The organism is Yaniella sp. (genome assembly GCF_030453185.1).
In the GTDB taxonomy this organism is placed as follows: Bacteria; Actinomycetota; Actinomycetes; order Actinomycetales; family Micrococcaceae; genus Yaniella.
This window is the reverse complement of record NZ_JAKDKW010000008.1, coordinates 1-51464: the sequence shown is the minus strand read 5'-3', so window position 1 is coordinate 51464 and position 51464 is coordinate 1. Positions and strand designations below refer to the sequence as shown.

The window sequence follows — 51464 nt, the reverse complement described above, 5'->3', positions numbered from 1 at the left end:
AAGGGGACTCGAACCCCTAACCCTCTGCTTGCAAAGCAGATGCGCTACCAATTGCGCCATGCCCCCGAAGGTTATTTGATTGTATCAGTTGCCGAATCCCAAATATCTTGGGCTTCTTGACGATCTGTAACAATCTTATAAGTTACACCTGCCGCAGCAATCATGGCAAGTCCTAAAAGAACTTTCTTCATGTCTACTCCTTTGCTGGTGTAGTGGGCGTACCAAGACTTGAACTTGGGACCTCATCGTTATCAGCGATGCGCTCTAACCGCCTGAGCTATACGCCCTCATTTCGGTTCTGCCTTGCGACCTGAACCGAAATATAACCTTACACTCGATTTTCTAAAAAGCAAAATCGGTGGGGTCTGTTTCTTAGTCGTCTGTCATTGTCAGTCCAACTCCACCAACCAGAGACGCACAAACGTTGTATAACAGCGCCGCGAGTGCTGCTGCGACGGTGATTAATACAACGTTGAGTACAGCGATGATGGTGGAGAACGAGGCGACCTGCCCCAGTGTCACAAGCTCCTGAATCTGAGTGCCACCGCCTTCAGTACCGAGGATGGTGCCGAGCAGGGCGTTGATGTCATCGAAGATGCCTGTGAGGTCCATGGTGGTCCACAGGAAGATGCCGGCGACGACGGTGACGATACCCAAGCCTACTGACAGCAGGAAGGAGACTTTGAAGACCGACCAGGCATCAATCTTGGCTACGACGAGCTTGGCCCGGCGTGCCTTGGCCTTTGGCGCAGGACGAACGAGGCCCTTGGGACCGTTAGATTTTCCCGTGGGACGGCTGCCACCCTTGGTGGGTTTGGCTGCTTGAGTCTTACTCACTGTTCTCCTTCGTCGTTGAGGTCAGTATCCGAGGATACCTGATCTTGGACGGTGGATTCATCTGTTGTGTCGGTTTCCTCGATTTCGTCGCCTTCTTCGGCGTCGTCCTCGAGTTCTTCGATTTCGTAGTTGAGCGTAGCACCTACGATGCGATCTTTCTTGCCGGGTGAGGCAAAAATGACGCCCATGGTGTCACGGCCACGGATGGGGACTTGCTCTACAGCAGAGCGTACGACGTTGCCTGATTCCATGACAACTAGGACTTCAGAATCTGCCACAACAATTTCGGCGCCGACCAGTTCGCCACGTGCCTCTGGCAGGTTGGCTACCTTGATGCCGAAGCCACCGCGGTTCTGGGTGCGGTATTCGTCGACCGTGGTGCGTTTGGCAAAGCCGCCGTCGGTAATGGTGAACACGTAGGCGTCGTCTTCGATAACCGACATGGTGAGTAGCTCATCTTCGGTACGGAACTTCATTCCCTTGACGCCGGCGGTTGCACGACCCATCGGACGCAGGGCTTCATCGGTGGCGGTGAAGCGCAGCGATTGGCCCTTGCGGGAGATCAGGATGAGATCCTCGGTGTTATCAATCAGCTTGGCTGCCACGACTTCGTCGCCCTCGTTGAGGTTCACGGCGATCAGTCCCGCTTGGCGTGGGCTGTCGTAGTCGGCCAGACGGGTCTTTTTGACCATGCCCGATTTGGTGGCCAGTACCAGGTAGGGGGCATCCTCGTAGGTGTCCAGCGTGAGTACCTGGGCGATGTGTTCATCGGGTTGGAAGGCCAGCACGTTGGCGACGTGTTGGCCCCTAGCGTCACGGCCGGCTTCTTGGAGGTCGTAGCCTTTGACCCGGTAGACGCGGCCGAAGTTGGTGAAGAACAACAACCAGTTGTGGGTTGAGGTGGTGAAGAAGTGTTCAACGACATCTTCATCCTTCAGGGCCGCGCCACGGACACCTTTACCGCCGCGGTTTTGGGCGCGGTAATTGTCGACCTTGGTGCGCTTAACGTACCCGGAGCGGGTAATGGTGACGACGACTTCTTCTTCTGGGATGAGATCTTCGATGGACATGTCGCCGTCGTAACCGTAGAGGATTTCGGTGCGGCGTTCGTCCCCGTGTTTTTCGATAATGCCGGCGAGTTCTTCGGAGATGACTTCGCGCTGGCGGGTTGGCGATTCCAGGATCGCAATGTATTCGGCGATTTTGGCCTGGAGTTCATCGTATTCGTCCTGGATGTTCTGGCGTTCCAGGGCGGCCAGCTGGCGCAGCTGCATAAGCAGGATCGCGCGTGCTTGGTCGTCATCGATGCTGAGCAAGGTCTTGAGTTCTTCGCGGGCCACATCGGCGGATGCGGAGGCACGAATGGTCGAGATGACTTCGTCGAGCATGTCCAGGGCTTTGAGTAGGCCCTGGAGGATGTGCGCACGTTCTTCGGCCTTGCGTTTGCGGTAGGCGGTACGGCGCACAATGACTTCGACCTGGTGTTTGACCCAGTAGTGAATGAAACCATCCAGGGACAGCGTGCGTGGCACACCGTCGACCAGGGCCAGCATGTTGGCCGAGAAGTTTTCTTGTAGTGCGGTGTGCTTATACAGGTTGTTCAGCACAACCTTGGGCACGGCGTCGCGCTTGAGCACGATAATCAGGCGCTGGCCGGTGCGGCCGGAGGTTTCGTCACGCACATCGGCGATGCCGGAGAGTTTGCCCTCGTTGATCAGTTCGGCGATGCGACGCGCCAGGTTGTCCGGGTTGGTCATGTACGGCAGTTCCGTGACGACCAGTGCGGTGCGGTTTTGCACTTCTTCGACGTTGACGACGGCGCGCATAGTAATCGAGCCGCGGCCGGTCCGGTAGGCCTGTTCGATACCCGCGTGGCCGAGGATCTGTGCACCGGATGGGAAGTCTGGCCCTTTGATTCGCTGGATGGCGGCTTCGAGCAGTTCTTCACGCGTGGCTTCTGGGTTATCCAGGTACCACTGCACGCCTTCGGCGACTTCGCGCAAGTTATGCGGTGGAATCTGTGTGGCCATACCTACGGCAATACCGGTTGACCCGTTGACTAACAGGTTGGGGTAGCGGGCTGGTAGGACGGTGGGCTCTTGCTGTTTGCCGTCGTAGTTGTCCTGGAAATCGACGGTGTCTTCGTCGATGTCGCGGACCATTTGCATGGCGAGCGGGGCCATTTTGGTTTCGGTATAACGCTGGGCTGCTGCGCCATCGTTACCGGGAGAGCCAAAGTTTCCTTGGCCTAGGGCCAGCGGGTAGCGCATGACCCAGCTTTGGACGAGACGCACCAAGGTGTCGTAAATGGCGGAGTCACCGTGCGGGTGGTAGTTACCCATCACTTCACCGACGACGCGGGCGGATTTGTTGAAGGAGCGTTCTGGGCGGTAGCCGCCGTCGAACATGGCGTAGATGACGCGGCGGTGGACGGGTTTCAGACCGTCCCGGACGTCGGGCAGTGCGCGTCCCACGATGACGGCCATGGCGTAGTCGAGGTAAGACCGTTTCATTTCGGTCTGGAGGTCGATTTGGTCTACGCCGGTTCGCGTTACTTCGTTTTCGGTGGGGGTTTGCTCGTCACTCACGGGTTTGTCATCTCCGAGTTCGTCGAAAAGTTACTGAAAGGCTATGTGGTGGGACTTAGATGTCGAGGAAGCGCACGTCTTTGGCGTTTTCCTGGATGAAGTTCCGGCGGGACTCGACGTCTTCGCCCATCAGCATGGAAAAGACCTGGTCGGCTGCTGCGGCGTCGTCCATGGTGACTTGTAGCAGGGTGCGCTGCTCTGGATCCATGGTGGTTTCCCACAGTTCCTGGTAGTCCATTTCGCCCAGGCCCTTATAGCGCTGGATAGCATTGTCTTTTGGCAGGCGCCAGCCTTTTTCTTCACCGCGGGCTAGCGCTTCGTCGCGCTGGTCGTCAGTGAAGACGTGCTCGTCTGCCTGATTGGACCATTTGATTTTGTACAGCGGTGGCTGGGCCAGGTACACGTAGCCGTGTTCGATGAGCGGGCGCATGTAGCGGAACAGCAGGGTCAGCAGCAGCGTGGTGATGTGCTGGCCGTCCACATCGGCGTCGGCCATGAGCACGATCTTGTGGTAGCGAGACTTGGTGATGTCGAATTCTTCACCGATTCCGCTACCGAATGCGGTGATCATGGCCTGGACTTCAGCATTGCCCAGCGCGCGGTCAATGCGGGCGCGCTCGACGTTCAGGATTTTGCCTCGTAGCGGCAGGATCGCCTGGGTGCGTGGGTCGCGGCCCTGTTTGGCGGAACCACCGGCCGAGTCACCCTCCACGATGTAAATTTCGGATTCTTCTGGGTCTTTCGACGAGCAGTCCGACAGTTTACCGGGCATCCCAAAGGATTCCAGCGGCGACTTACGGCGGGCTTGTTCGCGAGCTTTGCGCGCGGCCATGCGAGCTTGTGCTGCCAGCTGGGATTTGCGAATAATATCTCGCGCCGGGGCCGGGTGACTCTCCAACCAGTCACCGAGTTGCTCAGTCATGGCCGAGTAGACGTAGCCGCGGGCCTCGGAGTTGCCGAGTTTGGTTTTGGTCTGACCTTCAAACTGTGGTTCGGCCAGTTTCACAGAGATGACGGCGGTGAGGCCCTCACGGATGTCATCACCGGTGAGGTTTTCGTCTTTCTCACGCAGGATCTGCTTTTCGCGGGCGTACCGGTTGATCAGCGAGGTCAGCGAACCACGGAAGCCTTCTTCGTGGGTACCACCCTCGTGCGTGTTAATGGTGTTCGCGTAGGTGTGCACCGATTCGGAGTACGCGGTGGTCCACTGCATGGCCACTTCGATGGACATGCCCAGGTCGGTGTTTTCTTTATCAAATGCGATGACATCTTCGTGGATGAGTTCGGCGCGCTTGGACGTGTTCAGGTGGGTCACGTAGTCCAGCAGGCCGTTTTCGTACATGTAGTCCACACGACGAACGGTACTCTCGGCCGGGGCTGCTTCGCCGTCGTCACCTTCGGACTGCAGTTCAGCTTCGGCATCGGCCAGGGTTTCGTTCTCGGTTTCACCGGCGATTTCATCGGTGGTGACGGTCTCTATGACATCTTCGCGCTCATCGGTGAGCGTGATGCGCAGGCCTTTATTCAAAAACGCCATCTGCTGGAAACGAGCGCGGAGAGTTTCGAAATCAAAGACAGTAGTATCAAAGATTTCAGGGTCCGGGTAGAACGTCAGCGTAGTGCCGTTTTTATTGGTGGGTTCACCCTGTTGCAGTGCATCGTCGAGCATGCCACCGTTTTTGAACGAGATATCCCAGAGGTAGCCGTCACGGCAGATGCCCACGTGCACGCGTTCAGACAGTGCGTTGACCACGGAAATACCGACACCGTGGAGGCCACCGGAGACCGCGTAACCGCCGCCGCCGAACTTACCTCCGGCGTGCAGTACGGTCATAACCACTTCAACGGTGGGTTTATTTTCGGTGGGGTGCATGGCCACGGGAATACCGCGACCGTTGTCTTCAACGCGCACGCCGCCATCTTTTTGGAGGGTCACGTGGATGGTGTCAGCGTGGCCGGCTAGGGCCTCATCCACCGAGTTATCCACCACCTCATAGACGAGGTGATGCAGGCCGCGTTCCGAAGTGGAGCCGATATACATGCCCGGACGTTTCCGAACTGCTTCGAGACCCTCCAAGACGGTGATGTCGCCTGCTTCATAGGAGTGTTCTACGCGTTGCATTTCGGATTGTGCTTGTGCAGCCATTGCTACACCATTGTCAGTTAGGTTCTCAGACACGGGCCGTTTTGCTCCTTAACAGCACTGCAGATCAAAAACAGAAAGTCTATAACACGCCTATTCTACGACATGGAACACCATTTCACCCAAAATGTGAGCGTGCCGTGAGCTAAAATCTCTTCCAGAACGCCCAAAATGGCCTCTGTGACTGCATCACCGGGTCGATAATGAGGCGGGATCCACCTTCGGATCCACAAATCGATTTACAGGCGGTTGTAACGCTTCCACCATTCATCGCCACCCACGACGGTTCCGACGGCCATAATTTCCGCCGGCCGGACCTTTAATTTCTAACTTCGTGATGACGCCGGTGCCCAGCACTTCGTTGAATTTGTGCATCAATTGCGGGGTGAGTAGCCGGAGCTGGGTGGCCCATGCTGTCGACGACGCCCGCAGGATCAACGTGGCGTTTTCAAAGGACTCGACTTTGGCGTTCTCAGCGATCTGTGGACCAACGATCGATGACCAATCCGCCAGCACCGAGCCCACGGCCACCGGCTCTTTCCAACCGCGCTGGGCGATAAACTTCGAGAAAATGTCACCCAGTGGTTGCGGTCCGGCCGAACGCACCGGTTTATCGACCTTGGGGGTGCGTGGTCGTTTTTTCTTGCGCTCGAACTGCCCGGCCATGCCCGGCTGATACCCGGCCTCTGCCGCTGCCAGGCGCACGCGTTGCAGTGCGGCAGCGGCAGCATCAATGGTGTCTTCTTCTACGGCGTCGTCGTCTTTACTCATCGGAAGACCCCTCGGCGTCTTCAAAGTAATTGGCCTCGGTCAGGTTCAGCGAGTCTAGCGACTCCAGGTGCTCGCCCGAGGTAGAGATCCCCTCACGCATCTGAATGGGAATATGCGTTCCGGTCAGTTCCGACGGAATGTCAGCACTCACCGCAGCGGTAATGATCAGCTGTTCTGCATCGCGAGTCATTTCGGCTAAGCGAGCTCGGCGGGCCGCATCGAGTTCGGCGAAGACATCATCGAGGATCAGCACCGGCCGGGCATCGGGATTTGGATCGTCTTTGGCCAACACACGGTATGACGCCAACCGTAGGGCAAGCGCCAACGACCAGGTTTCCCCGTGCGAGGCAAACCCTTTCGCCGGTGCCGGTCCCAACGTGACCACCAGATCATCGCGATGCGGGCCAATCAGCGTGATGCCCCGATCCCGCTCGGATCGATACGCTTCTTCAAGTGCTTCAACGATGGCGGTATACAGTGCAGCCTCGTCGGGGACTTCGGCGTGCTGACCGCTGGCCATCGGGACCGTGGATTGATAAGCGAAACCGGCGGGCTTATTGCCATTGGAGAGCTCGGCATACGCTTCGGATGTTGGTGCAGCCAGTAGACGCAGCGCATGGAGTCGGCCGTTAATAAGCCGTGCTGCCGCCCGGGCAAGGTGTTCATTCCACACCGCCAGCGTGGATTCGTGTTCGTCGGTCCACGAGCCTGGTTTCCGGCCAGATTTCAACAGCGCATTGCGTTGCCGCAAAACCCGGTCGTAGTCGCGGCGAGCATCACCCAGGGCCGGGCGCATTTGCACGATGAGGTCATCCATAAACCGACGGCGGATATCTGGTTGACCACTAATGAGCTCAATGTCTTCGGGGGCAAAGAGCACGGCTTTGAAAATACCGTAGGCCTGCCGTGCTGCTTGCGGCGCCCCACGGTTGATGGCCACCCGATTCGATTTGCCGGGATTGATTTCGTATTCGATCGAGACGGCTTGTTCGCCGCGGTGGACCCGTCCCCGAGCTAATGCTTGGGTCTCGCCAATACGCACCAGCGGGTGATCATTGGAAACGCGGTGGGAGTGTTGAACGGCCAAATAATTGATGGCTTCGGCAACATTGGTTTTACCAACACCGTTTGCACCAATCAGGATGTTCGGGCCGGGTTTGAGTTCAATCTCGGCCTGTTCATACGAACGATAGTTCGTGAGCGAAAGGTGTGAAAGGTACACGGCTAGTTCGGAATGCGGATCGGCATGACCAAATACCGGTAGTCCTCATTCTGCGGGCCTTCAAGTTCTTTTTTGCCCGTCAGCAGGGCCGGTTTTGGTGCACTGGTAAACGCGAAACGGGTGTAGGCGCCACCCATTACGTTGAGGCCTTCGGAAAGATACGACGGGTTGAAGGCGACGGTAATGTCTTCGCCCTCCATCTGCACTGGAACGGATTCGGTGGCCGATGCATCGTCACCTTGACCAGCAGAAAGGGAGACTTCACCGTTGCTGAACACCATCAACAGCGAGGTGTTGCGCTCTGCTACCAAAGCAACGCGCTTGACTGCTTCAATCAGCTGACCGGTATCGACAGTGGCGTAAATATTGGATTCTTCTGGGAACAATGAACGAATCTTTGGGTATTCACCATCAACCAACAGGCTGGTGGTCCGACGACCGCCTGAGGAAAAGCCAACGAGCTCGGCATCATCTGCTTCAGTTGCAAAACGGAATTCGATTTCTCCGCCGCCACCTAGTGAACGGGCGACTTCGGTCAGGGTACGAGACTTGACCAACACGGAAGTGGAAATCTGTGGATCATGCGGTGTCCAGGTGATTTCTTTCATCGACAGTCGGTACCGGTCGGTAGCCAAGAAGGTGATTTTGTCACCTTCGATTTCAATTTTGACGGCGGTCAAGATCGGCAGTGTGTCATCTTTGGATGCTGCAGCAGTAACCTGAGCGATGGCTTCGGCAAATACCGAGCCGTCAATGGTGCCGGCAACTTCAGGCATGGCCGGCAGTGCTGGATATTCGCCGACCGGCATGGTCGCCAACGTGAAGGTGGAATTCTGGCAGGTGACGACGACTCGAGATTCTGTCAGCTCGATGGTGACCGGAGCGTTCGGAAGCGACTTGACGATGTCACTGAGCATGCGGCCTTCAACCAAAATCTGGCCTTCAGTTTCAATATGTGCCTCAATGTCGAGCTGAGCTGACGTTTCATAATCGAAGCTGGCGATTGAGACCAAGTTGTCTTCGGCAGTGATGAGCAAACCACGTAAAACCGGAGCGGGTGGTCGAGGTGACAGAGAACGTGCGGTCCAAGTGACAGCGTCAGTAAGAACATCCCGTCCGATTGTGAACTTCACGAAGAGTCTGCCTTCCCTCAGAAATTGGCAATACGCAATTGCCCAATGACAAAAATTGGACACCCGAAATTATTAGGGGTGCTTAGACAGCTTAGCGTGATTTGAACTTCCCCGTCGACAAGCAGCTTGAAAAAGCGGTGTAGCTCGATTTGGTTTTTTAAAATCCGCAGCAGTCAGAGGTCTGCCTCATTGTTATTTAGAGGTATTTAAAGGAATGGGGGTATTAGTAGGGGCTGTGGATACTGTGGAAAAGCCTGTGCATCGGCACCCCCATAAGCATTTGCCTGTGGATCATTAAGTGCAGAGTGCTCGCTTTGCCTGTGGGTAAGTTGTGGGGACTCCAACTGCTTACATCGTTGTAATTCCACCGTTTAATAGAGTTATCCGCAGCCGCAGCTGAGTTATCCCTTAACTATCCACAGGTTTATGCACAGGCATCTTCACAAGCTTCAACCCTATTGTGGAAAACCCTGTGGATCATTGTGGATTACGGTGGACGCAGGTTTTAAGAATTCGAGGGGCGCTCGACACCCAGGCCGAAATAGGGTTAATAGGGGTGTGTGGAGAGCGGTTCAACCTTAACCTGAAGGTACCTCCCCGAAACACGCAGATAAATGACATTTTTGCGGAGTCTGGGATCACACAAAAATTCTTAGACGTTGCGTGCCCGTTGCTTAATTTTGTTCGTGAGCTCCGTGACTTGGTTGTAAATCGCATGCCGTTGGCTCATCAAATCTCGGATTTTACGATCAGCATGCATCACGGTGGTGTGGTCACGTCCGCCAAATTCGGCGCCGATTCGTGGCAAAGACATCTCGGTGAGTTCACGCAACAGGTACATAGCAATCTGTCGGGCCGTGACAAGCGTCCGGGTACGAGACTTCGACTGCAGATCAGCAAGGGTGAAACCAAAGTAGTTCGCGGTTTCGTCCATGATCAGATCCGAGGTGATCTCTTGCGCATCGTCGTCAGTAATCAGATCCTTGAGAATGTACTGAGCCTGGTCAAGATTGATCGGCTCATTATTCAACGACGCATATGCTGTGACGCGAGTCAGCGCACCTTCAAGTTCACGAATATTGGTATCGATCCGTGACGCAATGTATTCCAGGGCGTCTTTAGGCACCGTAATGCGTTCTGCATCAGCCTTCTTGGCCAGAATAGCGATGCGTGTTTCAAGATCTGGTGGCTGAATATCCGTGGTGAGCCCCCATTCGAAACGGGAGCGCAGACGTTCCTCGAAGCCAGAAAGCTGTTTTGGCGGAAGGTCCGAGGTGATAACAACTTGCTTATGGTTGTTATATAGTGCATTGAAGGTGTGGAAGAACTCTTCAACGGTCGCTTCTTTATTCGCCATGAACTGGATGTCGTCAATGAGCAAGATATCCACGTTGCGGTAGATCTGCTTGAAAGAGGCACCCTCATCATGACGGATTGAGTTAATGAAGTCATTGGTGAATTCTTCTGAATTGACATACCGAACGCGTAGACCTGGAAAGAGTTCTTGCGCATAGTGACCAATGGCATGTAACAGGTGGGTTTTGCCCAGTCCTGATTCCCCGTAGATAAAGAGCGGGTTGTATGACTTCGCAGGTTGTTCAGAAACAGCATAAGCGGCAGCATGAGCAAAACGGTTTGATGAACCAGTGATGAAATTATCGAAGTGATAATGCTCATTGAGTCGCGAGCGTTCACCTGAATGTGGTGAAACCGTTAGCTGGGGGCCACCATAGGGCGCGGCAGCCGGGTTGGTTTGGGAGCTAAAGAGATCATCCATGAGCGGTTCATCAGTTCCTGATTCTTCCGCTGGTGCCTGGGATGCCTCTGAAATATCCACAACATTATCCACAAAGCGTGTTTCCGGTGTGGATCGTTTGGGTGAGGTCGGAATTTCCGGGGTCGTGGCATGGAGGTTGGTATCGATCGAATAAGCACAATTGATATCAGTGCCAAAAACTTCGGTCAGCGCATCAGCTAAATACTCGTGTAAACGGTTTTCCAAGATGTCGCGGGTCAACTCATTTGGGACTGCCAACAACAGAGTATTAGCAATGAGCCCCTGCGGGTGCGCGAGGTCCAAAAAGCCCATCTGACTAAGGCCTACGTCACCAGAGGCGCGCACTTTCTCAACAACTCGTTCCCACGAATTGATGATCGATTCGCTAACACTCATCCGCTCAAAACCCCACTTCACGATTCCCGTACTGCTGATGCGTTCTACGCAGCAGGTCGGCAATATCTTTACGCACGCATTATCCACAAGCCCCGGTCCAGTTACGTTGAGTTTTCAACGTTCTACAGTCCGGCCTCCCCAACCTTAGCCTTAATCTCCACAGGGCTGAGAGGGTTATGCACAGCTTATACACAGACCGGTGTTTAGAATAACTGAAAACTTCACCTCAATTTGACCAAAGCGACTGCTGTTCATAGACTTGTTGAGTCTTGCCCGGGATGAGGCGTGCCATTTTTTCGCACACACCGGGAAAGCATGAACAGATAATGAACTAATATCGCCGAAGTTTTTTGGGCTAACGCAGTTTGAGACGCACTTCCCAAAGTATGCTTCTGCGTCTGACTGAGTGTGGAGAAATAACAGTGACTAAGCGGACCTTTCAGCCGAATAACCGCCGCCGTGCCCGTAAGCATGGTTTCCGATCCCGTATGCGTACTCGCGCCGGCCGTGCAGTGTTGTCAGCACGTCGTGGCAAGGGCCGCGCACGTGTGAGCGCCTAACTTTAAAGTGTCGGTGCCGGTGGCCACAGGAACACTGATTTAGTGCTACCGAAACACCAACGGATACGCACTACAGCACAATTTTCTGATACACAACGTTCCGGTTCCCGTTTCGGTAATCGGAACGTTGTTGTATCTGCAAATATCCGACCAGTAATCGGGGACGACCCACGAGCAGGATTTATTGTTTCTAAAGCTGTGGGGAATGCCGTCACCCGGAACGTTGTAAAACGTCGACTGCGTGCTATCGTCACCGAACTCTTTGACCGTGATTTTGGCATCGAAGTAGCTGATGGCTCAATTGACTTAGTAGTCCGAGCACTACCGGCCTCTGCCAGTGCCAGCTTTGATGAGCTCAGAGAAGCGGCAACTCATGCAGTTCGAGGGGCACTCAGAAAGTATATGCGGCGTGCAGAACAGCAATGAGCACCAGGATATCTCTGCCGATGCCCAGCCTTCGCCATTTATTGTGAAGGAAGGCGCAACCCAGTGGGGCTTTATTCGTGTTCTACCATCAACCTTGATTGGTTGGCTGTTGCGAGCGTATCGCAGAATCATCTCTCCAACCTATGGAGACGTGTGTAAATTCTTTCCGACGTGTTCAGCCTATGGCCTAGAAGCGGTTTATACGCACGGGGCCATTAAGGGTAGCCTTATGGCAGGATGGCGTATTTTGCGTTGTCATCCATGGCAACACGGTGGCATTAATCCGGTCCCTCCAGGGAATAGGATTTGGCCGGATGGCAAACAACCCTTCATTATTGAACTGAACCACCCGGTAATACCGCCGGATACCGAGGCCACCGAAGAGGATAAATAAACTATGGGATTTTTTGACACAATTCTTCTCCCCTTCACATGGGCGGTCTCATGGGTGCTGAGTATGTTTCACACCGTGCTGGGCTTCCTGGGAATGGACTCGGCATCGGGTTGGACCTGGACCCTGGCACTTGTGCTGCTCGTGATTCTGATTCGTACATTGCTGATCCCGGTATTCGTCAAGCAGATTAAATCCCAGCGCGCCATGCAGGAATTGCAGCCTGAGATCAAAAAACTGCAAGCAAAATATAAGAACAAAAAAGATCAGCTCTCCCGCCAAGCTATGGCGATGGAGCAACAACAGTTATTTAAGGACCGTGGCACCAGTCCGTTTGCTGCATGTCTGCCCATGCTGGTGCAGATGCCCTTCTTCTTTGCGCTGTACCGCGTATTAGTCAGCGCATCACAAGCCGCCGACAATAATGAAACGATCGGTGCCCTCTCAGCAGAAGAAGTGCACTCATTTGCGAATTCATCTTTCGCTGGCGCACAAATGTCGGACGTGTTGAAAGACAACATTGGCGAAAACTTCGACCTGAATGTTGTTATCGTCGCCGTCATTCTGATTATTCTGATGGTCACTGCCATGTTCTACATGCAGAAGACCCTGATGGGTAAGAACATGTCCGAGGCCGCTCAGACCGGACAGTTCGCGCAGACCCAGAAGATCATGCTCTACGCGCTGCCAGCGGTCTTTGCTATCGGTGGTTTCAACTTCCCAGTCGGTGTGCTCATCTACTGGACCGCAACCAACTTCTGGGCCGTTGGACAGCAGCTTTTCATTATCCGCCGGAACCCAACGCCAGGCTCCATTGCCGAGCGCGAACTCAACGAACGTCGCGCTGTCAAAGGCTTGCCCCCAGTCGGCAAAGCAGCTCAAGAAGCCGAAGAGAAGGCTCAAACTGAAGCACAGAAGCCTAAAGGTCAGCGCCACCAACCTGTGAAAAAAACTAGGAAGAAACGATGAACGCAGAACAAGCTAACGCGTCAGAAGACGTCACCGAAGAGTCCCTCGAATCCTCTAATATCGAAGCCGAAGGCGACCACGCTGCCGACTACATTGAGGAACTCCTCGACATCGCCGATCTCGATGGTGATATTGATATTGAAGTCCGAAACAACAGGACTTACCTCTCTGTTCTTGCGGCCGAAGATGACGAAGACATCGCTGGTCTCGTCGGTCAGGACGGCAAGACTTTAGATGCTCTGCAGGAGCTCACTCGTCTGGCTGTGCTGTCCTCAACCGGAGAACGCTCACGATTGATCTTGGACGTAGCTGGTCACCGCGTAGAGCGTGCTGATGCTCTGCGTGATGAAGCACGTGAAGCTATTGCCAAGGTCCAGGCCTCCGGCGACGTTGAGCACATGAAGCCGATGAGCCCATACGAACGTAAAATCGTCCACGACGTTGTCGCTGAAGCCGGTCTGCACTCCGAATCGGAAGGTGAAGGCCCACGCCGTCACGTAGTCATTAGCTCCGGAGAATAGCCTTGACTGACAATCCTATCCCTGAGGCAGACCCATCAGACGCCGAACTTGCTCGTCAAGAATCCTGGGTCGTTGACGCCGTTGAGGTGCTGTACGGAGACCGTACAGACGTCGCCGAACGGTTCGTACATCACCTTGTAACCACGGGCATCGAATGGGGCCTGCTTGGGCCACGCGAAATTCCGAAGATGTGGGATCGCCACGTTCTCAACTGTGCGGTGGTCCAAGAGCTGTTGCCAAAGGGTGCCCTTGTCGCCGACGTTGGATCAGGTGCGGGCTTACCAGGTATCGCTTTGGCCATCGCACGGCCCGACGTCCAGTTCGTTCTGATTGAGCCACTGGAACGACGCGTTGATTGGTTAGAAATGGTGATCGCAGATCTCGAGCTTGAAAACGTGGATGTTGTACGCGCCCGTTCCGAGCAGGTCTTTGAGACAGTAGACGTGGACATAGTGACCGCGCGTGCTGTGTCCGCGATGAAATCCCTGGTGCCGATGACTGTCCCGTTGTTGCACGGTACAGGTGAATTGCTGGCTATTAAAGGCAAAAGCGCTGCCAATGAAATTGAAAAGGCAGATAAAGTTTTACGTAAATTCAAAACGAAGAACTCGGAAGTTCTAACGGTCGGTGACGAACTCTTGGCAGTTGCCACTACTGTTGTAAGACTTACGTATGGTTCCTAAATTGTAGGAAAATAATTACTTCAATTTTAAAGTAATGGAGGCTGGCTTGGTCGACAAGGACAATGTTTCAGGTGAAACTGCGCAGACTACGAATAGCGCTGCTTCGACACCGCTTGCCCGACAGTTGGAGTCCGAAAAACGTCGACGCGAGAAGCTAAAAACTAAGCGCATGCCGAAACCTGAGCACACCCGCATCATCACAATTTCTAACCAAAAGGGTGGCGTCGGGAAAACTACGACGACAGTCAACGTCTCTACTGCAATGGCTCGAGCCGGCATGAACGTTCTGGTAATTGATACAGACCCTCAGGGCAACGCGTCAACAGCCTTGAACATAGACCACCATCAAGGGGTCCCCTCGATCTACAACGTTCTCATCGAGGACTACGACCTGAAAGACGTACTCTACGAAAATCCGGATACGGATGGCCTCCTGGTGGCTCCGTCAACGATCGATCTGGCGGGTGCCGAGATTGAGCTGGTTTCATTGGTCGCACGCGAGCAGCGCCTATCCCGTGCCCTGGAACGGTACTTTGAATACCGCGAAGAAATTGGTCTTCCTCGCATTGATTATGTGTTCATCGATTGCCCACCGAGTTTAGGTTTATTAACCGTTAACGCTTTCGTTGCAGCGAATGAAGTTCTTATTCCGATCCAGACTGAATATTATGCTCTTGAGGGGCTATCTCAACTCGTGAAGAATATTGAGATGATCCAGGAGCACCTGAATCCTGCCTTGCATATTTCAACTATCCTTCTCACGATGTATGACTCGCGAACCAATTTGGCTGTTCAAGTCGCGGAAGAGGTTCGTGATTACTTTCCGCAGCAAGTATTACAGGCTGTCATCCCGAGGAACGTTCGGATTTCTGAAGCGCCCTCATATCAGCAGAGTGTCCTAACTTATGACCCAAGTTCGACGGGTGCGCTGAGCTACCGTGAAGCTGCGATGGAGATTGCTTCGCGAGGCACGACACAATAGCCAGCAGCGAAGTTGGTCCCGCTAGAGCCCGACCGTGTCTTTAGGTCTCGACTTGGCCATGCGCTAGGACTACCCAACTCCCTCGCTCGGTCGCTGTCTTATGTGGCACCTGCTCGATCCATTAGCGGTAACTTTCGCCTCGTACTATCGTTCTTAGATACGGCGGCGCTGGGTAACCTATGCGTATGTTGTAACGGAGCTGTCGACCGATTCCGGCAACGTTCCGTGTCTGGTTTCACGTGAAACCACTCGAGGCTTTGAGGCCATTGTCAAAGGAATCCGAAGACTCAGGTAGCCTTGGCCATTGACTACAGTTCTCAGCATTCAGCCCAAGAGTTATCAATATCGAAGGCACTGCCAAGACTGGGAAGCGATTTGATCCGTCGTTTCACGTGAAACGTCTTCTCGAGTTGCACTACTTGCACAACTCAGAGGCTATGAGAGTTGAAAAGGCAAAAATAGAGCAGCATAGCCATACAATGCAGGCTAGGATCCGTGGATTTCTCTCCAACCACTCGTGCTTCACCTTTAAGGTGGACACTATATATTGGCCATCGAACGCTTCTACGTGGACACCGCGCGATGTTTCACGTGAAACGGTAGCCTAGAGCACTCTACACCGAAGTAGAGACTTCATGTTTTAGAGTCGGTCACAGTACCCACAGTAGTCCACTAAGTGCAGCGCTGCGCATCGTCTTTGATATAACTGACCCTTGCTTTTGTGTCTGGACAGAAAGGGCCGAATACTACCTAAGCCCGGTAAAACGACGTTTCACGTGAAACACTGGTCCCATATTTTGCCTGAGGGTCGTGAGCTTCATAAACCTATTGCCAGAAAAATTCGTTTAGTGTTGGGCGGTTCACTTGAAAAGTAGAATACTCATTTGTGACCGTGAAAACGCTCACTGAAGAGTTGTCACGTTTCACGTGAAACGTGCTCCTCCACTGGTTACATGCAAATATCGGCGACGCAAATAGCGACTTCGGAAAAATTAGATACGACACCATTTACCGCCTGGGTATTTGGCATGTCGGGTTTACATGTATTGGTTTCACGTGTAGCCTTCACGGAATGCCCCCTCTTAAATGAACGCATAGCTATGAAGTAGATAATGCTTTTGAGTAAATGAGGAGAAAGCATCTCATTGTGGCATTTTCTGACCTTCCTGTACTGAACTTGACCCTCGATGGTTGTCAAAACCCCAAGTCCGAGGGCTAAGCAGCGTGATTTTCACGTGAAACGCGCATGTCGCATTCTCAATGCAGCTGTTCTTTATACATTTCGGTCAAGGTTTTCCTGAACGAGGGTAGATCACCGTATTTTTTAAATGCGGTTCTATACTGATACGACACAGGGCTTCACGTGAAACGAGCCGGACATGGTTAACCTAGGACAACTCGAGATAGAGCCCCAAATCTATGAGATTGTTCTAGTGATTCCAGACTGATATCGCGGAGAACATTGAATGATTCTGTTGATTCTGTTTGGCACGACCACGTTCTTGCAATGATTGCCGCGGTTAGTCCAGGCTAGCTATCCGTTTTACCTGAAACGACGTATAGAAAAGTCGAAAAATCGTCCCGAACCCCAGATTTCACGTGAAACCACGTGGTATGCGCCCCAGATTCGCAAATCTAAGCATACAGTTGTGAAGGAACAGTATGTAGGCCACCGGTACTGCGCGTTTGTGTTCAAATGTCGATATACGAGTTGTTTCGGGGTAGAAATTCAGTCCTTGCCCTTGGCAGAACTCGGCGCGTGTTTCACGTGAAACACAGCAAATCCCGTCAATAACAGATATGCTGGACGTAGTCGGAGTTTGAAGAATATAACGGAGGTATTGATGGCGCAGCAACCCAAAAAATCTCGTCGTGGCTTGGGACGAGGCCTTGGAGCTCTAATTCAGAACACATCTGACGAAGAGCCTCCCCTCGAGGAGAGCCCAGATGAAACCCCGGATACGGGAGCAAACGAACTTCCTCCGATTGAAGAAAAAGCGAACGATGATACAGTAATAGTAGATGAAGCTCCACGAGTTGATTTATCAGAACCGGCAAAAGCAGTGGAATCTCGTTATCTCGATGGCGTGAAGCCGACGCAGTCGCGCCGTCGTCCATCTGATTTGTTTTTTGGGGACGATACTGTCAGCGCATCGACAGCAGCGCGCTCTAAGGTTAGCCGTGCCTCGATGCCTAATCCGATATTAGAACGGCCCCGTAAAGTGTCGGGCGAACAGGTAGCTGACGAACCTGTAGTCGATGAGACTGCTGTAAATGACTCGGCACAGGACACCCCTACTGCTGACAGTGGCAGTCTGCTGAACGAGATCCAAGTAGATGCAATCGTTCCCAACCCCCGGCAGCCTCGTGAGGAGTTTGACGAGGAAGCCATGGTTGAGCTCGTCGCGTCAGTTGCTGAGGTAGGTGTACTGCAGCCTATTGTCATTCGACCTACCGATAGCCAGGGCAAATATGAGCTCATTATGGGTGAACGCCGCTGGAGAGCCAGTAAGCGTGCTGGTCTCGACACCATCCCGGCAATCATTCGCGACACCGCCGACCAGGACCTACTTCGTGACGCACTTCTCGAGAATATTCACCGAAGTGAACTCAATGCGCTTGAAGAGGCTGCTGCCTATCAACAATTGATGAATGACTTTGGTTGGTCTCAGGAAATCCTGTCAAAACGTGTAGGGCGTTCACGGCCTCACATCTCAAATACGCTTCGACTCATGAACCTGCCACCTGCTGTGCAACGTCAGGTTGCTGCTGGTGTCCTGTCAGCGGGTCACGCTCGTGCAATCCTTGGGGTCAACGATGAGACACTCATGACGCAATTGGCACAGCGTGTAATCAATGAGGGCTTGTCTGTACGTGCCACAGAGGAACTCGCCAGCCTCATGCTGCGTAATATGCACAACGCAGGTCAGCTTGCACCCCGTACTCGCCGCAACACCCAACAGTTCGATGAATTGGCTTCGTCGCTCACCGACCTTCTAGACACCTCAGTGAAGATTACCCTGGGCGCTAAGAAAGGCCGTATTGCTATCGATTTCGCATCTGTCGATGACCTGAACAGGATCATGGCTGTTATCAATAGTGAGTCCTCAGATGCAGAGTAGGTAGCTCGACTCTGGGGTTTGGATACAAAAGGGGCGATGGTCAAGAACTTGACCATCGCCCCTTTTGTTTGTCGTGCTTGGACTACCTTAGTTCAGGTAGTCCGCAAATTCTTTTTCCAGTGCGTGGAGTGGTTTTGCTCCAACTGAATCGTGTACCTTTTCGCCATCTTTGAATACATAGACGGTAGGGATGCTGGTGATCCCGTATTTAGCGGCGATACCAGGGTTGTCGTCAACATCCACTGTCGCAACGGTTACCTTGTCAGCGTATTTGTCGCTAATTTCTTCCAAAACTGGAGATAGCTGACGGCAAGGGCCGCACCATTCTGCCCAAAAATCGACAATGACTGGTTTGTCTGCATCGATGACTTTTTCCTGAAAGTCCTGATCTGTTACTGCGATAGTCGCCATAATATTCCTTCCGATTGAGTTGAAGACGCCGAATAAGCGTCGTGAGTCTTAGCCGAGGTAATCTTCTACGTCGATGGCGGCCTTGGCACCCATGCCGGCTGCGGTAATCGCCTGACGGTACTTGCCATCCACGACGTCACCTGCAGCGAAGACGCCCGGGATCTTTGTAGCGGTTGATGGTTCTTGAACCACGATCGTGCCGTCGGATTCGTCGATGTCGAGCTGATCTTTGATTAAGTCGGTGCGAGGATCGGAACCAATTGCAATGAAGACACCGTTCACATCGAGCGTGTTCACGGTACCCGCGACGAGATCCTCAATGTCAACAGATTCCACTTTAGTTTCCCCGTTGATGGCGGTGACAGCGGAGTTCCAGATGAACTCAATTTTCTCGTTGGCCAGTGCACGGTCAGCCATAATCTGTGATGCGCGTAGCTCATCACGACGGTGAATGACGTAAACCTTGGACGCGAACTTCGTGAGGAAGAGGGCCTCTTCCATCGCGGAGTCGCCGCCGCCGACGACGGCCAATGGCTGGTCGCGGAAGAAGAAACCGTCACATGTTGCACACCATGAGACGCCCTTACCTACTAGGGCGCTTTCGCCAGGCAACCCCAGCTCGCGGTATTTGGAACCGGTTGCCAAAATTACGGCGCGTGCCTGGTGGATGGTGCCATCGGCCAGGGTGATGCGTTTTGGCTGAACGTTGAGGTCTAATTCGGTGACGTCTTCGTACTGGACATCAGTACCGAAGCGACGCGCTTGAGCTTCAAAGTGGCCCATGAGTTCTGGACCCATGATGCCCTCGGGGAAGCCGGGGTAGTTTTCGACGTCGGTGGTGTTCATGAGTTCGCCGCCTGCTTCGACAGAACTGGTGAACAGGACTGGCTTCAGGTTCGCACGAGATGCGTAGACAGCGGCGGTATAGCCGGCTGGGCCAGATCCGATAATCACAACGTCATGTACGTCGGCGGTGAGGTTCTCTGCCAAGAGTATTTCCTTTGCTCTAATGCGGCGTAGGGCACGAAAAGCAGGGCCCTAGTGTTTTGGTTCCGTCAGTGACAACGAAGGCACCATAAAGAATATTCCATTCCTCATGGCGCCTTCATGTACTGGACTAATTGACGTCGATTTCCGAGATGCGTAGGCCGTATGGTCGGTCAGGCGAATTGGTGTTCGACAGGGTTGGTAGCTCGGTAAAGTTGATGATGACATAGCGGGCCTCAATGGGCTCGCCGTCCTCATTATGTGCGTCAACGGTATACTCGGGGCCGGTGAAGGACCCATCGGTGAGCGTGACGCCGCCGGTTGGATCCGGTTCATTGGAGACTGCGACCGTGAATGCGCCTCCGCTGCCCTGGTTCTGAGCGATCGAGATTTCAGAAATGGGAGCCTTTTCTTCCAGTTCCACCACCAGGGCGAGGTTAGAGGCGAACCCACCAAATTGTGGGCTGGTGAACGTGAGGGTGTGCCAAGCGGTGGCTTGGTTGCCATCGACAATCGCCGGCAGGTCAGACTCGTACTCATTGGACAGCTCTGGGGCATCCGGTACAACGCGTTCAACCGATGCCGGTACAGGAGCGGGCAGGTCCTCAGTCTCCTCTTCGGGTTCTTCAGACTCTTCTTCCTCGGCCGGTGGTTCTTCGGATGGTTCCTCAGCAACCGGCGGCTGTTCTTCTTCCTCGGGCGAGCCCAAGAATTGGAAACCAATGACGACGGCGCCGACCAGTACCGCGATCAGCAACAGCCCGGCGAGCCAACGGCCCAGGGTTGAGCGCTGGGGCTCATCCGTGTACTGGATGGCATAGCCTTCTTCGGCGGTGGGCTCGTCTGGTGCCGGTGGTGGAATCAGTGGGGCCGCACGTTGCTTGGAGCGCTGGTTGGCTGGTTGATCTGGGGATGGCTGTTGTGCAGCGGCAGCGGTAACCCGTGGCTGGCCTTCGGTGATTGGTTCCTGGGTGATCGGTGGAACAATCTGAGTGCGCTCCTCAGGTGTCTCTTCCTCTGGTTCAGGTTCGACTGGGACTTGAGGAGGCGTTGGCTGTTGAGGTTGCGCAGGCTGTACTGGCTCGTCGACTTCGGCGTCGTCAGGCTCATCATCTAGAATGGGCAGTTTGGAACGAGTTGGTTCCGGCTGTTCGGTCTGCTCCATCTTGGAGTCGGTGGACTCGTCAGTCTCATCGGCATCGTCGCGATGCTTGGAAGCGCTAGCGGCGGCTGCACCTGCACCCGCTGCAGCACCAATTCCGGTGGCGGTACCGGCACCGGCTTTACCGGAGGTGTCATCGGGCCGACCGGGGGCCACGGGAGTCTCGTTGGTATCTTCCTGCAGCCAGTTATCGATGCGATCAGAGAGTTTATTCAAAAACTCGGGACGTTTTGTGGTCTCGTCCTGTTCTTCTTCCAACTCATCATGGAGTTCGGCGTAGTACTCGGCGTCGTCGTCAAAGGTTTGAGGGGTGTGCGACCTGGATTCACCAAACAATTCGGTACCCAGGGCCTCGGTGAAGAAGGGTTCAACGTAGACATCCTCGTTGGTCAACAGGGCCAAGAGGGCCTCGACGTCAGAGTTGCCGGGGGCCACCAAATAGGTGCGGTCATTGGACAGGCCCAGATCCAGAATTTGGATGGAGCTAGCGCGTTCACCGGTGGCCAGCTGGCGGGCGGATTGGGCAGCCTGGGATGCATTTTCCCGCGAAGCGACGAGGATCAGCACCTCGCGGTTGAGTACCTGATCGAGCCCGTTAAGTACCTGGTCCTGTTGCGAGGATGCCATGACGCGTCCGGTGATCTGGTAGCGGCCACCAAGTACCGCGCCTTCGTCTAAGTTGGCCACCAAGACCTCCCTGTTACCGATGTATGTTGAAGCACTGTGTCTAGTTTATGGTATTCGTTGTGATCTGTTGGGATCTGACACCGTTACCGTCACACTGTTGTTATTCGGTGTTGGTCTTGCGTTTCAGCCGGCTGGTGATGGGGTTGAGGAACTGCTGAAGTTCGGTGACATCGAAGATCCGGCAGGCCACCAGGTAAACGGCGACCATGACTGTTCCGACCAGTCCGCACGCGATCACGGCGTTGGGGATCGAACTCATGGCCCAGCCGCCCGTGTACCCGCCCAGTGGGTAGAGCAGCGCGGCACCGAAAATTCCGGCGGCAATGGCTGCCCACCCGGTCCGAACGTAGGTTGAAATGACGGCCTTGACCCCGTAGTCGCCATAGACGCGTTTGACCAGCATGTGGGTCAGCGCCAGTTGGAAGACGTGGACGACGGTAAAGACCAGGGCGATCAGATGGGCCAGGGTCTCCGGCGGCACCAGCGGGGCGATGCCGTAGGCCAGGGAGAGCGAGAGGGCTGCGGCACCGACCTGGACGATCATGGGGATCATCGCGTTTTCGGCCGCGTAGAACACCCGCAGCAGGTAGAAGTGGGCCGAGCGCAGCGGCATACCCAGCGCGAGGATCAACAGAATTTGCGCGATCGCGTGTGCTGAGACGATCGCGGTATCGGCGGTACTGGCGAACAGTCGTGCGACCGTTGGAGCGAGCACGATGATGCCGACCACGGAAATCATCATCGGCACCGCAAAAGTGCGCAGTCCAGAGCCTGTGGTGCGTCGTGCGGTTTCCAGGTCCTCGTCTTGCATCGAGCGGGCCAAGTGGTTGAACAGTACCGTGGCGATCGAGAGGACAAACACGGAGTGGGGTAGGACGGTGATGAGCTGACCGATATTGAGTGCCTGTAGCCCAGGAATAGCGGCCTGTTCAAACGGGTCGTCCAACTGACTGCGGGCCTCGGTCGCGCCGGTGACCAGCCGGTTGATCATGAGGTTTGAGATGTTGCCGACCATCATGGTGACGATGGTGAATCCGGCGAGGCGCCCGGTGTGGCGCAGGCCCATGCCCTTCCACCCAAATTTGGGTTTCAGGCCGAGGCCGAGGCGTTTGAGTGGCCACAGCAGCACGACGGCCTGCACGAGAATGCCCAGCGTGTGCCCGCCGGCCAGCACGATGGTGTGCGTCGTCGTCCATTCGGAAAACTGTTGTGTGTCGGGCATGACGACGTAGGGACCGAACATGACGATATAGAACAGGATGAACCCGATGGCAATGATGTTATTCGCCACCGGTGCCCACATATATGCACCGAATCGACCGTGGGCGTTGAGCACTTGGCCGATGACCGCATACATGCCGTAGAAGAAGATTTGCGGTAGTGTCCACAGCGCAAACGCGGTGCCCAGGGCGAGTTTGGGTCCTGCCCAGTTCAGCGTGAGCCCGTCAATAATCGGGGCTGCCAGCAGTGTTATCGCGATGGTGAATGCACCGATAAGCAGTGCGGCCAGGGTGATCAGCCGCGAGGTGTAGTCCGCGCCCCGGTCGGCTTTTTTGGCCTGCTTGATAATCTGCGGGACCAACACCACATTGAACACACCGCCGGCCAACAACATGTAGATGACGTTGGGGATCGTGTTGGCGGTTTCGAACACATCGGCGACCAACGCCGTGGAACCGATCGCAACGGCCAGTAGTGAGGTGCGTACAAAGCCCAGCACTCGCGAGACGATGGTCCCGGCCGCCATGAGCGCCGAGGCTTTTGCGGCAAGGGAACGGGACCGCGAGGCGTCCTTGGGATCTGGGTTAGCCTGTTCGGCCTGGGGGGTTTCGGTCATGTGTTTCGTTTACGATGTTTCTCAAATAGTGCCGCCGAAGGTTTGGGAATCTTCGGCTGCTCTGGTTCGGGGGAAGCTGACTCCTCGGGCTCATGCTCGGGGGAATCTTTGGGTAGGCTACCAGGCTGCTGGTCGGGTTGCTTGGCCCTGGCAAGCTTTTGAGCCAGTTCATAGGGTGTAGGTGGCTTTTTCTCAGTTTCCGCGCCGTCGTCGCGGAACTGCGGGGGAATCAATCCCGACGGTAGTCGACGCATCATCGGGATAATTCGACGCGGACGGACGACGGCTGGTGGTGGGCCGATATCGAAGAACTCGGCCATCAGATCGCGGGCCATTTCCACGATGCGGCGCTCATTGAGGAACGTCAGCCGACCGGTAAGGCGATCGACATCAACCCAGGCGACGTCGACGGCTTCTTGGTCCGGATCGTTTTCGATGGTCAGTTCCCCACCGGTGGCGCGTAATAAGAAGTGGTGCACGGTTTTGTGGATACGTCGACCCGGCACGGTGAAGGTGTAGTCGATGTGGCCCAGTGCCGTCAGCACATCGCCTGAGATGCCGGTTTCCTCGGCGACTTCGCGCATGGCGGCTTCGTGGTGATCCTCTTCGCCCTCGGGGTGTCCCTTGGGGAGGACCCATTCGAGTCGTCCACCGCGGTTATACCGTGCGATAATGGCTACCTGGTGTGCTCCCCGGTGCTCTCGGACCACCATGCCGCCGGCGGAAATTTCGCTTACAGTTGGTATCTGACCCGAGCCTGTAGCAGACTCGGTGCGTACCCTGGCGGTCTGCGCATCGCGGCGAACCCGCCGGATCGTAGACGCACTGGTGCCCCAAACATTGGGTGGGGTGCGATCGGAAGCACCACGGGCACGGTGGGACATATAATCCACTCTAGCCCGTTGCCTCCAGCCCAGCATTGTCTGGCGCGCAATACGGGGACACCACTAGCAAAAATTTCAACTGAACCTATCGGATCGAATACGTACTTACCTCATGTCGAATACCAGCCACTTCACCCAAGCCACCGTGGACTTGCCAGCCGGTTTCCCGGCCGACGTCACCCTGCCAAAATTCGTTGTGGACCTTGGGGCACGGTTTGCTGACGCCGGCTTCGAGCTGGCCCTGGTTGGAGGCCCGGTGCGCGATATGTTCTTGGGTGCCACGGTCACGGATCTCGACTTCACCACCGATGCCAAACCCGAACAGATCCAACAGATTCTGACCGGCTGGGCCCATGCACAGTGGGACATCGGTGCTGCGTTTGGCACGATCGGCGCCCGCTACGGAGACTGGATCGTGGAGATCACCACGTACCGGGACGAGCAATACGACCCTGACTCGCGTAAACCTCAGGTCGTGTTCGGCACCGAACTGGTTGAGGATTTGCGTCGCCGGGATTTCACCGTCAATGCAATGGCACTGCGCCTGCCTGATTTTGAACTCGTCGACCCGTTCGGCGGCATCAAAGCCCTGGTAGCCGGCGTGCTCGATACCCCCGGCGCTCCCGAAGACTCCTTTTCCGACGACCCGTTGCGCATGATGCGCGCCGCAAGGTTTGCCGCTCAACTCGGCGTTACCGTCTCCGATCGCGTTGCGGTGGCCATGGGTGAGATGGCCCAGCGCATTGAGATCATCTCAGCCGAACGCGTTCGCGAAGAACTCGTGAAACTCGTGATCGCAGCCAAGCCCCGCCGTGGACTCGATCTCCTTGTGGTCTCGGGGATCGCAGGATTTGTGCTGCCCGAACTGCCGGCCATGCGCGAAGCTTCGGACGCCACCCATCGACACAAAGACGTTTACGAGCATTCGCTGCAAGTCATGGAAAACGCCATCGAACACGAAGCCAAGTACGTGGAGGCACCGAATTTTGTGCTCCGGTTCGCGGCCCTGATGCACGATATCGGTAAGCCCAAGACCCGCCGGTTCGAGAAAAACGGCAAGGTCACGTTCCGCCATCACGACGTCGTCGGAGCAAAACTAGCGGCCAAACGCATGCGAGCCCTGCGCTTCGATAAAGACTCAACCAAAGCCGTGGCCCGACTCGTGGAACTGCACATGCGGTTTTATGGTTACGGCGAAGGCGAATGGTCCGATTCTGCGGTGCGCCGCTACGTGACCGACGCCGGTGACCTGCTGGACCACCTTCACGCGCTGACCCGCTCGGATGTGACCACCCAGAACAAGCGTAAGGCTCGCCGACTGGCCACCGCCTACGACGATCTGGAAACCCGCATCGAGCAGCTGGCTGAGGAAGAAGAGCTCGCCTCGATTCGTCCTGACCTGGATGGTAAACAGATCATGGAGATCCTGGGTATCAAACCCAGCCCCCTGGTAGGACGCGCCTATAACCACCTGCTGAACCTTCGACTGGATGAAGGTCCCGCAGATTTCGAGGCCTCAAAGGCCGCTCTCCTGGACTGGTGGGCGGATCAGCCTGAAGCCCAAACCCCTGACGACGACGTCGCACCTGACGCATAATCTAGGGTAGAAAACGTAGCGATATCGCAGCAGCGAGGAGACAACGTGGGTAACGGCGTCTGGTACAACCCCATGACCTGGGATGGCCCCTGGGTCTGGGTGTGGATCGCGCTGTTCGCCATCGTCTTCCTCCGCGCCGGAGGTACCTATCTCATTGGCCGTGCCGCCAGGGCGGGAATGTCACGGATCAACGCCGTCCAACGGATCATGGCCTCAGCCGTGTATCAGCGCGCCGAACGAGCCCTAGACCGGTGGGGTCCGCCTGCCGTCGCCGTTTCCTTTCTGACCATCGGATTTCAAACCGCCATAAACCTCGCCGCCGGCGTCGTTCGGATGCGTTGGTACCGATATGTGCCGGCCCTGATTATTGGCGGGGCGATCTGGGCAACCATCTATACGACCATCGGTTCGGTGTCCGTTGCAGCCATCGGTATCGCGTATACCCGGTGGCCGGTGGCGACCATCGCGGTCTCAGTTGTGCTCGCCGTGGCACTGGCTGCGTGGATTATTTGGCGTCTGACCAGTACCGATCAGAACGCATCAGAAAAAATCCAAAGTTAATGTGGCGGACTCTTCCTTAACAAGAGTGACGTAGCTAACCTTGCACCTATGAATGATGCTGAAATATCACTGGCTGCCACACTGGAACCGATCTCCGACATTGCCGCTTCCGTGAATATCTCTGAGGACGCGCTGATCCCCTACGGCCACCACATGGCAAAAGTTGACACGCAAAAGATTCCGACCTCCGGTAAACGAGGCAAACTCGTGCTGGTCACAGCGGTCTCGCCGACACCCGCGGGTGAAGGAAAATCCACCGTGTCCGTTGGGATCGCCGATGCTCTGAACCTGGTGGGTTCCAAGACCATGGTGGCCCTGCGTGAACCATCGCTGGGCCCCGTATTTGGTATGAAGGGCGGTGCCACCGGCGGCGGATACGCCCAGGTGGTACCCATGGAAAATATCAACCTACACTTCACGGGTGACTTCCACGCCATTACCTCGGCACACAATCTGCTGTGCAACCTGGTGGATAACCACATTTTCCACGGCAACGAACTTGGGATCGACCCCCGCACCGTGCGCATCAAGCGCGTGTTGGACATGAACGATCGCAACCTGCGCAACGTGACTATTGGCCTGGGAGGCCGCGCCTCCGGAACACCCCGCGAAGACCACTTCGAAATTACCGTGGCTTCCGAAACGATGGCTGTCTTCTGCCTGGCGCGCGACCTGGACGACCTCAAAGAACGTCTCTCGAGGATCGTGGTCGCCGAAACTTATGACCGCAAACCGGTGACCGCCGCCGAGCTTGGCCCCAATGGTGCTCAGGGCGGCATGGCCATTCTATTGCGCGATGCTATTCGTCCAAACCTCGTGCAGACTCTGGCCGGTACTCCGGCGCTGATTCACGGTGGACCATTCGCCAATATCGCCCACGGCGCCAATTCGGTGATTGCCACCAATACCGCACTTGATCTTGCCGATACCGTCGTCACCGAAGCCGGCTTCGGTGCGGATCTGGGTGCCGAAAAATTTGTGAATATCACCGGCCCCGCTGGCGGGTTTGCCGCCGACGCGGTGACCGTTGTCGCCACGGTACGTTCCGTGAAATACAACGGTGGCCTGTCCTTGGACGAGGTCAATAAGCCAGGCGATGACCGTACCGGCCACATCGAGGCCATGGAAAAAGGCTCCGAGAACCTGGCTCGTCACCTCGAGAACGTCAAGTCCTTTGGTGCGCCCGTCATCGTAGCGGTCAACCAGTTCCCACAAGACACCGAAGAAGAACTGCAGTGGGTCAAAGACTTCTGTGAAGCTCGCGGTGTTCAAGCCGAAGTGGTCAGCGTCTGGGCCAACGGCGGCGAAGGTGCCAAAGCGTTTGCTACGAAACTTCGCGGAATACTCGACGAGGGCAACGACCCCGTTCAGCCCATGTTCGCTGCCGATACCGGCATTCGTGAGCGCATCGAGCATATCGTTACCAATATCTATGGCGGCGAAGGCGTGGACTTCTCCTCGGCGGCTGAAAAACAGCTCAAGCAGCTCGAAGACGCCGGCGAAGACAAAGTCCCGGTATGTATGGCGAAAACTCAGTACTCGTTTACTGACGACCCGAAAACCCTCGGTGCCCCAGATGATTTCCGCGTGACCGTTCGCGAGCTCAATGTACGAGCCGGCGCCGGATTCGTCGTCGCACTGACCGGTGCCATGATGACCATGCCTGGTCTTCCAAACGAACCAGCCTCCGACAACATGGACGTCAACGAGCAGGGCGAGATTCTCGGCCTGTTCTAAACCCTTTTCGCACGTTGCATAGCAGCGGGTGTGGATCTTCGGGGTCTGCGCCCGCTGCAGTGTTTAATGCATGGTTTCCTGTGCGCTTTCCATAACCTTTTTTACTCAAGTGTTCAAGTATTATAGTGTGAAATATCATCAAATACTGGGCGTTATGGGTTCTTTTTCCGTGTCGAAACCGGTATAATAAATGTATGACGAATTCCATGACAGGTGCAGCACGGATGGCGCAGACTCGTGCCATGCTGGACATGTTGGATCCTTCGGACTCCTCTGCGCAATGCATTGATCGACTCCAAACGTTGGCACGGCTAAAGGCTCGGATCGCTGCGTTAGAGGTCGAGGAAATCGCAGACCTAGAACAACACCGCCACGAGGAAGAAGCCGCCCGCGGTGTCCCCGGGTCCCGGCGTGGTCACGGGCTCGCCGCGGAGATCGGATTAGCTCGTGGTCAGTCCCCAGCACGGGGTGCACGGTGCCTCCAGGTGGCCACAGTGTTGTCCCAGGACATGCCCAAAACGTTCAATTCCCTGGCTCTTGGCCAACTTGATGAAGAACGTGTCCAGGCTGTGGTCAAGGAAGTCTCCTGGCTGGCACCCGAGCACCGGACTGCAGTGGATGAGCTGATTGCCGGTCAGTTTGAGGGGCTGGGGCCACGGAAACTGGCTGGTAAGGTTCGGGCACATGCTGAACGGTTAGACCAACACGGTGCCGTTGAGCGCAATGAGATCGCCTATTCAGAGCGCCGGGTCACAGTGCGTCCCGCGGCGTACGGGATGGCGTGGGTGACAGCGTTAGTCTCCACCCAACAAGCCGTAGGGATCCTGGCGACTCTGACCAGGGATGCCAATAGTGTGGTCAACTCTGGCGAGACGGCTGATCCGACCGATCCCACCGGCCAGGCGCGTTCTCATGGTCAGATCATGGCTGATCTTTTTGTCCAACGGGTCAACGGGCATGCCCCAGCAGCGGTGCCGGCTGAAGTCCAGGTCGTGATGACTGATGAAGCGTTGTTTGCTGACGGGGACACCCCGGCCTGGGTCACTGGCCACGGCCCGATCCCAGCCCGGCTGGCCAAACGATGGTTGGCGATGCCAGAGACAGAGGTTTTCCTGCGAAGGGTCTTTGCTCGGCCGGGTGATCACCAACTGGTGGGCATGGAATCCCGCAGGCGGGCCTTCCCGGCGAGTTTACGACGCATGGTGGTGCTACGAGATGATACGTGTCGGACCCCGTACTGTGATGGGCGGATCCAAGATATTGATCATGCCACCCCGTATCGGAATGGTGGACCAACCAGCTGGCAGAATGCTTCCGGGCTGTGTGCTGGGTGTAATCAGATCAAAGAAAACACCGGGTGGACACACCAAGCAACACCAGAACACCTTTCGGTGACTACACCCACCGGGCACAGATACTCCAAAGACACCGGTCCAGTTCTTGACGGCATCCCACCCGATAAACGGGAGCCGCCCGATAAGCAGGAACCACCCGAGGAAGAACCCCGACCCGTGGTCAGGGCCACGACAGACTGCTTTGCCAAGAGCACGCAATGGACCATGACCCTCCGCCTCGCCGCCTAATTAGACGTGCGCCAACAGGTGTTTTGCAATATCGAAGACCCTAGCGGCACGCTCATCCTGATTTGCTGCGTGATAATACCCGGCCCATATTAGAGCTTCTCAATCTCAGCGAAGAACGCATTGAATTGGTAGTCCAAGAGAAGTTGAGCCAGGAATCCTGCGGTTTGTAAGTCTGGCACCCAGTTAAATATTACCCAAGCAGCGTTGTCGACCGATTGGCGCAGGGCTCGTTCGTAGAGCATGACCGTAGCCGGGTCGTCGTTGGCGGTTTCCTCAACAAGCTCACGAGTTTGGAAAATATCGGAGGAAATCACTCCGATAATGCCCCGATCCTGCAGCTGTTCGACCCGGGATACGAGTTCAGCGATATACATTTCTGTGTGATCATCCGAAGCAATCTCAGGGTGCGGGTCCAAGCACTGTGACGCCCATGCAATACCCATGGTCGCTTCCAACCTTGACCGGACCACGGCTGGGTTGTCCCAGGGTGCCGGGGCGGAGCCTTCTTGTATCGCACGAGTGATCATCGTCAGCTCGTAAATCATTTGCTGCGCGGCGCCATCCAGCGTCGAGACATCGTTCTGCTTGATCTCATCGGGCCAATAGGCAAAACCCTCGTCGTCAAAGGGTTCGTCCGCATCCATCGGTCGCAAGTCGAGTTCATGCACAACGGACATCTGCAACGCCTGCTGGGGAAGGCGGAAGACTGGATTCGCACCCTGTTCAAGAGCGTCTGACGACAGCTCCTGATCGAGCGCTTCCCCAACTTTGGGCAGTATAAGATCCACAAGACGAGCGTAGTTGCCAGACATGAAATGCCCCAGCAGCCGACGGTTCTGCCCGGTAGGTGCACCATAATTCAGCACTATGTGAGTACCGAGACGGCAAATGTCATCGACGTGTTGGCGGGACAAATAGGTGGCATCGTCGCCACGACCACGGGTATTAAGATCGTGTCGATACTGATGGACCGCGCCGGTTAACAAGATTTGCAACCATCCATAGACACCGTGTGCCATGATGTTCTGCTGGTTTGCCTGGACCACCTGCACAAACTGGGGCTTAGCCGCCAGATTGCCAGCGCGTCCCAACCATCTGGCGAAATCCGCAATACTCGTTGGGCCGTACAGCTCGAAGCTACGGTCGGTGAGCTTTTGAGCTGATGTCGCCAGCGCTTTCAGACCACTTAGTTGCCGGTGGCGGGTCAGTAAGTTATCGGTATCAATTTCGTAATCGGTCACGGCGCCCATCGTACAACGCGTCGTTCGCATAGAGGGGTTGTTTGTTCTCCCTACAGCCGAACTCCCACGCGCCCTAAGTGTGACATGCGTAATATTGTGCTCGAGCGGGTGTAGACATTTTGACATGACATCTGTTAATGTGACGCGCTACTTACTCCGGGCAGGAGAAACTCATGCCGCACAATATATTTGTTCTAGGCCTCGACGATCGAAATCAGGCAGAACTCGACGCGCTGCCAGATGCTGAGCAATATGTATTCCATAGTTTGTTGACTATCGAGGAGATGCAAGAGAGCCGCGTTTCCTTTTCAAAGATCTTGAAAAAAGCTCAAGACCGGCTTGAGCAGTTCGAGGAGCCCATAGACGCCATCGTCGGCTACTGGGATTTTCCCGTCAACATGCTGGTACCGATCCTGTCGCAGCGATACGGACTACGCTCTAAAGACCTCGAAGCGGTTGTGAAGTGTGAACACAAGTACTGGTCTCGGTTCGAACAACAAAAGGTGATCGATGAATATCCGGCATTTGGCCTGATCGATGTCGAGGACCCGATGGCTACGCTGCCAACGCACATGTCATATCCGGTCTGGGTGAAACCGATTCAATCGTTTTCTTCCCAAGGAGCGCATTATGCGCCGGACCAAGCTGGCTTGCGAGCGGCTCTTGAGACGGAACGGCAACAACTGCATAGTACCGGGGATGCCTTTGACGAGGTGCTCAAGCTGCTGGATTTACCCGAGGAGGTGTCGGATATATCTGGGCATGCCTACATGGTGGAAGAGGCAGTTGGAGGGCAGCAGTGCACGCTCGAAGGGTATAGCTGGGGTGACCAGGTTGAGATCATCGGTGTGGTGGACTCAATTTGCTATGAACAGTCTTCGAGTTTCTTGCGGTATCAGTACCCATCGAACTTGCCCGAACGTGCGTTACAAAAAATGGCAGAGACCACCCGCCGAGTGATCGGTGCCATAGGCCTGCGAAACAGCACGTTCAATATTGAATACTTTTGGGACGAGCCCACCCAACGGCTCGCGCTGCTCGAGATCAACAGCAGACATTCCCAATCGCACGCACAGGTATTTCGCTGGGTTGATGGTATGCCGAATCACTTAGCCATGATGGACCTTGCTCTGGGACGCCGTCCCCACATGCCGCAGGGTAAGGGCGAATATGCGATAGCGGCCAAGTGGATGCTCCGGCGCTTTGCCGACGGGCTAGTCCTTCGGGTACCTAGTGCCGCGGAAGTTAAGGTCGTCGAGCAGCAATTTCCCGCCGTACGTATTACGATCGCTGCAAAAGAGCACCAGCGATTGTCGGATATGGAAGCTCAGGATAGTTATAGCTTTATGTTGGCTGAAATCGTCGTCGCTGGTGAGAGTGAACGCGAACTGCAATCGATCTACGACGTGTGTTGCAGCGCGTTGGTGTTCACAATAGAGGATGACCTTGAGGAGCAACGTGGCCAAATCCGAGAATAAGACGCAACCAACCGACGTCGACCCCAAAGAGTTCATCGCAACCGTGGACCACGCCGTCCGACGAGCTGACGCCGAACGGATGCTGACCATCATGGGTGAGGTGACGGGCGAACAACCGGTCATGTGGGGGCCGAGCATTATCGGGTTCGGCAGTTACCACTATGTGTACGCTTCGGGTCGGCAAGGCGATGCGCCCGCCGCGGGGTTTAGCCCGCGAAAGGCGCATCTGGTGGTGTATTTGTTGGGCGGTCTCGAGGAGCGTTATACCGAGCAGTTAGCTAAGCTTGGTCCGCATAAGTCCAGTAAGGCGTGCTTGTATCTCAAGAAGCTTGACGACGTCGACGAAGCGGTGCTCCGGTTTCTGATCGAGGACTCCTACGACTTCATCAAGGACGAGTTCCCGAGCTAAGCCTGCGCGTTCTAGTGTTCGTGGGTTTCGAGGTCCAGGTTCTTTGATTCACGAGTCAGGATGATCGCAGTTGCCGAGACGATGGCCAGACCCACGAGGTACCAGATCACTGTGGTCACTGAAGTGCCACCGGATGCTGCGTAGAGCGAGGCCAAGATGGTCGGGGTGAAGCCCGCGCCGAGCAGGGTGGCCAGCTGGTAACCCATTGAAGCGCCCGTGTAGCGAGATCCGGTGCCGAACTGTTCGGAAATGAATGCGGCCAACGGACCGAAGATGACCGCGTGCAAGGCCAGGGCGATGGTGAAGGCCAGTAGGATGAGCGCCCAGTTGTTGGAACGCATCATGGCAAAGAACGGCTGCAGGAATGCCACGAACAGGGCGAGCCCGACGAGCATGACCGGACGGCGTCCAAAGCGGTCGGAAATGTGGGCGAAGTAGATGACGAAGAAGATCGAGGCCACCGAGGCGAACGCGAAGGCGTAGAGGACCGAGGAACGTTCGGCGCCGAATTCGGTGGCATAACTAACCGAGAAGGTGGACAGCAGGACCTGCAGGGCGAAACCGGAGGCGCCGGCCAGCATGGTCAAGATCAGGGCCTTTGGGCGGCGCAGGACTTCAACAATTGGCAATTTCTTCTTGGCCTTGACCGGTTCGTTCTTTTCCTTCTCCAGTGCGGCAAGGAAGATCGGTGATTCGGTGATCTTGGAGCGCACGATCATGCCGATGACCAGCAGCACGAAGGACAGCAGGAATGGTACGCGCCAACCCCAGGACAGGAATTCCTCCTGTGGCAGGACGGCCGCGAAGGTGCCGAGCACGAACGTACCCAGCGCCGCACCGGTTGGTGCGCCGGCGTTGGTGAAGGACGCAGCGAAACCGCGTCGCCCCTTTTCGGAGTGTTCCAGTGCCATCAGTGCGGCACCACCCCATTCACCGCCGACGGCGATGCCCTGGAACATGCGCAGCATGACCAAGATGACGGCACCCCATGAACCGATCATTTCGGCACTGGGCACCAGGCCAATCAGTGTGGAGGCGATACCCATGATGAACATGGACAGGACGAGCATTTTCTTGCGGCCCAGCTTGTCACCGAAGTGGCCGAAGATCGCGCCGCCGAGTGGGCGGGCAAGATAACCGGCCGCGAACGTGCCGTAGGAGGCAATGGTTCCGGCCAGCGGATCGAGATCGCTGAAGAAGACGGTGGGGAAAACTAATGCTGACGCCGATGCGTAGAGCAGGAAGTCGTAGAACTCGATGGACGAGCCCAGATAGCTCGAGAGAATGACCCGGCGCGATTCCTTTTTCTTCTGCGCGGGCGTGAGTTCGTGAATGGCTGTGTCAGAGGCAGGCGTAGTTAGGGAAACGCTCATGATGACACTCCTAGCGGTGAAGAAGACTGTGTGGTTTAGATCACTGGTTATCCAACTAGAGATAGATGAGAATGTCAAGCGTTGCGAAATCTATGCGTTGTAAAGCTCAATAAAGCGTTTTGAGTGTTTATGAAACACAAAAGACCCCGCCGAAGCGGGGTCCAAATGTTGAGTTGACTAGCGGTGAGTCAGGTGAGGCTTAGCGTTCGATGTCGCCTGCGATGAAGGCTTCGACGAGGTCGTGGGCCATATCATCGTGGTGCTGAACCGGTGGGGATTTCATGAAGTAGCTCGACGCCGACAGGATTGGCCCACCAACCTTGCGGTCCAGGGCAATCTTGGCGGCACGAATTGCATCGATGATCACACCGGCGGAGTTCGGGGCATCCCAAACCTCCAGCTTGTACTCCAGGGACACGGGAGCATCACCGAAGTTGCGACCTTCCAAACGGACGAAGGCCCACTTGCGGTCATCCAACCAGGCAACGTAATCGGATGGTCCAATGTGGACGTCATCGGCGTGCAGTTCGGCTTTGAGGTTGGAGGTCACGGCCTGGGTTTTGGAGATCTTCTTGGACTCCAGGCGTTCGCGTTCCAACATGTTCTTGAAGTCCATGTTGCCACCCACGTTGAGTTGGTAAGTGCGGTCAACGGTCACGCCGCGGGACTCGAATAGTGCGGCCAGGGCGCGGTGGGTAATGGTGGCACCAATTTGGGATTTGATGTCGTCGCCAACAATGGGCACACCGGCGTCGGTAAATTTCTTTGCCCAGGTCTCGTCCGAGGCGATGAACACCGGTAGCGCGTTGACGAAAGCAACACCGGCGTCAATGGCAGCCTGTGCGTAGTGCTTGGCGGCGGCTTCGGAGCCGACCGGCAGGTAGCAGACCAGGACATCGACGCGGTCGTCTTTGAGTTGTTGGGCGACGTCGACTGGCTCGGCGTCAGATTCCTCGATGGTTTCGCGGTAATACTTGCCCAGGCCGTCCAGGGTTGGCCCGCGCAGCACCTGCACACCGGTTTCGGGAACGTCGGTGAGTTTGATGGTGTTGTTTTCCGAGGCGCGCATGGCTTCCGAGATGTCGAGGCCAACCTTTTTGGCGTCGACCTCAAAGGCGGTCACGAATTCGAGGTCGGAGACATGATAATCGCCGAATTGTACGTGCATTAGGCCCGGAACGGAGTCGTCATTCGAGGCATTCTGATAATATTCAACGCCTTCGATCAGCGAGGTAGCGCAGTTGCCCAGACCGGCGATTGCAACGCGAATTTTTTGGTTGGACAGCACGAAACTCCTTGAACGAGATATGGGTTTAAGGCTATGGACCCCTCGTATTGTACGACAGTTCATCCAACGCTCCGCGCACGTGATGCGGTGTAACCGCCAATATCGGTAGACTTTTGCTCATGGCGAGTGAACAGAACCTAGTGACGGCGAAAGACCCTAGGGGAACGCACGCCAATTCTGGCCACCATCGGTTGGCACCGCGCGGGAAATACACGGTTGCCGGACGCATTCGAACGTTCTTCAATCCGGCCCGCATGCTGATTCTGCTGGTGACGATCGCCGCGGTGGTTGCCGCGATTCTAAAAACCCCTTGCCGTGCAGGTGGCTGGGGTGCGCCCGAAGTGTACTTCGCCGGCTGCTACGCCGATTGGACGGGGTTGTGGACGTCGCGGGGTTTCGCCGATGACCCATGGGCCCCGTTTCGATTCGACAGCGGGTTTGAGTACCCGATTCTCATCGCGGTGGTCGCCTCGATCCTGGCTTGGCTGGCTCATGCCATTTCCGCTGGAGCTGAAAGTCTGGGCATCGACGTCGGCGCGAACGTGGTGTTCTATGATCTGAACTTCCTGGCCGTTGTGGCGTTGTGGATGCTCGTTACCGTGGTGGTCGCCAAGCTGGCCAGCATTCGCTACTGGGACGCGGCGATGGTTGCCGTGGCCCCTGGCATTATTTTTGCCGGGTTTATCAACTGGGACATGTGGGCGGTCGCGTTCATGGTGACGGCGATGTGGGCCTTTGCCAAACACCGCTACGTACTCGCCGGGGTGCTCATCGGGCTCGGGGCCGCCGTCAAACTCTTCCCGCTGTTCCTGCTCGGTGCCATTATTGTGCTGGCCATCCGATCCGGGCGCTACTACCCGCTGGTCATCACCGCCGCCGGGGCCGTAATCGCCTGGTTGACCGTCAACCTGCCGCTCATGGTGTTCAACCCGGATGCTTGGGCGGTGTTCTACGAATACTCGTCTACCCGTGAACCCGGATGGTCTTCCATTTGGCACGCTTACACCACAGCAACCGGCGCCGATATCAGCGGCGATCAACTATCCGGGTGGGCATTCTGGTCCTTCGTTGCCGCATGCGCGGTCATCGCCGTCGTCGGACTCACGACCCGCCGCCGACCACGCCTGGCGCAACTCATGTTCCTGATCGTGGCCGCATTCATCCTGGTCAATAAGGTGTACTCGCCGCAGTTCGTGCTCTGGCTCATCCCGCTGATCGTGCTCGCCCTGCCCGGCTGGCGGGACTTTTTGATCTTCTCGGCCGCCGAACTTTTACACTTCTGGGCGATCTGGGGCTACCTGTCGGGCCAAACCTCCGGCTTCGACTCCCAGCACCTCATGGATGACACCATTTACGTGGCGGCCGTGGGGCTGCACGTGATCGTACTGGTCTACCTGATGATCCGCGTGCTGGTGGATATGTACGATCCGATCAATGATCCGGTGCGCATTGCGCTAGCAGAAGCCAACCACCCGCTGCTGCCAGTTGATGACCCGCTCGGGGCAGAATTCGACGACGCCGACGATGCCTTCGTACTGCGGCCGCGGTTAGACTCGAAGCATGACGCACTTTCTTGATGATTTAGCCGAGTTCATTCACACCTCACCGACCCCGTATCACGTGGCCGCACAGGTTGCCGCCCGCGCAACCGACGCCGGTTTCACCGTGGTAGACGACGCCCCGGGTGAGCTGCCGGCTGCCTCCGGCGGTTACGTGCTGGTTCGCGACGGCGCCGTCATCGTCTGGCACGTACCCGAAAGCCTGCCCGAGCACCCGAGTTTCCGGATCGTCGGCGCCCACACCGATTCGCCAACCTTCCGCGTCAAACCCCTGCCCGACAACACCTCGGCCGGCTACAACCGCGTGGGTGTGGAAGTGTATGGCGGAGTGCTCGCCAACTCCTGGCTGGACCGCGATCTGGGCTTCGCGGGCCGACTAGTCACTGCACACGGCGAACACCTCGTGCACACCCCAGCCATGGCGCGCATCCCGCAGCTGGCCATCCACCTGGACCGCGGCGTGAACGATGGCTTGAAACTCGATCGCCAGCACCACCTCGTCCCGATCGTAGGAGCTGGGGGAGAAGCCAACATCATCGACGAAATTGCCAAGCACACCGGCGTCGATCCGGCTGAGATCACCGGCTTCGACCTGCTACTCACCGACACACAGCCCCCAGCGACCCTGGGCATCAACGATGACTTCTTTGCCGCCCCGCGCCTGGACAACCTGGTCTCCGTGCACGCAGGATTGCGCGCCATCCTCGAAGCCGAATCAGACAAGATCACCATGCTGGCCGCCTTCGACCACGAGGAAGTCGGCTCCGAAACCCGTACCGGCGCCGGTGGGCCACTGCTGGAAGAGATGCTGACTCGCATCCTGACAGCCCAGAACATTCCGGCCCACCTGCACCGCAGCATCATCGCGCACTCCATTTTGCTGTCCGCCGATGGCGGCCACCTGGTGCACCCCAACTACACCGAACGCCACGACGCCGACCACCGCCCACAGCCCAACGCCGGCCCAATTCTGAAGGTCAACGCGACCCAGCGTTACCTCTCCGATGGACGCGGTGCCGCCAAATTCACCCGCTGGGCCGAGCGCGCAGGCGTCCCACACCAGGTGTTCGTGTCCAATAACAATCAGCCATCTGGTTCCACCATCGGGCCGATCTCCGCCACCCGACTGGGAATCGAAACTATCGACGCAGGCATCGGTCTGCTCTCCATGCACTCGGCCCGCGAAATGTGTGGCGCCCAAGACCCAGCACACCTGTCCAAACTGGCTACAGCGTTCTACGCAGATCAGCTCTAACAGGCCATACCGAAAACGCTTTGAGGAACCAGTCGTGTCACAGCCGTACCCGCAGCAACCACCGCCCCCACCACCATTGCCTCAACCGTTTCAGCTCCAGCCGCCAAGCCCGGCGATGGGGTTCGCGATCGGTGCCGTGATTGCTACCGCAAGCGTGGTGTTCGGCATGGCGGTCTTTTCCCTGTTTGAGCCGGACCTGTTGATGTTGTTCTACATGACCTTGCCCTCGGGCAGCCTGCTGCTCATTGCCGTCATCGTGTTGGTGGTGCTGGTGCTCCGGCGTAAACGTCGCGGGCTGCCGTTGCATCCCACCATCCCGATCGTGCTCGTGGCCGGTATCGGGGGTCTGCCGCTCATGGCACTGATCTCGACTTTGATCATGTTCAGTTTTTCCGGGGAGATGTTTTTGGCGATGACCGTTCTGTTCACCATCTATGCCATCTTCTTGGGCGGTGGCTTCGCGGTTGTCGGCAGCATCGTCGTAGCCGTCATAGCGCATAACCAGCGAAAGAAACTGCAACCACACCCTGCCTACTACCCGAACCTGGGCTACCACCCGCCGCCCCGACGGTGAAAGTCATGAAGTAGCGCCTGAAGCCGAACGACTACGCAGGATTGTGGACCAGAACGACGTCGCCTAAGGATTCCATGCACACCTTTCGCTGCCCGGGAGACTCCAGCGTCAATTGGTCCCCGGGTTATTAACTGTTTATCCAAATGTAACCCTCCCGTTGAGTGTCAAAGCTCCTCTCAGCGCCTGTGCACGCCTAGATTGAGAATTGTCAGAACATTTGACCGGAAGGCCCAAACGTCTATGCCACGTGAGACCCCAGGGGCCGGTACGGTTCCTGGCCGCACGCAAGGCTCGGGCCGACCGACCACCCCATCCGCGAATCGATGTGAGGCCTGGCGGGACGGTTTGATCGATCCGCCAGCGTCCCTGGTTTGGAGTCACCGTGGCCACGCTCAATACCCCTACTGCTCTTCCTGAAGACCTCGACGCTGCGGTGGCATCCGCGGTGGCACAAAAGTCTTACGTGCTCGACACGTCCGTGCTGCTGTCGGATCCCAAAGCCCTGCTGCGGTTTGCAGAACACGAAGTCATCATTCCGATCGTGGTGATCTCCGAATTAGAAAAGAAACGCCACGACTCGGAGCTGGGCTACTATGCCCGCTCAGCGCTGCGACTCCTCGATAGGCTCAGGCTCCAACACGGATCACTGAATCGGCCGATCCCCTTGAACGATGACGGCGGACACCTGCTGGTCGAGCTCAACCACATCACCGAAACTGTATTGCCCGCCGGATTCCGCCAGGGCGATAACGATTCGCGCATTCTTGCGGTGGCCAAGAGCTTCGCTGATGAAGGTCGGGCCGTCACCGTGGTTTCCAAAGATCTCCCCATGCGCGTCAAAGCCTCGGCTATGGGGCTGGATGCCGATGAATACCGCAATGAATGGGTCACCGACTCCGGCTGGACGGGCCTCGAGGAAATTGAAGCCACCGACGAACAACTCTCCGCACTCTATGATGGCCAACGCATTGAGCATGCCGACGCCAACGCACTGCCCACCAACACCGGGCTCGTCATCTCGACGGGCAACGGCTCGGCGCTGGGCCGAGTCAAAATGGATGCGACGTCTCAGAAATACGTCGAAGTCATCCGCGGAGACCGACCCGTTTTCGGACTTCACGGCCGGTCGGCTGAGCAACGCCTGGCAATCGACATGCTGCAAGACCGCGAGATTGGCATCGTCTCCCTTGGTGGCCGTGCCGGCACCGGCAAATCCGCGCTTGCCCTGTGTGCCGGGCTGGAAGCTGTCTTGGAACGCCGCGAACACAAGAAAATCATCGTGTTCCGCCCGCTCTACGCCGTTGGCGGTCAAGAACTGGGTTACCTGCCCGGCAGCGAAGAAGAAAAGATGAACCCCTGGGCGCAGGCCGTATATGACACACTGGGAGCGCTCGTCAGCGAAAATGCACTCGAAGAAATCATGGAACGTGGACTCATCGAGGTCCTGCCGCTGACCCATATCCGCGGACGCAGCCTGCACGACGCCTGGGTGATCGTTGACGAAGCCCAGTCACTAGAAAAGAACGTACTACTGACGGTCATGTCCCGGATGGGGAACAACTCCAAAATTGTGCTCACCCACGACGTCGCACAGCGCGACAATTTGCGGGTCGGTCGACACGACGGAGTTGGTGCAGTCGTGGAAATCCTGAAAGGTAATACGCTGTTTGGGCATGTGACGCTGGCGCGGTCGGAACGCAGCCGCATCGCTGCCCTTGTCACGGAACTGCTCGAAGAACACTGAGGTCCCAGGGGCTGTGAAACTCGCCTCAAAAGTGCTCAAGACCACGACAAGGCCGAGTTCAGTTTTGAGCTATTCTCGGCTATAATGGCGAGGTTGCTGTCTGTCCCCAAATGGGTCAGACGCCTGCATTAGAACCTCCTGTTACGGAAATACCGTGACCACCAGACCAAAGGAGGTGGGTTCACATGCGTGCATATGAACTGATGGTGCTCATCGATCCAGAGATCGATGAGCGAACAGTTGAACCAACTCTGCGTAAATATCTTGATGCAATCATCACAGATGGCGCGACCGTTGACGAACTCGAAGTATGGGGTCGTCGTCGCCTTGCCTACGAAATCCAGAAGAAAAACGAGGCTGTCTATGCCATCGTTGGCTTCACCGCTACTCCTGAGCAGTCTCAGGAACTGGATCGTCAGCTCGGCTTGAACGAAACCGTTATGCGCACCAAGATCATCCGTCCGGAAGATCAAAAAATTACCCTCTAAGTTTTAGTACCACAAGCTGCTACGCATAGGAGCGTGTCATGGCCGGAGAACCATATATCACTGTGGTTGGCAACCTGGCGGGTGACCCAGAACTGCGGTTTACCGCATCGGGTCACGCGGTTGCGAACTTCACGATTGCTCAAACCCCAAGAACGCGAAACCAACAATCCGGTGAATGGGTTGATGACGAAACGTTGTGGGTCCGGGCCTCCGTATGGCGTGATGTTGCCGAAAACGTGGCAGAGTCGCTGACCAAGGGTATGCGCGTTGTCGCACACGGTCGGCTCAAAGCTCGGTCATTCGAGACCAAAGAAGGTCAACAACGGACCAACTGGGAACTCGATGTTGACGAGATTGGCCCTTCTCTTCGCTGGGCTACCGCACAGGTCAATCGCACACCACGTTCCGGTGGTGGCGGATTTGGCGGTGGCGGCCAGGGTGCACCCGGTGGAAACTGGGGTGGCGCACCGGCTGGCGGCGGCGGTGGTTGGGGTCAACCCGCACCGAATAATGACCCGTGGGGTGGCGGAGGATCTGCCGGATCTTGGGATCAGGGCAACGACTCACCTCCACCGTTCTAAAAACACCAAATATTACTCAAATACCATCCCGCCGACCGGCGGGCTCCAGGTAAAAAATAAAGGAGCACCACGATGGCTAAAGCTGAAGTTCGCAAGCCGACGAAACCAAAACCGAATCCGCTGAAAACAGCGGAGATCGATTACATCGACTACAAAGATGTTGCTTTGCTACGCAAGTTCATCTCCGACCGCGGCAAGATTCGTGCACGTCGCGTAACCGGTGTCACCGTCCAACAGCAGCGCAAAATCGCGCAGGCAATTAAAAATGCCCGTGAAATGGCTCTGCTGCCGTACTCCGGTTCCGGCCGCTAAACGCTGATCAAGGGAGAGAAATCATGGCGAATCAGAAAGTCATTTTGACCCAGGAGATCCCGGGCCTCGGCTCGGCCGGCGACGTTGTTGATGTACGCAACGGTCACGCACGGAACTACTTGATCCCACGTGGCGAGGCAGTCCGTTGGACTCAGGGTGCGCAGCAGCAGGTAGAACAGCTGCGCGCAAACCGTGAAGCTCGTCAGGAACGCAGTCTTGAAGCCGCACAGGCACAGGCTGCACAACTGGCAGAAGCACCAATTCAGGTCCAGATGCAGGCCGGAGACACCGGTCGTCTGTTCGGTTCCGTTACCACCAATGCGATCGTTGACGCGATTGCAGAGGCGGGCAAGGGCGACGTTGATCGTCGTTCGGTTATCGGAGCCAACGACATCCGTGCGTTGGGTACCTACCCAATCCAGATCCGTCTGCACGAAGACGTACTGGCTGAAGCAAAAGTGTCGGTTATCCCGGCACCGAAGAAGTAAGCTTCTTCAACCCAAGTCTTGGGCGGACTCCCTGATGGGGAGTCCGCCCAAAGTCTTTTAAGACATCAAACACCCAGTGCAATCATGTAGCACGCCCGCATACTGTCAGCAGGAATATGCGATTCGCATCGGTGATCTATACGACCGCGCCGGATGCGCATGAGGACAACTGCGCTCACCGATAACGTTTTTGGGCATAAAAAAGTGGGCGGTCATACAGTTTGCACTGCATGACCGCCCACTTGAAGCGATTCGGCTGCCGGTTAGACCGGTAGCATCATCACCAGGGGAGCTTAGAGGCCACGGATGTTGGTAGCCTGTGGGCCCTTCTGGCCCTGCTCGATGTCGAATTCAACCTTCTGGTCTTCATCAAGGTTGCGGTGACCGGAACCCTGGATTGCCGAGAAGTGTGCGAAGACATCCGATGAGCCGTCATCTGGAGCGATGAAGCCGTAGCCCTTGTCGGAGTTGAACCATTTGACTGTACCTGTAGCCATAAATATTTTTCCTAATCAGTCTGAGATCACGATTGTGATCCGAATAGCCGCGGACGACGGTGCCGACGCGGAATTTGTGGGGCAACAATATGCCCTGCGATTCTATTGCGGTTGCAAAGAGTCGCGGTAGTAAATTGAGCTGGGGACAAAGAGAGATCGTGGATCAATGAGAAGCGGGAAAGTCACGCGAAGTTCATGATCGGCGATGTGTGCAACACGGGCAGATTCAGCGGTGTTGCGAGTAGTGCAATGGTGGAGATGTAAAACCAATTCGTTCAAAATTCTTACAATCCCGAGTACTCGGGATTCTGGTCCGCGAAGGAAAAGAAACCAAACAAATTGCTGGACCCACCATACGCGAGTGCTGTTCTGAAATCACTGGGATTTACAACAGCGATTCTCACTATACCCCATGGGGTGTAGAAATGCCTAATGCCACTGCACGGTGACGTGCCAGTGCACTATTCCGCCAGTGTAGCGACCAGGTCGGACACGAATTGTTCGAGCTGTACGGGACTCAATTGGTGAATGGTGACGCGGATGTGGTCGACGGCGTCGTCGGTATGATCCAGCGAGAACTCCGCGCCATCCCGCACCAGCCAACCGCGGTGACCCAGAGCTTCGACAATCGGTGAGGCAATGGTGCCGAGATTGATCCATACATTCACGCCGTCGTCGGAGATTGCCGAAATGTTCCGGGCTGCCAGTGCTGCTACCAGCCGAGCATTGGCTTGAGCATATTCCGCTGCCGCATATTCCAGCTGTGCAGGAGTCTCGGGGTTTGTAGTCAGCAGGTAGGTAAGCCGCTGCAGGAGATGGGAGACCCACATGGCGCCGGAGCGAATGTGGGTGCCGAGGCGAGAAGAGGTGAGTGTATCGGAACCAACGATGCCCACTCGCAGATCCGGGCCTAAGGATTTTGAGACTGAACGTACTAGTGCCCAGCGTGGATGGCCTTCCGGAATGATGGAACGGTAGGGGTGGCCGGAGAGTTGCCAGAAGTGGTCGTCTTCAATCACGAGAACATGGGGATAGTCGGCCAGCAGGTTTCTCAGCGATGTGGCGCGAGCTTCAGAAATGACGGCGCCCGTTGGGTTTTGCGCCCGCGGGGTGACGACCAGTGCACGGATCCCCTCATCGAGAGCAGCGCGCAGCCCTTCAACGGTGAGGCCCTCAGCGTCTACGGGCATGGCAACGGGTCGATAGCCGGCGGCCTGGGCGGTTTGTATGGTGGTCAAAAAGCAGGGCTGTTCGAATCCCACGGCATCGCCAATAGTCAAGGAGTCGGCCAGTAAGCGTTGCACGGCGTCGGCAGATCCGGCCGTGACCGTCAGTTCGGCATCACTGACGTCTGCGGCTAATGCTTCACGAGCCCAGTTGGCTAGGTCAGGGTCGATCACCGGCTGCCCGTAGAGCACCGGTTCATCGGCGGCTAATTGCGCCAGCGCCTTCGAAGCGGGTGGCAACAGGTCTGGATCTGGATTCCCCGAGGCAATGTCGATCTTCCCGGTGATATTCGAGAAGCCTTCTTGGGGGAGGGGCTGGAGATCAATGATTTTGGTGCCGGCACGGCCGCGAGTCACTGCGACACCGGCCTGGACGAGCAGCCCGTAGGCGGCAACCACAGTATTGCGATTAACCTCCAACCGCTCGGCAAGGGTCCGCACCGGTGGCAAACTCGCACCGGGAGCAAGCTTGCCGGTATCCACCAGATCGCGAACAGCCTCGGCAATTTCTGCGGCGGTTTGTGCGGTGATCAAAGCAAGCGGATCGGACGGAACGGAAGGTTGGGGCACCAAAACTCCTCAACAACCCCCAAGTAGGCGGGTTAAAGGTGAAAGACTCTGCTCCTATGTTACATTTTGGTCATGTCCACGCCTGAGTATGCATCATCCGTCGCCACCACTGAAATTGAGTTCCGAAAAGCCCTCGACGCGGTGTACGAAAATATTGCCGTCGCCGCCGAGCGCGTAGGCCGCGATCCGCGCGAGATTCGCCTGTTACCGGTCTCTAAGACCGTCTCTGAGGAGCGTATGCGGGCAGCGCACGCGGCTGGTATGGCAGCATTCGGTGAAAATAAGGTCCAAGAGGCCGAGGGCAAGGCCGAGGCCATGTCTGATCTTGGAGCGCACTGGGCGGTGATTGGTCCGCTGCAGTCGAATAAGACCCGCAACGTTGCCGAATTTGCTCATGAATTCCAGGCGTTGGATCGCATTCGTATTGCCCGCCGCCTCGATGGTCAACTGAAAGAGTTCGATCGCACTTTGGAGGTATTCGTTCAGGTGAACGCCTCGGGTGAAGAGACGAAATCTGGTCTAGAGCCACGGCAGGTTGAGGACTTCTTGGAGCAGCTTCAAGAATTTGAGAACCTACAGGTCAAAGGTCTGATGACCATGGCGTTCCATTCCGACGATGAAACGGTCATCCGCGAGAGTTTCATAATGTTGCGAGATATTCGTGATGACATCAGAGAGCGGCGTCCGGAGCTGATTGGTGACGGCGAGCTGTCCATGGGTATGTCCAACGATTACATGATTGCCATTGAAGAAGGCTCCACTGTGGTGCGTGTTGGTAGTGCGATCTTCGGTGAACGCGACTACTCCAACTAGTTTATCCACAGTAATTTCCACAAGTGTGAATTACTTACACGCATGTATGCCTCCAGGTCAAAACCATTGCGGACGACGAACATTTCGCGTATCGGATGGTAGAGAGGCAGTGAAAAGTGATTGCTTCGTCAGTGGTGCGGCCCTCGAATGCCAGCCGTCGATATGCGCCACAACATGGCCCCTGCCGGCCCGCTGGCATTTCGTATCCAGCTCACGCTCAGTGACTTGCCTTTGCCTGGCTTCGGATCGGCGGCAGGCTATTGAATTGTTTTGTTATAGAAAAGTAGTTTTCCATGGCACTGGCAGCGTCTTTGAAGCGAGCCAAGCCAATGCGCCGTCCCCCGCCAGTTGAAGTAGGCAAGATGCTCCTTGAACGAAGGTGCTGTGTCGCATTCACAGCAACCTGCGTAGCCCAAGCGTAAGAATTTAAAAAATCAGTGAGACCAAAGAACGAGTAGGGCCATGCGCAGAGTATGTCTGGAGGGTCAGCCAAGCTGCCTCCACCCGTTATGTCCAACAGTTCTCGGACCGGCGGTTCAAGCCCTTTATAGCCCGCCACGACGCTGCGTAGACCGAGTAGAACACTGTATTCGGGCTTCGACTCATTTCTTGTCTGCCCTGCGGTCGGACAAAGACGATGTCGCGTCCCGCCTGGGAGACGTCATTTTCTATGCTGCTGCTATTCGTGACGGTCTGAGTATTTCCGTAATGAGCTCGGGTTCCACAAGCTTTGCAGAACTTCGCGGCCGCGGAAATATGTGTAGTGCACCGGCTATTCGAACATGTTGTTTGTGCGGTGGAAAGATGAGTTTTCCGCAAGAAAGTTAGGGGTATGTGCATCGAGGCATCCCGCAATTCTGGGCATGACGCTCGAATTGAAATGGGACTTACACAACGTTCTATCAAAGAGCCTTTGCGAGTTCCGGCGATTCCGGTCGGTATCACTTAACGCATCGGGGTGTTCAGATTGAAACGGTGAACAATCTTTTTGAAAGGTTTCATTACTTCATCAAGCGTGTTTCTCCTCCACCGAAATCGGTTTAAAGCGATCCGTCATGACGGTTGTGATCACGGCCCGGGGAGGGATCAGCTCGACTTGAAATTTTCCGAACCTTTGCACTCGTAAATCCCCACCATGACGACATGCCGGAAAAGACGCCAAACAATACTTGAATGACATGCGTGTAGTTTACCCACAGCATGTGTATAACTTGTGGATAACTTGTGGTGAAGGTGTGAATAGAGTTAAAACAGCGTGAAATCGGGGTTGTCAAATCACTAAAAATTGGAGCGGAACGCAGGTTATGCACAGCCTGTGAGTAGCAAACGACCTAGTCAAGACCGTGTTTGTGGATACTGTGCATAAGTAATCCACGCCTGGTCCACAAGTTGTGCACAGTCTCCACAACTTAATCCACAGGTTATCCACAATTGAAGAGTTTTGGACAGTTGATCCACAGGAATTCGCCGGGTATCGTCGCAGGGTACTTGCTCGTAGCGGCCGATATTGGCATTACGAAAATGATGCGTGCATCGGTCGTTCTACGGGCTCGCGTTTTGGCATTCTGCTGCCGGGGTAGGGGAGGGCATCTTTTAGATATCAATGGCAAACTTTAACTCAATGGATACAGCCAACGGAGTCTCAGCAAACCCTCGAACACCCCCACAAGACCTTGACGCGGAACGGTCTGTTCTGGGTGCGATGATGTTATCGACCGATGCCATCGCCGAAGTGTCAGAAATTATTCGCCCCGAAGACTTCTATTCTCCAGGTCACGAGCTGGTCTACACAGCGATCACCGACCTCTTTGCTTCCGGTGAGCCAGCGGATGCCATTACCGTCACCTCGATGTTGGATCGGCGAAAAGAACTCACCAGGACCGGGGGAGCTGCGCACATCCACACTCTGGTCCAGTCGGTACCAACTGCCGCGAATGCTTCCTTTTACGCAGAAATCGTTTCTGAGAAGGCTATTCTGCGCCGCATCGTCAACGTCGGCGCCAAAATCTCCCAGATGGGTTACAGCGCCGACGGCGAAGTCGAAGCCATCGTCAATGAAGCCCAGGCAGAGATTTACAAAGTCGGAGATAACCGCTCCGGTGAAGACTACGTGGCACTCGGCGACATCCTGGCCGAAACCATTGACGAAATTGAAGCAGCCTCCACCACAGGCGACGGTATGTCCGGTGTCCCGTCGGGTTTCGACGAATTCGACGAACTCACGCAGGGCCTGCACGGTGGACAAATGGTCGTCATCGCAGCCCGCCCGGCGGTTGGTAAATCCACGCTTGGACTCGACTTCGCTCGTGCTGCTGCAGTGGGCCACGGCATGACTACCGCATTCTTCTCCTTGGAAATGTCGAAAACTGAGATTGCCATGCGCCTGCTGTCTTCAGAAGCCACCATCTCGCTGACGGACCTGCGTAAAGGGACCCTGGATGAGGGACAGTGGCGCAAAATGGCCTTGACCCTACAAAAGCTCAACGACGCACCGTTCTTCATCGATGATTCTCCAAACATGTCGATGATGGAAATCCGCGCCAAATGTCGTCGTCTGAAGCAACAGCACAACCTGAAAATGGTCGTACTGGACTACCTGCAGCTGATGAGCTCGGGTAAACGCGTGGAATCCCGCCAGCAGGAAGTCTCCGAATTCTCTCGGTCACTGAAACTGCTGGCCAAAGAGCTCGAAGTCCCGGTCGTGGCTCTGTCACAGCTGAACCGTGGTTCCGAACAGCGCACTGACAAGCGCCCGCAGGTCTCAGACCTGCGTGAATCCGGTTCCATTGAACAGGACGCCGACATGGTGATTCTGCTGCACCGTGAGGACATGTACGACAAGGAATCCCCGCGTGCCGGTGAAGCCGACCTGATCGTGGCAAAACACCGTAACGGCCCCACCAAAACCATTGAACTGGCCTTCCAGGGGCACTACTCACGATTTGCCAACATGGCGCCATCAGACGGCGGCTTCTAGCCGTTGACCGCAGCCCCGTGTGATTTGGCATACTAGGAGCATGGCAACCTCAAAATTCTCCCCCAGTCGTCGCTCCGCAGTCTCTCGCTTTCAAGTCATGGATATCGTCGGTGACGTCGAAGCCATGAAAGCCCAAGGCATTGATATGATCTCCCTGGGCGCCGGCGAACCCAGCAGCGGGGCCCCGGCCGGCGTCAACCGTGCAGCCGCCGCACTACATGATTCCGTAACCCCGGTCTTCAACTACACCCCATCACTGGGGACCCAACCACTGCGCGAAGCCATCGCCGAGCACTACAGTACCTGGTACAGCCTCGACGTCGGTTATGAATCCGTAGCCGTCACCACCGGCTCGTCCGGCGCTTTCGTGGCCAGCTTCATCGCAGCCTTCGACGTCGGCGACCGCGTTGGGCTGGCCCGTCCCGGGTACCCGGCCTACCGCAATATTCTGCGTGCCCTTGATGTGGACGTCGTAGACCTGCCCGCTGGCACCGATACAAACTTCCGGTTCGACGTCGACAAACTCGCCGAAGCCCACGCCAAAGAACCACTGGACGGTCTGGTCCTAGCCTCCCCAAATAACCCGACCGGCACCATGGTCGCCCGCGAAGACATGGAACGCATCGCTATCTGGTGTGGCGAAAACGGGGTGCGCCTGGTCTCCGATGAGATCTACCACGGCATTACCTACGGCCTGGACAAGGGCGTCTCTGCCTGGGAGTTCGACCGCAACGCGATCGTGGTCTCCTCATTCTCGAAATACTGGGGCATGCCCGGCTGGCGCCTGGGCTGGATGCTCATGCCAGAAGATTTGGAACCAGCGGTCTCCGGACTGGCCGGCTCCATCTCCCTGTGTCCACCGGCGGCAGGGCAATACGCCGCAATCGAAGCATTCAGTCAAGAAGCCTACGCAGCATCCGACGCCGAAGTCGCAGAGTTCGCTCGCACGCGCCAGCTGGTACTAGACAACGCTGAGCGACTCGGGTGGCGTAATGCCGCGCCCGCTGACGGTGCCTTCTACTACTACGCACAACCCTCTGAGAAAATCCTGCAACGCTACGGTAATACTGTGGACTACGCCGCCGCCGTGCTCGAACAGGCCCACGTGGCGCTGATCCCCGGCGTTGACTTCGATAAGGTCGACGGCGATCAGTTCATTCGCGTTTCATTCGCCGCAGGCTACGACAACGTCGAACGCGCCATCGAACGCCTCGTAGAGTTCAACGCGACCATCTGACTCGACGCGCCGTTGGGCAAGAGATCGGTCTACGCCAGAATATTCGGTAGCAGGAACAGTCCACCAGCGGATACGAGCACCAGCCCCAGACCGTTGAAGACCAGACCGGTGCGGATCATCTGCTGAATATTCACGGAGCCGGTACCATAGGCAATCGCATTGGGAATGCTCGCGACCGGCAACATGAATGCACTCTGGCACGCCTGTGTCACCATAATCGCGATGACCACGGGATCCTGTCCAAGCGCAACGGCAACTCCGGCCACCAGGGGAACAAACGCGGTAATACTGGCCATCGACGAGGTAAATTCAGTCAGGATCAGCATTAACAACACCACTGCCGGAATGAGCAGCCAGACTGGCAGTCCACCGAGTAAGGCCAGTGAATCTCCAATCCACTCGGATAGGCCAGAGGACATAATCTGAACCGACAGGGCGAGTCCGCCGCCAACCAGAATCATGGTGCCCCACGGTGTCCTATTGGCGGTTTCCCAGTCCATCAACATGATGCCATCCCTCGGACGGGCGGGAAGCATGAAGACCACAATGCCAGCGATCATGGCAATGACCGAATCAGTGGCCCACGGATCTTCGAAGATTACCGACATGAAAATCCAGGACAGTGCGGTCAGCAGGAAGATCACCAGAACCATGGCTTCCCCAGCGGACATTCTGCCCAAGGAACGCAGTTCGTCAGCAATGAGTTTTCTACCGCCCGGAATGTCATCGATTTCTGCGCGCCACAACACCTTGGTTATGAAAAACCACCCCAGGACCATGAAGACGGCCGCAAGTGGCAGACCAAACATCATCCACTGCAAGAACGTGATCTTATAGCCGAAGTTCTCTTCGATGTAAGCGACCACAAAGACGTTGCCCGGGCTGGCAACAATGGTTCCGAATGCGCTGAGGGTCGCACTGTAGGCGATGCCCAGCATGATGCCAACACCGAATCGGGAGTTTGCTTGAACACCCTTTTGAGATTCGACCAGTGCGACCACCGACATTCCCAGCGGGATCATCATCATGGCCGTGGCAGTGTTGGAAACCCACATACCCAGCAGGGCAGTTGCAAGCATTAGGCCGGCAACCAGGCGCGGCGGACGCGTGCCAACCAGCAAGACGATTCGCAGTGCAATCCGGCGGTGTAGATTCCAGCGTTGCATGCCTAGAGCCAGCATGAACCCGCCGAGAAACAAGAACAGGGTGTCGTTGGCATAGGAATTAGCAACATCATCGATGCCGGCAATACCGAACGCAGGAAACAACACCAGCGGAAGCAGAGCGGTGACCGGGATGGGGACCGCCTCGGTCATCCACCAGGTACCCATCAACACAACAATGCCGGCCACAATCCTGGCCTGCATATTCAAATCGTTCGGAAGGA

General features: G+C 56.1%; 43 protein-coding genes, 1 tRNA gene and 1 pseudogene. 25 read left to right on the top strand and 20 right to left on the bottom strand.

What is annotated here, in order from left to right; genetic code table 11:
- Positions 1-71 precede the first annotated feature (71 nt).
- The 9 genes from L0H14_RS02580 to dnaA form a co-directional block, all read right to left on the bottom strand.
- Positions 72-191 (bottom strand): DLW-39 family protein, encoded by a 120-nt coding sequence (locus tag L0H14_RS02580; protein WP_301418029.1) that lies wholly within the window; start codon positions 189-191, stop codon positions 72-74.
- 22 nt (positions 192-213) lie between these two features.
- Positions 214-287: transfer RNA gene (locus tag L0H14_RS02575), tRNA-Ile, on the bottom strand.
- An 85-nt stretch (positions 288-372) separates the two neighbouring features.
- Positions 373-837 carry a DUF3566 domain-containing protein gene (locus L0H14_RS02570; RefSeq protein ID WP_336621695.1) on the bottom strand — a complete coding sequence of 155 codons (465 nt, stop codon included), beginning with the start codon at positions 835-837 and terminating at the stop codon, positions 373-375.
- Positions 834-3425, bottom strand: coding sequence for a DNA gyrase subunit A (gene gyrA / locus L0H14_RS02565; protein WP_301421367.1), 2592 nt, complete (start codon positions 3423-3425; stop codon positions 834-836). Before gyrA ends, L0H14_RS02570 begins: the two co-directional genes overlap by 4 nt.
- 55 nt (positions 3426-3480) lie before the next feature.
- Entirely contained in the window at positions 3481-5571 is a 2091-nt protein-coding gene (gyrB, locus tag L0H14_RS02560) for a DNA topoisomerase (ATP-hydrolyzing) subunit B (RefSeq protein ID WP_301418044.1), read from the bottom strand.
- 264 nt (positions 5572-5835) lie between these two features.
- On the bottom strand, positions 5836-6339 hold the full coding sequence (locus L0H14_RS02555) for a DUF721 domain-containing protein (protein WP_301418025.1): 504 nt from the start codon (positions 6337-6339) through the stop codon (positions 5836-5838).
- Positions 6332-7561 carry a DNA replication/repair protein RecF gene (gene recF, locus L0H14_RS02550; RefSeq protein ID WP_301418023.1) on the bottom strand — a complete coding sequence of 410 codons (1230 nt, stop codon included), beginning with the start codon at positions 7559-7561 and terminating at the stop codon, positions 6332-6334. Before recF ends, L0H14_RS02555 begins: the two co-directional genes overlap by 8 nt.
- A 2-nt stretch (positions 7562-7563) precedes the next feature.
- A complete protein-coding gene (dnaN, locus tag L0H14_RS02545; RefSeq protein ID WP_301421366.1) occupies positions 7564-8694 on the bottom strand; it encodes a DNA polymerase III subunit beta in 1131 nt (376 codons plus the stop codon).
- 652 nt (positions 8695-9346) lie between these two features.
- Positions 9347-10867, bottom strand: coding sequence for a chromosomal replication initiator protein DnaA (gene dnaA, locus L0H14_RS02540; RefSeq protein ID WP_301418019.1), 1521 nt, complete (start codon positions 10865-10867; stop codon positions 9347-9349).
- Positions 10868-11289: 422 nt separating this feature from the next.
- On the opposite strand from dnaA, the gene rpmH reads away from it, so the two are divergent.
- The 8 genes from rpmH to L0H14_RS02500 all read left to right on the top strand — a co-directional run bounded on the left by rpmH (position 11290) and on the right by L0H14_RS02500 (position 18521).
- Complete coding sequence (gene rpmH, locus L0H14_RS02535) at positions 11290-11427, top strand: 50S ribosomal protein L34 (RefSeq protein WP_084677252.1); 138 nt, start codon at positions 11290-11292, stop codon at positions 11425-11427.
- A 42-nt stretch (positions 11428-11469) separates the two neighbouring features.
- The gene (gene rnpA / locus L0H14_RS02530; protein WP_301418016.1) at positions 11470-11853 is read left to right on the top strand and encodes a ribonuclease P protein component; all 384 of its coding nucleotides are present in this window, start codon (positions 11470-11472) and stop codon (positions 11851-11853) included.
- Positions 11837-12247 carry a membrane protein insertion efficiency factor YidD gene (gene yidD, locus L0H14_RS02525; RefSeq protein WP_301418014.1) on the top strand — a complete coding sequence of 137 codons (411 nt, stop codon included), beginning with the start codon at positions 11837-11839 and terminating at the stop codon, positions 12245-12247. Before rnpA ends, yidD begins: the two co-directional genes overlap by 17 nt.
- A gap of 3 nt (positions 12248-12250) precedes the next feature.
- A complete protein-coding gene (gene yidC, locus L0H14_RS02520) occupies positions 12251-13213 on the top strand; it encodes a membrane protein insertase YidC (protein WP_301418012.1) in 963 nt (320 codons plus the stop codon).
- On the top strand, positions 13210-13734 hold the full coding sequence (locus L0H14_RS02515; protein WP_301418010.1) for a R3H domain-containing nucleic acid-binding protein: 525 nt from the start codon (positions 13210-13212) through the stop codon (positions 13732-13734). Before yidC ends, L0H14_RS02515 begins: the two co-directional genes overlap by 4 nt.
- Before the next feature lie 86 nt (positions 13735-13820).
- A complete protein-coding gene (gene rsmG, locus L0H14_RS02510) occupies positions 13821-14417 on the top strand; it encodes a 16S rRNA (guanine(527)-N(7))-methyltransferase RsmG (protein WP_301418042.1) in 597 nt (198 codons plus the stop codon).
- Positions 14418-14463: 46 nt separating this feature from the next.
- Entirely contained in the window at positions 14464-15399 is a 936-nt protein-coding gene (locus tag L0H14_RS02505) for a ParA family protein (protein ID WP_301418008.1), read from the top strand.
- Between the two features lie 1844 nt (positions 15400-17243).
- Positions 17244-18521: a ParB/RepB/Spo0J family partition protein gene (locus L0H14_RS02500; protein ID WP_301421365.1), complete on the top strand. Its 1278-nt coding sequence runs from the start codon at positions 17244-17246 to the stop codon at positions 18519-18521.
- 87 nt (positions 18522-18608) lie between these two features.
- Here the strand turns inward: L0H14_RS02500 and trxA are convergent, their stop codons facing one another.
- The 5 genes and pseudogenes from trxA to L0H14_RS02475 form a co-directional block, all read right to left on the bottom strand.
- On the bottom strand, positions 18609-18932 hold the full coding sequence (trxA, locus tag L0H14_RS02495) for a thioredoxin (protein ID WP_301418004.1): 324 nt from the start codon (positions 18930-18932) through the stop codon (positions 18609-18611).
- A 48-nt stretch (positions 18933-18980) separates the two neighbouring features.
- Positions 18981-19928 carry a thioredoxin-disulfide reductase gene (gene trxB / locus L0H14_RS02490; protein WP_301418040.1) on the bottom strand — a complete coding sequence of 316 codons (948 nt, stop codon included), beginning with the start codon at positions 19926-19928 and terminating at the stop codon, positions 18981-18983.
- Positions 19929-20049: 121 nt separating this feature from the next.
- Positions 20050-21768, bottom strand: coding sequence for a discoidin domain-containing protein (locus L0H14_RS02485; RefSeq protein ID WP_301421364.1), 1719 nt, complete (start codon positions 21766-21768; stop codon positions 20050-20052).
- Positions 21769-21868: 100 nt separating this feature from the next.
- Positions 21869-23605, bottom strand: coding sequence for a murein biosynthesis integral membrane protein MurJ (gene murJ / locus L0H14_RS02480; protein WP_301421363.1), 1737 nt, complete (start codon positions 23603-23605; stop codon positions 21869-21871).
- A 311-nt stretch (positions 23606-23916) separates the two neighbouring features.
- A pseudogene (locus L0H14_RS02475) lies at positions 23917-24351 on the bottom strand (NUDIX hydrolase); the annotation flags it as partial.
- Positions 24352-24601: 250 nt separating this feature from the next.
- On the opposite strand from L0H14_RS02475, the gene L0H14_RS02470 reads away from it, so the two are divergent.
- The 4 genes from L0H14_RS02470 (at position 24602) to L0H14_RS02455 (ending at position 29967) form a co-directional block, all read left to right on the top strand.
- Complete coding sequence (locus L0H14_RS02470) at positions 24602-26086, top strand: CCA tRNA nucleotidyltransferase (RefSeq protein WP_301419456.1); 1485 nt, start codon at positions 24602-24604, stop codon at positions 26084-26086.
- A gap of 45 nt (positions 26087-26131) precedes the next feature.
- Positions 26132-26647: a DedA family protein gene (locus L0H14_RS02465; RefSeq protein ID WP_301419457.1), complete on the top strand. Its 516-nt coding sequence runs from the start codon at positions 26132-26134 to the stop codon at positions 26645-26647.
- Positions 26648-26695: 48 nt separating this feature from the next.
- Entirely contained in the window at positions 26696-28384 is a 1689-nt protein-coding gene (locus L0H14_RS02460; protein ID WP_301421362.1) for a formate--tetrahydrofolate ligase, read from the top strand.
- Between the two features lie 224 nt (positions 28385-28608).
- Entirely contained in the window at positions 28609-29967 is a 1359-nt protein-coding gene (locus tag L0H14_RS02455; RefSeq protein WP_301421361.1) for a DUF222 domain-containing protein, read from the top strand.
- Positions 29968-30056: 89 nt separating this feature from the next.
- Here L0H14_RS02455 and L0H14_RS02450 read toward each other — a convergent pair whose 3' ends face one another.
- Positions 30057-31208, bottom strand: a complete 1152-nt coding sequence (locus L0H14_RS02450) for a hypothetical protein (RefSeq protein WP_301419460.1) — start codon at positions 31206-31208, stop codon at positions 30057-30059.
- A 173-nt stretch (positions 31209-31381) separates the two neighbouring features.
- Here L0H14_RS02450 and L0H14_RS02445 point away from each other — a divergent pair, with 173 nt between their 5' ends.
- Together L0H14_RS02445 and L0H14_RS02440 are read left to right on the top strand one after the other, a co-directional pair.
- Entirely contained in the window at positions 31382-32686 is a 1305-nt protein-coding gene (locus L0H14_RS02445) for an acetyl-CoA carboxylase biotin carboxylase subunit family protein (protein ID WP_301421360.1), read from the top strand.
- Positions 32667-33095: a DUF1801 domain-containing protein gene (locus tag L0H14_RS02440; protein ID WP_301419197.1), complete on the top strand. Its 429-nt coding sequence runs from the start codon at positions 32667-32669 to the stop codon at positions 33093-33095. Before L0H14_RS02445 ends, L0H14_RS02440 begins: the two co-directional genes overlap by 20 nt.
- Positions 33096-33106: 11 nt before the next feature.
- Here the strand turns inward: L0H14_RS02440 and L0H14_RS02435 are convergent, their stop codons facing one another.
- On the bottom strand, positions 33107-34468 hold the full coding sequence (locus L0H14_RS02435; RefSeq protein WP_301421359.1) for an MFS transporter: 1362 nt from the start codon (positions 34466-34468) through the stop codon (positions 33107-33109).
- Between the two features lie 199 nt (positions 34469-34667).
- Positions 34668-35753, bottom strand: a complete 1086-nt coding sequence (locus tag L0H14_RS02430) for an inositol-3-phosphate synthase (protein WP_301419210.1) — start codon at positions 35751-35753, stop codon at positions 34668-34670.
- A 122-nt stretch (positions 35754-35875) separates the two neighbouring features.
- Between L0H14_RS02430 and L0H14_RS02425 the strand changes: the two genes are divergently transcribed.
- From L0H14_RS02425 to rplI, 8 genes are all read left to right on the top strand, one after another.
- The gene (locus L0H14_RS02425) at positions 35876-37333 is read left to right on the top strand and encodes a glycosyltransferase family 87 protein (protein WP_301419199.1); all 1458 of its coding nucleotides are present in this window, start codon (positions 35876-35878) and stop codon (positions 37331-37333) included.
- Complete coding sequence (locus L0H14_RS02420; protein WP_301419200.1) at positions 37317-38570, top strand: M18 family aminopeptidase; 1254 nt, start codon at positions 37317-37319, stop codon at positions 38568-38570. Before L0H14_RS02425 ends, L0H14_RS02420 begins: the two co-directional genes overlap by 17 nt.
- Before the next feature lie 34 nt (positions 38571-38604).
- Complete coding sequence (locus L0H14_RS02415) at positions 38605-39144, top strand: hypothetical protein (protein ID WP_301419201.1); 540 nt, start codon at positions 38605-38607, stop codon at positions 39142-39144.
- Between the two features lie 433 nt (positions 39145-39577).
- A complete protein-coding gene (locus tag L0H14_RS02410; protein ID WP_301419211.1) occupies positions 39578-40888 on the top strand; it encodes a PhoH family protein in 1311 nt (436 codons plus the stop codon).
- 185 nt (positions 40889-41073) lie between these two features.
- Positions 41074-41376: a 30S ribosomal protein S6 gene (gene rpsF, locus L0H14_RS02405; protein ID WP_301419202.1), complete on the top strand. Its 303-nt coding sequence runs from the start codon at positions 41074-41076 to the stop codon at positions 41374-41376.
- Between the two features lie 38 nt (positions 41377-41414).
- Positions 41415-41957 (top strand): single-stranded DNA-binding protein, encoded by a 543-nt coding sequence (locus tag L0H14_RS02400; protein ID WP_301421358.1) that lies wholly within the window; start codon positions 41415-41417, stop codon positions 41955-41957.
- A gap of 72 nt (positions 41958-42029) precedes the next feature.
- On the top strand, positions 42030-42269 hold the full coding sequence (rpsR, locus tag L0H14_RS02395) for a 30S ribosomal protein S18 (protein ID WP_301419204.1): 240 nt from the start codon (positions 42030-42032) through the stop codon (positions 42267-42269).
- Between the two features lie 23 nt (positions 42270-42292).
- The gene (gene rplI, locus L0H14_RS02390; protein WP_301419205.1) at positions 42293-42757 is read left to right on the top strand and encodes a 50S ribosomal protein L9; all 465 of its coding nucleotides are present in this window, start codon (positions 42293-42295) and stop codon (positions 42755-42757) included.
- A 293-nt stretch (positions 42758-43050) separates the two neighbouring features.
- Here the strand turns inward: rplI and L0H14_RS02385 are convergent, their stop codons facing one another.
- Both L0H14_RS02385 and L0H14_RS02380 read right to left on the bottom strand, forming a co-directional pair.
- Entirely contained in the window at positions 43051-43254 is a 204-nt protein-coding gene (locus tag L0H14_RS02385) for a cold-shock protein (protein WP_301419206.1), read from the bottom strand.
- Between the two features lie 461 nt (positions 43255-43715).
- On the bottom strand, positions 43716-45050 hold the full coding sequence (locus L0H14_RS02380; RefSeq protein WP_301419207.1) for an aminotransferase class I/II-fold pyridoxal phosphate-dependent enzyme: 1335 nt from the start codon (positions 45048-45050) through the stop codon (positions 43716-43718).
- Positions 45051-45122: 72 nt separating this feature from the next.
- Between L0H14_RS02380 and L0H14_RS02375 the strand changes: the two genes are divergently transcribed.
- The 3 genes from L0H14_RS02375 (at position 45123) to L0H14_RS02365 (ending at position 50077) form a co-directional block, all read left to right on the top strand.
- Entirely contained in the window at positions 45123-45863 is a 741-nt protein-coding gene (locus L0H14_RS02375; RefSeq protein WP_301419208.1) for a YggS family pyridoxal phosphate-dependent enzyme, read from the top strand.
- Positions 45864-47466: 1603 nt separating this feature from the next.
- Positions 47467-48840, top strand: coding sequence for a replicative DNA helicase (gene dnaB, locus L0H14_RS02370; protein ID WP_301421357.1), 1374 nt, complete (start codon positions 47467-47469; stop codon positions 48838-48840).
- Between the two features lie 40 nt (positions 48841-48880).
- Entirely contained in the window at positions 48881-50077 is a 1197-nt protein-coding gene (locus L0H14_RS02365) for a pyridoxal phosphate-dependent aminotransferase (RefSeq protein ID WP_301421356.1), read from the top strand.
- Positions 50078-50106: 29 nt separating this feature from the next.
- On the opposite strand, the gene L0H14_RS02360 is transcribed toward L0H14_RS02365, so the two are convergent.
- Positions 50107-51464: DASS family sodium-coupled anion symporter (locus L0H14_RS02360; protein ID WP_301421355.1), on the bottom strand; the 1358-nt coding region annotated here is incomplete at its 5' end.

Bases quoted from the DNA above. Each gene is read 5' to 3' on its own strand.
- L0H14_RS02580 (WP_301418029.1), bottom strand. From the start codon at position 191: ATGAAGAAAGTTCTTTTAGGACTTGCCATGATTGCTGCGGCAGGTGTA.
- gyrB (WP_301418044.1), bottom strand. From the start codon at position 5,571: ATGGCTGCACAAGCACAATCCGAAATGCAACGCGTAGAACACTCCTAT.
- L0H14_RS02555 (WP_301418025.1), bottom strand. From the start codon at position 6,339: ATGAGTAAAGACGACGACGCCGTAGAAGAAGACACCATTGATGCTGCC.
- dnaA (WP_301418019.1), bottom strand. From the start codon at position 10,867: ATGAGTGTTAGCGAATCGATCATCAATTCGTGGGAACGAGTTGTTGAG.
- yidC (WP_301418012.1), top strand. From the start codon at position 12,251: ATGGGATTTTTTGACACAATTCTTCTCCCCTTCACATGGGCGGTCTCA.
- L0H14_RS02515 (WP_301418010.1), top strand. From the start codon at position 13,210: ATGAACGCAGAACAAGCTAACGCGTCAGAAGACGTCACCGAAGAGTCC.
- L0H14_RS02500 (WP_301421365.1), top strand. From the start codon at position 17,244: ATGGCGCAGCAACCCAAAAAATCTCGTCGTGGCTTGGGACGAGGCCTT.
- trxA (WP_301418004.1), bottom strand. From the start codon at position 18,932: ATGGCGACTATCGCAGTAACAGATCAGGACTTTCAGGAAAAAGTCATC.
- murJ (WP_301421363.1), bottom strand. From the start codon at position 23,605: ATGACCGAAACCCCCCAGGCCGAACAGGCTAACCCAGATCCCAAGGAC.
- L0H14_RS02470 (WP_301419456.1), top strand. From the start codon at position 24,602: ATGTCGAATACCAGCCACTTCACCCAAGCCACCGTGGACTTGCCAGCC.
- L0H14_RS02460 (WP_301421362.1), top strand. From the start codon at position 26,696: ATGAATGATGCTGAAATATCACTGGCTGCCACACTGGAACCGATCTCC.
- L0H14_RS02455 (WP_301421361.1), top strand. From the start codon at position 28,609: ATGGCGCAGACTCGTGCCATGCTGGACATGTTGGATCCTTCGGACTCC.
- L0H14_RS02445 (WP_301421360.1), top strand. From the start codon at position 31,382: ATGCCGCACAATATATTTGTTCTAGGCCTCGACGATCGAAATCAGGCA.
- L0H14_RS02435 (WP_301421359.1), bottom strand. From the start codon at position 34,468: ATGAGCGTTTCCCTAACTACGCCTGCCTCTGACACAGCCATTCACGAA.
- L0H14_RS02425 (WP_301419199.1), top strand. From the start codon at position 35,876: ATGGCGAGTGAACAGAACCTAGTGACGGCGAAAGACCCTAGGGGAACG.
- L0H14_RS02420 (WP_301419200.1), top strand. From the start codon at position 37,317: ATGACGCACTTTCTTGATGATTTAGCCGAGTTCATTCACACCTCACCG.
- rpsF (WP_301419202.1), top strand. From the start codon at position 41,074: ATGCGTGCATATGAACTGATGGTGCTCATCGATCCAGAGATCGATGAG.
- L0H14_RS02400 (WP_301421358.1), top strand. From the start codon at position 41,415: ATGGCCGGAGAACCATATATCACTGTGGTTGGCAACCTGGCGGGTGAC.
- rpsR (WP_301419204.1), top strand. From the start codon at position 42,030: ATGGCTAAAGCTGAAGTTCGCAAGCCGACGAAACCAAAACCGAATCCG.
- rplI (WP_301419205.1), top strand. From the start codon at position 42,293: ATGGCGAATCAGAAAGTCATTTTGACCCAGGAGATCCCGGGCCTCGGC.
- L0H14_RS02385 (WP_301419206.1), bottom strand. From the start codon at position 43,254: ATGGCTACAGGTACAGTCAAATGGTTCAACTCCGACAAGGGCTACGGC.
- L0H14_RS02375 (WP_301419208.1), top strand. From the start codon at position 45,123: ATGTCCACGCCTGAGTATGCATCATCCGTCGCCACCACTGAAATTGAG.
- dnaB (WP_301421357.1), top strand. From the start codon at position 47,467: ATGGCAAACTTTAACTCAATGGATACAGCCAACGGAGTCTCAGCAAAC.
- L0H14_RS02365 (WP_301421356.1), top strand. From the start codon at position 48,881: ATGGCAACCTCAAAATTCTCCCCCAGTCGTCGCTCCGCAGTCTCTCGC.